This window comes from Nonomuraea spiralis, from assembly GCF_014648435.1.
Taxonomy (GTDB): domain Bacteria; phylum Actinomycetota; class Actinomycetes; order Streptosporangiales; family Streptosporangiaceae; genus Nonomuraea; species Nonomuraea spiralis.
In genome coordinates this window covers 508,238-556,717 of record NZ_BMRC01000006.1, presented here as the reverse complement: position 1 = coordinate 556,717, position 48,480 = coordinate 508,238, and the positions used below count along the sequence as shown (strand labels likewise).

Here is a 48,480-nt window from a genome sequence, read left to right as displayed (position 1 = left end):
TGGCCTACTACCGGCTGGAGGACCCGCACGTACGGATGTTGCTGGACCTGGCGCTGGCCCACACCGAGCACACCGAGGCCATCCACCCCGAACGCGACGGGAGAGCGTGATGGGCGCCGGACACGGACACGGGCACGCCGGAGCCCGCCACCGCTGGCGGCTGGCGGTCTCCTTCGCCCTGATCGGCTCCTTCTTCCTGGTCGAGCTGGCCTACGGGCTGATCTCCGGCTCGCTGGCCCTGATGTCGGACGCCGGCCACATGGCCGCCGACGTCGTCACGCTCGGCGCGGCCCTGGTCGCCACCCGGATCGCAAGCCGCCCCGACACCACCGGACGGCGCAGCTACGGCTCCTACCGGGCCGAGGTGTTCGCCTCGCTGCTGGCCGTCGTCCTCATGCTCGGCGTCGCGCTCTACGTCGTCACCGAGGCCATCGGCCGCATCGGCGGCACCGCCGAGGTCTCCTCCGGCCCGATGCTCGTCGTCGGCGCCATCGGCCTGGTGGTCAACCTCATCGCCCTGCTCCTGCTGCGTTCGGGCGCGAGCGAGAGCCTGAACGTCAAGGGCGCCTACCTGGAGGTCGTGGCCGACACCGCCGGCTCGGTCGGCGTCATCGTGGCCGGCTGGCTGGTCTCGACGACCGGGCAGGCGTTCTGGGACACCGTCGTCGCCCTGGCCATCGGCATCTTCGTCGCCGTCCGCGCGATCTCGCTCGGCCGCCAGGTCTTCGCGGTGCTCGGCCAGCACGTGCCCGAGGGCATGGACGCCTCCTCCGTCGCGGCCGACCTGGCCGCCATCAAGGGTGTGCGCGACGTGCACGACCTGCACCTGTGGACGCTCACGTCCGGCATGAACGTCGCCACCGCCCACCTCGTCACGGTCGACCAGAACAGCAACCACGCCGTCCTGGACGAGGCCCGCGACCTGCTGCGCACCCGCCACGGCATCGCCCACGCCACCCTCCAGGTCGAGCCGGACGACCACACCGGCTGCGACGAGGTCGGCTGGTAGCACGCGGCACGAGCGGGCGCCGTCGATCATGCGCCCTGCTCGTTGTCGTGGCAGGACGCCGGTCGTGGTTCGGCCTCGCCGAGAGGGGCGGGCCCGGCGGCCATGACGGCGGCCGCGTCGGGGTGCAGGGCGTGGTGGGTGGGACCGTGCGGGTCCGGGCAGTGCTCGACGAGACGCCGCAGCCGGCCCTCGTCGTCGAAGGCGTGGCTGCCGGGCACGGCGTGGTCGACCTGCAACGTGGTGTGCTCGATGTGGTGACGCTCGCGCAGCAGCCGTTCGACGGCCAGGCGGGCGGCGTGGCAGTCGGCGCCCGGGGTGACCAGCACGTGCGCAGACAGGGTGGGGTAACCGGAAGTGACCTCCCAGATGTGCAGGTCGTGCACCTCGACCACGGTGTCCAGGGCGACGATCTGACGGCCCACCTCGCCCGGGTTCATCTGCGCGGGCGCGGCCTCCATGAACACCCGCCCGGCGTCGCGGACCAGCCCCCAGCCGGCCTTCAGCATCAGGGCGGCGACCACGAGGGCGGCGACGGCGTCGGCCCGGTTCCAGCCGGTCAGCCAGACGGTCAGACCGGCGAGGGTGGTGGCGATGAAGGCGTACAGGTCGTTGAGGATGTGCTGGAAGGCGCCCTCGACGTTGAGGCTGGACCGGTTGGCCTTGGACAGCAGCCAGGTGGCGGCCAGGTTCACGGCGATGCCGGCCAGCCCGGTCGCCACCACGTACAGGCCCTCGACCGGGGGCGGGTCGACCAGGCGGCGCACGCCCTCGAAGGTGAAGTACGCCGCCAGCAGCAGCAAGGTGATGCCGTTCACCTGGGCGGAGACGATCTCGGCACGCCTGAGGCCGAAGGTGAAGCCGCCCCGGGGCGGCCGGGCCGCGATCCGCATCGCGACCAGCGCCAGCACGATCGCCATGGCGTCGGTGAGCATGTGCCCCGCGTCCGAGATCAGCGCCAGCGAGCCGGCGATCAGGCCGATCACCACCTCCATGGCCATGAAACCGGTGATCAGCATGAGCGCGCCGCGCAGGTAGCGCCGGTCGGCATCCGCGCTCAGCGCGTGCCCGTGCCCATGTCCATGCCCATGTCCGTGCCCTTGGGGGTGCCGTCCGGCGTGCTCGTGCTGGTGATCCTGCTGTTCGGACACGATTGGCGCTCCTCGTGGAGTGGGTGACGGCCGGGTGCGGCAGCAGATGACCCGTCACGCACATCTGACGGGATGTTCATATGTACAAATGCTGGCTCCTGTGGTCCGGTAGGTCAAGGGGGCCGGGTTGGCCGGACACAAAAACATCTGTACCCATGAATATCTGATCAGATGTTTAAACAAACAGTAATGAGTCAACTACAGAACGTAGAAGTTCCGGGACCCGACCCGCCGTACCAGGAAGGGGTTCACCATGAGAACCGTTCCCACCTCCGCCGCGCTGCTGGCCGCGATGTCCGGCTGGCTGGCACTGGCCGGTCTGCCCGCCCAGGCCGTCCCCGCCGGCTCCGCCGCCGTCACGACGTCCACCGCACGGCCCGTCAGCTCCTGCCGCTACCAGCCCGACCACCTCCGGCGCGGCGAGACGATCGCCGTCCGCTCGACGCCCCGGCGGCAGGGGCGGGTGCTCGGCCGCCTCGACGCCGGCAGCCGTCCGGTCACCGGGGGCTGCTCAAGCCGGAACGGCTGGCTGCGGGTCACCACCTCCACCGGCGCGCACGGCTGGGCATCGGCACACCACCTGCGCAAGGTCCCCGCCGGCGCCCGTACCTCCACGGGCATCGGCGCCGCCACCCGGACGAACACCTGCCGCTACGTCGTGACCGGCGTCCGCCGCGCCGGCCACCTGAACGTCCGCTCCGGCGCCGGACGCCGCCACCACCCGATCGCCGTACTGCGTCCGGGCGGCGACGTCGTCACCGGGACCTGCACCGGCACGCGCGGCTGGCTGCGGATCACCACCCCCACCGGCGCGCACGGCTGGGCCTGGAACGGCTACCTGCGCAGGAGCACCGCCGGAGCCCCCCGCAAGCCCCTCTGAGCGAGCGAAAGGACCCCCGATGACCGAGCCGCACGACCACGCGCACCCCCATTACCACCACCACGACCATCACCACCACGACGGCGGCGTCCACGCGCACGACGGCCCCCACGACGGCTCCCATTGCGCGCCCGGCGGCGCCGGCGACTGCGCCGGCGACCACGCGGCGCTGACCGGCCAGGCCCAGGACTGCGGTTCCGGGCACTGCGACGACCACGGCGCCACCTCGTCCTAGCCACCATGGCGGCCCACCCCTGACGGCCGGGCCGCCGCCCCCGGCTCGGCGCAGGCCGGCCCACGCTCCGGCGTCGCCCCCCACGGAAACGCCGGAGCGTTCCCGCCCGCTGCCGAGTCAGGCCACCGAGACGACGGTGAAAGGCTGGATCAGTCCATGCACAGCGAGCACGAAGACCACGACGACGACCACGTCCATGGTCCCCACTCTCCCCACAGCCACGCCGCCCCCGACGGTGTCACCTCGCCGCCGCTTCCGGCGAACCTGCCCGGCCAGCTCGCCCTGCTGACCGCCACCGCCGTGCACCACCAGGTCTTCACCGTCGTACGCCTGCGCTCCGGCTACGACCTGGCCGAGGTGGACGCCTTCCTCGCCCGGGTGGAGACCACGCTCAGCCTCCTGTGGCAGGACAATGCCCAGCTGCGCGAACGCGTCCGGACCACCGAGGTGTCCACCGGGACCGAGACCCTGGCCGCGGCGCACCGTGCCACCCAGGAAACCCTGGAGGCCGCCCAGCACGAGGCCCGCCAGATCCTGGCCACCGCCCACCGCGACGCCGAACACCTGCGCCAGGAGGCGGAATCGGCGGCCGGCGCGCTGACCCAGGCCACCCGCCAGGCGCTCGACGAGCAGCTGGGCCACCTCGAACGCGCCATCACCGACCAGGGCCGGCACCTCCAGCACAACCTCCACACCCAGCTCGGCCACCTGCGCGCCGCCCTGGAACAGCTCACCACGCACGACCATCCGCCCGGCCACGGCGCCCATGAAGCCGCGTCGTCGCCCCGGCCGTTCTCCGCACAGCCGCACCTTCCCGTCCGTGACACCGCCGACCGCCACTGACCCACTGACCCACCGACTCGCCGACCGCCACCCGACCGGCGTACCCGTCCCGTACGCCTTCGCGGGTCACCACGCAGCCCTCCGCTCCCAAGCACCGCCCTCACGCAGGAAAGGCCGTGTCATGTTCGTGCCGCTCGGGGGAACGACGCTGCTACCAGCATCCCCGCCCGTCCTGGCCCAGTTCGACCTGAACCCGGGTGGCGCCGGCCTCGACGCCGCGCTGCCGTCCTGGACCACCTGGGCCGCGGTGTCCCTGGTGACGCTGTCCACGCTGACCGGCGCCACCCTGGCCCGCCGCAAGAACGCCACGATCAGCGTCTGGCTGGCCATCGCCTCGGCGCTGATGCTCATCACCGCACTGGTCGACCTGCTGCCCGACGCCTGGCACGAGGCCGAGGTCACCGGCGTGCCGTTGTGGCTGGTGGGCCTGGCCGGGGTCTTCGGCTTCCTCGTCATCACCTTCTTCACCCGTAAGGGATGCGGCCACAGCCACGGCGGCGGCGGTGGCGGACGGCACGCGCCCGGCCTGCACCGCCGGGTCAAGCAGGCGGTCAGCGCCGCCGTCTACGGCGGCGTCGGCACCGCGGCCGCGCTGTCCCTGCACCGCATGATCGAGGGCGCCACCCTGGCGCTGGCCGCGTCCGCCGTCGTGGTGGCGGCCCTGGTGATCCACTCGGCCAGCGAAGGGCTCGCCCTGACCGCCATGCTCGACCTGGCACGCAGACCGGCGGCACCCTGGCTGACCCTGTCCTGCCTGGCTCCCGCCGCCGGGGTCGTCCTGGCGACGGTGGCGCCCCTGCCCGCCCAGAGCGTCCCGATCCTGCTGGGCATGGTCACCGGCGTACTGCTGCGCACCGGCCTCATCGGGCTCGCCATCGCCCGCGACAGCCGCCGCCTGACCCGCCGCCACCTCGTCCTCGCCGCTTTCGCCGTCGCCGTGATCGGCGGTCTGCTGGTCACCACGCAGACCCTGCTCACGGACGGGCCGCGGTCCGCCCCGATCGCCGCCGCCCGCGGGCTCACCACCGCGCCCGCACCCCGTCCGAACCGGCCCACCCCCTCACCGAACCCGTCGCCCCAGCCGATGAGCGCCGCCCAGTTGCGCGCCGCCGTCACCGCCGGGCAGCTCACCCTCGAACAGCTCCTGGCCCGCCGGGACCCGGCCACCATCGCGGCCGACGCCACCGACCTGCTGCGCGCCCTCCCCGAGCACACCACCGACCAGATCAGCCGTACGCTGCGCGCCGCCAAGATCGGCAACGGCACCAGCGTCGGCGAGCTCACCCTGTTCCAGCGCCACCTCCTGCTCACCGCCCTCAGCGACGAGCCCCCCACCCCACGCTCCTGACGTACGGCTCGGCCGACCGGGCAACGCACTGTTCGTGCTCCACCCGAACGGCATTCACACGGCGTTCAGGCCACTCTTCGAGGTTTGCGGGTCGGCACCCAGATTTGCATGCACGAGAGGCTTCACCGTGAGCGAGAACAAGGCTGAGCAGGCCGAGCAGGCCCGGTTGTCCCGCCGGCGGCTGGTCAAGTACGCCGGCGTCGGCGCCACCCTGGCCGCCGCGGCCCCCTTGGTGGGCGGCACCCCGGCGCAGGCCGACGACGAGCGCAGGTTCGGCAACGGCGGCTCGAACGGCCGGATGTGGCGGGCGGGCGATCACCACGTCCACTCGGAGTACAGCGGAGAGTTCGACACCAAGACCAACCCGCCGACCTTCCACAAGGGCGCGGACGCGGTCTACCCGATCGTCACCAACGCCATCATGGCCAAGTACTTCGGCCTGACCTGGGCGATGTGCACCGACCACGGCGGCCCGACGCACTCGAAGGTGAACCTGGAGCAGGCCTACCCCGACCTGCTGCGGTCGCGGGTGCTGGTGCCGGAGGTGCTGCAGTTCTGGGGGATGGAGTTCGACGCGCCGGCGCTGGACCACCACACGCTGATGATCCCGCACCACGACGGGGAGGCGCAGCAGCTGTTCGAGCTGGAGAGCCGCTTCGCCAAGCACGACGCCTTCCCCGCCGACCCGGGCCGCGACACCGAGGCCAAGATGGTGGAGTTCCTGAAGGCCGCCCGCGACATGCGGCAGAAGCCGCTGGTGATCGCCCACCACGCGTCCCGCTCGGCGACCGGCCTGGGCGTGTGGGGCCAGGACACGCCGCGCGAGTTCCGTAACGGCAACAACACCGCCCCCGACGTGTACGTGGGCTTCGAGGGCGCGCCCGGCCACCAGGCGGGCCCCCTGAACGGCGGCGCGCGCGGCGGCTACGGCAACCACCCCACCTACGGCGGCTTCGACCAGATGACCGCCCGGGTCGGCGGCCTGTGGGACTCGCTGCTGGGCGAGGGACGGCACTGGTGGATCACCGCCACCTCCGACTCGCACGTGCACTGGACCCGCGGCGGCTCCGACTTCTGGCCCGGCGAGTACAGCAAGACCTACGTGGCCGCCCGCCAGGACTACGGCGACATCATGGACGCCCTGCGCAACGGCCGGATCTTCGTCACCACCGGCGACCTGGTCACCGCCCTCGACGTCACCGCCGCCAACCAGGGCCGCCGCGCCACGGTGGGCGAGACGCTCGTCGTCAGCAGCCGCAACCGCACCGACGTCGAGGTGGAGATCCGCTTCCGCCCCCTGGACGGGCAGAACGCCAACGGCGACCGTCCGGAGGTGCGCCGCGTCGACCTGATCGTCGGCCAGGTCACCGGCGTGAGCTCGAACCTCGACGCCGACACCAACCCCACCACCAAGGTCGTGGCCCGCTTCGGCCCGAACGACTGGCGCCGCCAGGGCTGCGACTACGTCATCCGGCACACCCTGCGCGAGGTGGGCGCCGACAGCTACCTCCGGGTACGCGGCACCGGCACCGACGAGATGGAGCCGGCCGCCGACGGCAAGGAAAGCCCGTGGCAGGACCTGTGGTTCTACTCCAACCCGGTCTTCATCCGCGTCCGCTAGCCCCGGAACCCCCCACGCCTGCCGACGCGAACACCCGAGCCCTGCTCACGAGGACCCGCCCTCCGTGGGCAGTCGCAGGACCTGTTCGCGCTGGTAGGCGGTCAGGTCGCCGCGTGCCGTGAGCAGCCCGGCCAGCCTGGGCACCGAAGGGCTGCCGTCGTGCTCGCCCGCCCATTGCAACACCATGCGGGCGGCGTGGCGGGCGTCCTTGGTGCCCAGCTCAGGCCGGTCCAGCAGCGCGATCAGCACCTGGTCCGCCTCCGGGGTCTCGCTCCACTCGTCGAGCCAGGCCAGAGCCTGTGCGATCAGCGACGGTGGCGCGTCGGGGCGGGCCAGGTAGGCGGCCAGCACGGCGCCGGCCGAGCGGTTCAGCAGCCGCCCGGCCAGCGAGGCGTCCGCGCACCGCCGTACCTGGGCGGCCTGTTCGCCGTCGAGATCGGTACGGCGCAACAACGCGAGGACGACCGCGGGCGAGGCGGGCGACCCGGCCCGCGCGCCCAGCCAGGCCAGCGCCAGCCCGCAGGCGTCACGCAGCAGACCGGCGGGCAGCCCGGCCCGCCCCAGGCAGCCGACCAGCAGCCCGGCCGCCGCGGGCCGCACGTCGTCCGCCCGTACCCAGGCGAGGGCGATCCGTACGGCCTGCTCCTGCTGCGCCGGGCTCAGCCCGTCACACGCCAGCACGCCGCGCAGCACATGATGAGCCCGGGCGTCGGACCCGTACGCGGCCAGCCAGTCCATCGCGTGCCGCAGCCCGATCGCGGCGTCGTCAGGGGCGAGGTCCGCGCGGCTGAGCAGCGGCGCCAGGACGCGGCCGGCGGCGTACTCGCCCCCGTGGACGCCCAGCCAGGCGACGGCGTGTCCGATCGAGGCCGCGGCGGCGGCGGAGCGGGGGATCGTCCGGCGCAACAGGTGCTGGAGCAGATGCGTGCTGTTCGCGTCGGCGGGATGCGACTCAAGCCACTGGACCGAGAACCGGGCCGCGGCGTCGTACCCCTCCATCGGGGGCCTGAGCGACTTCAGCAGCCAGGAGCAGACCTGGACGGCCTCCGGGCCGCCGCCGTGCACGCCGAGCCAGCCGAGCGCCACGTCGATCAGGTACGGCCCGCGGTCCTCAAGGTCGGAGCTCCTCAGCAGCTCGGCGATCACCTCGCCGGCCTCCGGCAGCCGCGCGATCGTGCCGATCCTGGCGAACGCGAACTCCGGCAGGGATCCGCCGCTCCCCTCCGGACCGGGCAGTTCCCACTCGAAGCGCGGCGGCAACCCCGGCGGGAACCGGGCGGCCAGCGCCGCGCCCAGCGCCCTGGCCAGGTGTTCCGGCGCGAGGCCGGCCCGCACGAGCAGGACGCGCAGCACGTACCGGGGATCGGGACGTTCCACGCTCGGGTTCCGGAGCTGGTTGTTCTCGCCGAGGCTCCTGAGCCTGCCCACCATCAGGGAGGACCACGTGACGATCAGGTCGGTCAGCAGCCGTTCCTGGTCGTGGTCGAGCGGGATCTGTGCCAGCGGCCGCAGGACGAAGGAGGCCTTGGTGTTCGTCCCGAACTCCGCCAGCCAGGCGAAGGCGTACCGCGTCGCCCGCTCCCGTTCCTCCCGGGTGAGCCCGGGATGGTCGAGCAGGTGGCGCAGCACCTGACGGGCGCCGAAGGCCGCGTGATGCCGTACGAGCCAGTGCAGGGTGAGATCCACCAGTTCGCGGGAGTACGCCGGGAAACGGTCATGGTGGTCAAGGAGGGAGGGGAGGATGAACCGGCCGTCGAAGTCCTCCGGATGATCCCTCAGCCAGGCCGGCGCGTGACCGGCGGCCCGGTCCAGGCTCGCGGGGTCGGAGTCCGCGGCGCGCAGCAGGCGGGCGGTCAGGGCGCCGATCACCCGGCCGGCCGCCTGGCTCCCGTGGTGGGCGTCCAGCCAGGCGAACGCGTGCTCTTCGAGCTCGGGCCCGGACTCCTCGCCTTCGCCGGGCGTGGAGAGGACGATGTCCTGACCGCGCCAGTGCAGCGCGCGCTGGAGCACGTCCGCCATGGTCTCCGGCGGGAGCTCCGGCCTGCTCAGCAGCGCGCCCAGGAGGTTGCGGTTGAGCCCGGAGTTCTGCCTGAACCACGCCGACATCCAGTCGAACGCCAGCTTCACCGCCCTGGTCACCAGCGAACCGGCCAGCTCGGGACGCCGGAGCAGCCCGGTCAGCACCAGCGCGGGACCGTCGTGGACGGTCTTGGCGTGGGCCATGTCGTTCCAGTGGTGCAGCCAGGCGAAGGCGAGGTCGATCACGCCCCGGGCATGGGCGCGCCGCAGGTCGTCCCGCCGCAGCAGCGAACGCAGGACGAAGTCGGAACGGGGATGCTCCACGTGCAGTTCGAGCCAGTCGAGGACGGCGGGGACGATCCGGTCCACCTGGTCCTTGGTCAGACCGGGAACGCCGAGCAGGAAGCGGGCCCGGTCCAGGCTGAGCCGTACCGGGTGCGGGACACCCAGGACGGCGTCCGCGAGACCGGGCACCCGTGCCGCCACCTCGGGATCCTGCGCGGCGTACTTCTTCAGCAGCTTGAGCAGGCCCTCGTAGAAGACCGCGTCGTACTGGCGGTCCGGCTGCCGCAGCCACCATTGCGCCCGTTCCACCGCCTGCCGCGCCTGGAGGCCCGAGAGCTGCCCCCGGCGCAGCAGCTCGCCGAGGACGACGCCGTACTCCAGGTCGTCCTCGTGGGCGTTCAGCCAGGCGAGGGCATGAGCGGAAATGCGCTGCCCCTGCTCCGGCCCGCAGTGCCAGAAGCCGAGCATCGAGCTCAGCAGCAGCGCCGGGACCATGCCGACGCCGTGGACGTCCATCCAGTTCGCGGCGTAGCGGGCCACCTCGTCGGCCTGACCCGACCTGAACTCCATCCGGTCCACCACGCGGGAGCCCTCCTCGGAGGCCTTCCTGCGACGGCCCCGCGCGGCCAGCGCGTGGATGACCTCCTTCGCCTCCCGGCGTTCGCAGTGGGCCCGCTCCGGCTCCGAACGGGCGCCCAGCCAGACCAGCGCGTGGCCGATGGCACGCCGCGCCTGGGCGGGGCTGATGTCCTTCTCCTTGAGCCGCGCCACCTCCTTGACCACGTGCAGGCTCTCCCACCGGGCGTGGTGGGTGTCCAGCCAGGTCAGTACGGCGTCGGTCGCCGACCTGCCGGCCCTGGGCTTGAGCAGCAGCTTGGCCATCTGGAACGCGGAGTTCTCCGTGCCGTGCGCGACGAACCAGTTCAGCGTGTGCGTGACCGCCGCGTCGAAGTGCCGGGCCCGGATGCCGTCCATCGACAACATCGGCCTGAGCACGAAGGTCGCGTTGGGATGCCGGTCGTGCCGGCGCAGCCAGGCCAGGGCGCACTCGGCCGACTGCGCCCGCAGCGGTTCGGCGAGTCCCGGGCACTGCAGGAGGGGCCCGAGCACGAAGCTCGCCTCGGGTTTGTCGCCGTACCTGGCCAGCCACCGCACAGCGGCGGTGGCCGCCTGCTCGGACTCCTCGGCCGAGAGCGCGGTGCTCGTCAGCAACTGCTGGAGTACGTGGGAGGCCGTCGGCCGGAGGCTGTGCTCGGACAGCCACGCCACAGCCTGGGCCCGGCACCGGTCCTCCCCGGCGGCGCCCGGCCGGAGGCGGACCAGCAGCGCGCCGAGGAGTTCCGGCGTGCCGGTGTGCCCGGGGGAGCGTTCCAGCCAGTCCAGCGCCGACTCGACCAGCGGAAGCGGGACGGGGGCGGCCTTGGGGCAGGAACGCAGCGCGTTCCTGAGGATGACGGGCGCCCGCTGCTCCGATTCCGCCGCCCGGAGGCACGGGCCCGCGACGGCGTCCCAGTGACGTGTCGTCGCGTCCTGCCAGGGTGGTCCGGCGACCAGGGCCAGAAGTGCCTGTTCGGCGTCCTGCGCGCCGCCGGCGGCCCTCAGGAGCGCGCCCACGTTCGTCGCGTTCCGCTCCAGCCATTGCCCGCACAGCCGTTCCAGCAGCGGCGGCAGCTTCTCCTCCGGGTAGCCGGCCGACATCGCGCGGAGCCGGTGCGCGAAGTGCGCGAACGTGGTCGCGCCCGTGAGCACGGCGTCCATCAGCAGGTCCGCCTGCGTCCCCTGGAGGGTCTCGCCGGAGGGCGTGAGCAGGCAGGACCGCAGCAGTTCCTCGGTGACCACGTCGTGCAGGCTGTGCAGCCGCCCGTCCCGCTCCTCCAGCCAGCCCCGGCTGAGCAGCAGGTCCACCACGGACTCGGCGGTCAGCGCGGTCTCGCGCAGGCACAGCAGCAGACGCCGGGCGGCGGCCTCGATGTCCGCGCGCGGCTGCGGGCACGCGCAGACGGCCGCCGCCGCGGCGAGCAGGTACGGCTCCGGCGCGGCCCCGGTCTCGGAGCCCTCGTCCGTGGCGGGCAGCAGGCCGTCGGTGCGCAGGTGCGTCAGGAGCCACTTCGACAACTCGCCACCGGGCAGCCGGGATCTGCGCGGCACGAGCAACTGGCCACCCCGCCGCGTCTCGAACTCGGAGGCGATCAGCACGGCGAGCCCCGGCCTGAGCCCGCACAGCCCGGCCAGCCCGTCGAACCCCCATTGCGGCACCTTCAGCGCCTCGGGCGCGACGGTCCGCAGGACCACGTCCTGGACGTCACGCAGGTACGGCTCCGCGTCCGGCACGGTCACGTGCCTGAAGCGCTGGGCCACCTCGCGTCCGCGCAGTGCCGCGAACGTGGTCGGGCCCGCGGCGGCGAGGACGGCGACCCGCCGCGGCCGGTCGGTCACCCCGGCCTGGGCCAGCGCCGCCGGGATGGCGTGCGGGTCGAGGGAGAAGTCCGGCGAGACCTCGTCGGCGACGATGAGAACCCGGTCACTCCCGGAGTTCACCGCGGCCTCGACCAGGCGCTCGACGGTCGGCCGGGCCGCCAGGTGCTGGTGCAGCACGAGCCAGCCGTCCTGCCGCGCCTTGGAGGCGGTCTCCAGGCAGATGCGGCTCTTGCCGGACCCGGCCGGGCCCGTGACGAGCACGCCGTGCGTCTCCGACTCCAGCGCGGCGAGCAGGTTCGCGGGACGGGCGCGGTGCTGGTGCCCGGGACTGACGAACCGCAGGCCCTTGAGGTAGGCGTCCGCGCCGGTGAGCGCGGCGGCCGTCTCTTCGTACGGCACGAGATCCGGCGGCTCGGCGATCACCGTCCCGGCCGTCGCGGGATACCTCTCCACCCGCAGGCCGCGTTCCGCGAGCAGGGCGCTGAGGGTGGGATCCTCCTCCAGGCCGACGGTGCTGGCGGCGACCAGTGACGGCGAGGCGTGGCCGGTGCAGACGCCGACGACCAGGTCCTCTCCCACGGGAAGGACGGGAGCGCCGGAGATCCCCGCCCAAGGTGATTTACCCTTCGGGTATGGACGAGCCTGATAGAAGACGTGATTCCATTCGGGCAGGCCGGATTCGACGTTCAGGTCCAGCAACTCGGGGTCCTCGAACGTGCCGAGGGCGATGTTCACGAACACGTGCCTCCGGTGCCATTTGAACTCTTGGGGGTTCAAGGTCGTGAAGCCGACTACGTCGCACGGGACCCGCCCGGTGCCCTTGTCCAGTTTCCCGATGCGGGCGGTCGAGCCGTCCTGGGTCGCCGGGCCGCGCAGCGTCACCAGGGCGAGGTCGTACCGGTCGTCGTTCGGTCTGTACTCCCGGTGCGGGAAGACCGTGTCTATCTCCAGGCGCCGTTCGTCGTTCGACAGCCGGGCGAAGGCGGTGCCGTGCCGTGGCGGCTTGCCGAAGAGATGCGCGCAGGTCAGGATCAGGTCCGGCGCGAGCAGGTAGCCGCTGCCGATGAAGGAGCGCCCCTTCTCCTCGAACGAGACGACCCTGTCGAGTTTCGTCAGACTGGCCAAGAGTGTCGTCGGTCCCTTCCCGGCACGGCGCGGAGGTCAGCGGAGGTCGCGCGGCGGGCCGGCTCAGCCCCGGTGGGCCCTGGTCCGTACGTAGCCGCCGTCCGCGGTCTCGGCCGAGAGCTCCAGCTTGAGCAACTGCGTGGACACGGTCTGCGAGGACCGCTTGCCGTCGCCGGAGAGCACCCAGAGCTTCAGGCCCAGGCCGCCCTCCTGCCCCTTCGTCACGGCGATCTGCGCCTCAAGGTTGATCTTCTCCAGCCGGAACCGGACCGCCTCGCCCTCGCTCTCCTTGACGGATCTGGCGAGTTCCTCGCGCAGTGCCCTGAGCACGCTGGCCAGTTCGATCTCCATGACGTTCCTCCAAAGCCGCGCTCACAGCGGCTCGCCCGCGATCCTTCTGCCAGGCGTTTCCCGGCGAAGTTCCTCAATTCTGGAAGACCGGGACGGCCGGGGCCCCGCCGTTGCGGCAGGGCGGCGCATTCGCTGCGGAATTGCGGAATCGAACGTACGGCTCGGCGTACCGCCCGCCTACGACCGCTCGTCGGCCAGCGCGGTCAGCACTCTCACGAGGCCCAGGCGTTCACCCTGGCGGTACTCCTTCTGGTACGACCCGTCACCGAGCATCCGCTGGATCCGGCCGATGTTGCGGGCCCGGCTGTGCACCAGGTGCGAGATGCCCCAGAGCTGGGGAGCCCCGGCCACCTGCCAGGTGGCGTGCGCGGCGCCGAGCAGCAGCGCCGCCACGCGCGGCTCCCCGCGCTGGGCCAGGACACCGGCGAGCGTCTCGCTCACCGTGGCGGCGCCGAGCCGGTCGCCAAGCCGCCGCTTGAGGTCCAGGCTGCGCCACAGCAGGGTGGTGGCCTCCTCGACCCGGCCGGTCTCCGCGCACTCGATGGCCAGTGTCCAGCGCAGGTAGGAGCGGTGCCAGATCTCCCCGCACGCCTCGGAGAGCTCCAGCGCCCGCCGGAAGAAGTCGCGGGCCTCCTCCCGGGCGCCGCGGATCGACGCGGCCACCCCGAGCTGGGCCAAGGCCTGCTGGGCGGTCAGCATGCCGGGCCGGTGGCCGTCGAGCCGCAGCGCCGTCGAGGAGTGCTTCTCGATCTGTTCGACGTCGCCGCGGACCATGGCGGACAATCCGCGCAACTGGTGGAGGGCCGCGCGAATCCCGGCCCACTCGTCGCCCTCGCGGCCGATGACCGGTTCGAGCCGGTCGAGTACGCGTTCGGCGGCGGCCCGGTCGCCGTGCAACAGCAGGACGAACGCGATGGACCACTGCGCCCGGCACCAGGACGGGGCCGGCTCGGCGCGGGGCGGCCGCGGGTGACGCTCGGCCAGCGGGCGCATCCAGTGGACGCCCTCGCCCACCTTCCCGCTGGCCACCCAGTACAACCACAGGGCGTAGGCGCCCTCGAAGAGCGTGCCGTCCTCGGCGGGCACGTGGGTGAGGGCCAGCCGGAGGTTGGCGTGCTCCTCCGCGAGCCGGACCAGCCACTCCGCCTGCCGTGGGGTGGCGTACTCCTCCTCCGCCCGCCGGGCCAGGCCGAGGTAGCGGTCCTGATGGCGGCGCCGGGCCTCGTGCTCACGTCCCGAGGACGCCAGCCGTTCCCGCCCGTAGAGCCGGACCGTCTCCAGCAGGTGCAGCCGGGTCCGTCCCTGGGTCTCGACCCGCCGCAGCAGCGACTTGTCGACGAGTCCGGCGATCGCCTCGAACGCGCTGTCCTGGCCGGTGCTCCCGCCGGCGCAGAGGGCCTCGGCGTCGGCCAGGGAGACGCCGCCCGCGGCCGCGGACAGCTGTTCCCACGCCGCCCGCTCGGCCGGCGAGCACAGCTCGTAACTCCAGTCGAAGACCGCCGACAACGTCCGGTGCCGCGGATGCGCCGTACGTTCCGCACCCGCCGAGCCGAGCAGCAGGAAACGCCGGTCGAGCCGGTCGAGCAGGTCGTTGACGGACAGGGTGCGCAGGCGGCGGGCGGCGAGCTCCAGCGCCAGCGGCAGCCCGTCCAGCAGCCGGCACACGCTGACCACGGCGGCGCGGTTCTCCGCCGTCAGCCGGAACCCGGGCAGGACGGCCTGGGCACGCCCCACGAAGAGGTCCACGGCCGCCGAGTCCGCCCCGGTCTCCTCCGGCAGCTGGAGCGGGCCGATCGCCAGCACGCGTTCGCCGGTCACGTCCAGCGGCTGCCGGCTGGTGGCCAGGACCCGCAGGCCCGGTACGGCCCGCAGCAACGATCGGGTCACCGCGGCGGTCGCGTCGAGCAGGTGTTCGCAGTTGTCCAGCACCAGCAGGACCCGCCGGCCGCCGAGCGCCTCGGCCATGGCCTCCAGCGGTTCCTGCCCCGCGTTGGACTGGACACCGAGTACGGCGGCGACGGCCCGGCCGACCATCGCCTGCTCGGTGAGTTCGGCCAGTTCCACCAGCCACAGCCCGTCGGGGAACCAGGGGGCCGCCTCTTCGGCCACGCGCAACGCCAGGCTGGTCTTGCCGACGCCGCCGACGCCGGTCAGGGTCACCAGCCGGGCCGTCCGGAGCAGCCCGGTGCCCTGGGCGAGTTCCTGGCCTCGGCCCACCAGCCCGGTCAGCGCCGACGGCAGGTTTCCGGGCAGGTCGCGGCGTGGTGCGGCCGGGCCGGGGGCCTCGTCCGGCATCTCGGGCCCGGCCGAGGCCGACGCCTCGCGCCAGCGGACCGCCCAGAGGTCGAGGAGCACCGGCAGGCTCCAGTCGCGGGCGATCTCCTCCGCCCGCTGCGGATGCGTCCGCGCGAAGGCCGCGCACGCCTGGACGAACGCCGCGACGGCGTCCCACGACGGCCGGACGCGCCCGGAGGCGGCGTTCCGCAACGACGTCTCGGAATAGGGTGAGCCCAGCCGGGCGGCCTCCCGGGCCAGCGTCGCGTAGCTGGGGCCACCGGCCTGGTTCCGTAACTCACGCAATGCCCGGGCGAAGCACCCGAGGACGCTGTCGGGATCGGGGACCGGCGCCGGCCGACGCCCCGGGCGGCCCACCTCACTCATGCCGCCTCCGCCATGAAGATCACTTACTCACCGGATACCCGTCCCTGTCGATGGTGTCAACTCAGCGGGTCATCCAGTTTGTCAACCGATCCCGGCGGACGTCCGCCGAACGTTCCGAAAGGGCGGCGCCGGGCCTTCCGTCATCGCCGGCGGCCCGTACGGGGCGGGTCGCCCGCCTCGTCCGCGTACCGGCTCAGGCGTCGTGCGGACGTCTCCAGGTCGGCGGCGGCCGCCGCGCAGGCCGCGAGGTGGGCGGTCACCGAGGCGCGCAACCAGGGCGGCGTCCCGTCGGCGGCCTTCAGCTCCGCCTCGATCGCGCGCAGGCGTTCGGCGCAGGCGGCGAGGGCGCGGGCGTCCGAACGCAGGACCTCGGCGTGGGCGATGATCGCGGCGATCCGGGTGGGCATGGTTCCTCCGTCAGGCCCGCGGCACCGGGACGGCGGCGTCCCGGAGCGTCTGGCGGGTGGTGGACGACAGGCACAGCAGCGGGCGGGCGCCGTCGAGCGCCAGTTCGCGGAGCCGGCCGGCCAGCGGGTGGGCCGACCGCGGCTCGACGAGCAGCCGCAGTGACGGCGCCGCGTGCAGCCGGGCCCGCCCGCGGGCCCGTACGCAGGACCGCAGCACGGCACCCGCCGCGCCGGTGTAGCCGACCAGGCCGGGATCGTTCACGGGCAGGCCGGGACCGAGCCGCCCGCGCAGGGTGAGGATCTGGCCGGCGGTGACGTGGGCGGACCGGCCGCCGAGCCGGAGTTCGAGCGGCGTCAGGTACGTCTCGCCGCCCCACAACCGCGACCCGAGGGCGCGTACGGCCACGGTGTCGACCGCCGACCCGACGAGGAACGTGCCGGAGCGGCGCAGCTCGGCCGCCCGCAGCAGGTCGGGCCGGACGGCCGAACGCGAGCTCCGGCGGGACGGCCCCGGAACGACGACGCCGACGTGCAGCTCCGCGTAGCCGCCCGCGCTGGTGCGCCGGTTCCAGGCGGCGTGCACGGCGACCAGCGCGCGGCCCGCCACCCGTACGGCGGGACCGAGCCCCGTGCCCTCCAGCAACTCCGCCGCCGCCGCCGGACGCACGGCGAAGTACGCGGTGAGCGCGTCGCCGTCACGGCACCTGATCGGCAGTTCGACGTTCCCCCCGGGCCCGTCCACACGACGGGTGGGCACGGCCAGGAACGGGAACCCCACCGGATCCGGCGGACGGTCGAACAGCAGGTACGCCTGCGAACGCACCACCCGCCCCCGGAACGGCGCGAGCCGCTGCTCGATGTGCTCGCGGGCCTCGGGCAGGTCGTCGGTGAGGTTGGCGAGATAGCGCTCGATGCTGTGGCAGTGGGGGAACAGATGGGTCGAGTCGCTGTAGTCCACCACGTACCAGCCTGGGTGGAGGTCGAAGCAGGTGCCGGCGCCCTGGCCGTCGAGGGTGGGGATGATGTCGTGGCGGTTGGTGACGCTGGCCACCCAGGTACGCGGGTCGGCGGGGCGCTTGAAGTCGACGGGCGAGCCGACGGCGACGGCGTGGGTGACCGTGTGCCGGGCGCAGAATCCTGCGTCCTGTGCCAGGTTCATGATCGCCGCACCGCCCGCGCTGTGTCCGACGAGCGCCAGTTCGGCGCCCGGCGGCGGCCCGTAGTCGGCGACGGCCTCGGCCAGGGCACGGCTGTAGGGACTGCTGGCCAGCACGGCGCTGCTGAACGCTCCGAGCAGGTCCTGCGGCGAGTCGCCGTCGGGACGCCCCGTGCGCATGCCCGGCGCCTGGAGGACGTGACGGATCACGCCGTCGGGCCCCTCGACGCTCTGGACGAGCGCCCGCCCGGTGGTGCCGATCGTGCCGATGTTGGCCAGGAAGCCGAGCAACGAGCCCCGTGTGCACAGCCGGGCCGACTCGGCCGCGGTCAGCTCGATCCGGCGCGCGGCGCCTTCCCCGGTGTCGAGCACGGCGATCGCCCGGTTGCTCATGCCGGTGATCGGATCGGCGGTGGCGAAACCGCGTCCCGTCGCGATGAGCCAGGCGGTGGCGTCGTTGAGCGGGTTCTCGTCCAGCAGCGCGCGCAGCGCCAGGACCTCGCCGAAGACCGGGGCGAGCTGGCTGAGCGCGCGCACCGCGCCACGGTCCTTGACCAGCGCGCGCAGGGCCCGTACGGCCTCCACGTCCCGGTCGGCGGCGGCCGCGTCGATGAGCCGGACCAGCATCGGGTCCCCGGTCAGCTCGGGGTGGGCGAGCGCCACGGCCGCCACGCGCAACCGCAGCGACGTGGCCAGCACCCGTACGGCCAGGCTCTCGGCCCCCAGCATGGCGCCGGCCTTGGCGGCCGCGGTGGCCAGCCGGCCGCCGGTGAACGCGTATCCGAGGCCCCGGCCGTTCGTCGTGGCCCGCAGCAGTGCGCGGTAGGCGGGCCGGGCCGCCGAGGGGGCGTTCGGGGCGGCGCGCAGCAGCGCGTCGTCGGTGAGCGCGGCCGTGGCGTGGGCCGCCGCGTCCTGGATCGTGACCGCGATGTCCACCAGCTCCCTGGCCAGGGCGCGCAGCGGCTCGGCGGCCGGGTCGTCGTCCCCGGTCATGGCCGGGGCCGCCGGGACATGCTGACGAAGCGGGGGCTCTGGTCCTCCGGCGTGTTGCGGCGCAACACGTCCGACAGCGTGCGGGTGGCCGCGATGATCCGCAGGCCCTGCGGGGAGAACGTGGCGGCGTTGAAGATCCGCGGAGCGAGCAGCGGGTTGGTGAGCGCCTGGGAGAAGGCGTCGATGGCGATGATCTTGGTCAGCAGCGGCGGCAGGATCGCGTCGGGGGATCCGGGCTCCTCGGCGAACAGCCCGACGTACAGGTCGACGTCGTCCACGTCGCGGTAGAGGTCGCTCAGGGCGCTGCTGACCCGCCGGTCGCCGGTGATCTGCTCGAAGGCACGCACTCTGGGGAAGCGGCAGTGCTCGCGGTAGTCGTTGTACGGCGCCAGGCCGAGCGCCCGCGAGTCGGCGACGCTGAGCACGTCGATCTCGCGCAGGACGGGGTCGGTGTTGAACAGGCAGATGCGGCCGGCCCGCTGGCGGGAGGCGTCCTCGAAGAGCCGGCCGAGGCCGGGGCCGGGCAGCAGCGCGCCGCTGAAGAAGGTATCGGCCATCGGCAGCTGGTGCCCGCCCACCGTCAGCCGGGACGGGATCAGGCTGTGCCAGCGGTAGACGAGGTTGAACTCCACCGAGGCCCAGTTCTGCCGGTGCCAGGGCGCGTGGTCCAGCATCGCCGACAGCCGCGGGTCCAGGGCGAACCGGAAGTGGTAGGGGGTGATGTGGTTGATGTACTCCTCGACGACCAGCTTGATCAGCAGCACGATGAGGATGTTGCGGGCCGTCTGGAACAGCCGTTCGTCGTCCCAGCGCGGATGTTCCCTGGCCAGCAGCCGCGCCACCCTGTTGTGCTCGCGCAGGAACAGCACCGTGAGCATCGTGAAGCCGATCTGGCCGTTGCCCCGGTCGCTGCCGGTGGCGAACAGCGTGTCGCGTCGCGCGTCGGTGAGGTGCTCGAAGCGGATCACGCGCAGCGGGGCGAACTCCGGCTTGATCTTGCCGTTCTCGCACAGGTAGGGCGGGAACTCGCCGCCGTTGATCAGCTGGCTCTTGAGCAGCCCGCCGTCGAACGCGCGCAGCGCCGCCGACGCCGCCTCGTCGAGGCCGTACACCTGGTTGAGGTCGATGTGATGGTTGGAGCTGTTCTTACGGGGGTCGCGCGGGACGTTGGTGTCGCCGCGCAGGAACCCGTCGGTGAACCATTGGGCGAAGTACGCGAAGAGCACCGTGGAACGCGGGCAGAGGATCATGGACTCGCCGCGGGCGAACAGGTCGCCGGCCCTCTCGGGAGTGGGCCGGTTCTCCTCGATGCCGGCGACCGGGGGCAGGTGCCTGCCGCTGAAGGTGCGGTCGGTCAGGGAGGCCCACGAGGTGTAGTCGGCCATGGTGCTCAGCGGCTCGGGGCGCGGCGGCATCTCGCGAATCGCGTGGTCGATCAGCGAGGCGTTGATCCGGCGCCGGAGCGGCCGGCTGCGCTGGAGGAGGTCCCAGACCGGCCGGCCGTTGGTCAGGGCCAGGAACCTGAGCCGGTTGGACAGGCCGTCCGTGGCGATGCCGCGTGCGCTGCTTCCCATCGTCAGCCTTCCCGCCTCTCGGCGCCGAGTCCGATGTTGAAGGTGTCGGGGAAGATCCCGAGTGTGCGTTCGACGTGGCCCGCAGGCGGCGGCAGCGGGCGCAGGCCGGGACGCAGCAGCAGCCGGCGTACGGTCTCGGCGATCACCACGCCGGCCAGGTGCACGCCGAGGCAGGCGTGATGACCGGAGCCGAAGAACAGGTGATGGTGGCGGGGACGGTCGAGGCGGAACTCCTCGGGCTCTGGCACCACGTCCGCGTCGAACATGGCCGAGGCCGGCGCCGCCAGCACGAACGTGCCCGCGGGGATCACCGTGCTGCGCGGGGTGCCGGCGGCCAGGACGTGGTCGCGCTCGCACAGCCGGGGAAGCAGCTTGAAGAACGGGCTGAACCGCAGGGCCTCCCACACGTACGGATCGAACCGGCCGGGGTCGTCGGCGACGGCCACGGCCTGCGCGAGCACCCGCGGGCGCAGCAGGAGCTGCTCGACCGCCTCGACCATGGCCCCCGGCGCGCTCTCCACGAAGCCCAGCGGCAGCCCGGCCATGTTGACCACGATCCGGTCGTCGGTCACGGCGGGCGGGGAGGCGCGGACCAGGCGGGCGAAGACGTCGTCGGGGAGGTCACGGCCGGCCCGCAGGGCGGCCCGGTGCTGGGCGAGGCGGTCGCTCAGGTGGTCGACCAGCTCGCCGCCCGCCTTGACGGACGCGGCCTGGAGGTGCGGATCTCCGCCGAAGTTGGCGAAGCCGTCGGCGACGATGGCCCGCGTCCACCCGCCCAGGGTCTGCGGATCGGGGCCGGGGACGCCGAAGTACCGTGCGCACACGCCGAGGGCGACCGGGCGGAACAGCCCGTGGACCGCTTCGAGGCGCCCGCCGGGCCGGGCCGCGTCGAGCAGTTCGTCGGCGAGGCGGCCGGTCAGCTCGCGCACGTCGGCCGCGTCCCGCGGGTCGAGCACGAACTGCATCAGGCCCTTCTCCCGCCAGTTCATCGGCGTGGCGTCCCGGCCCAGCATGAACGGCGCGCCCAGGGCGGCGTCGAGACGGGGGCCGAAGGCGCGTACGGAGAAGACCTGCTCGTGGGAGAGCACCTCGGTGACGTCGGCGAAGCGGGTCACGACCGTGAAGGCGGGGGTGACGAAGACGGGACGCCGCTCGCGCAACTCGGCGAACAGGCTCCGCCAGTCGGTCCGCATCCACTCCCTGACCAGGCCGAACGCGGACATCGGGTCCTTGGCCAGGGCGTCGTCGTATCTCTCCAGATAGCCGCCCGTGGTCGCCCGATCGACAACACCCATTCCGTTGGACCTTCCGCCTGATGCCGGAGCGCACAGTGATGATCACGTTGTGCAATCACAATCTAGGGAGGCGTCACGCCGTTTCTTCATGACGGCCGGGTGCATTGTTTTGCTTCCTCACGGTAATCATCCCGTCACTCTCAGGACATTGCCGCAGTCCATGGGCCTGGCCGTTGAATAAGGAGCCTGTGTACCGCTCATGGGAGGAAAACGTGACGTCACCCATGCCGCAGCCCGGCACGGCGGAGACGGTGACGGTCACCACCGGCCGCCGCGCCGCGTACCTGGTCGTGCTGGTCGTCCTGCCGGTGTTGCTGCTGGCACTCGCGGTGCCGGCCGCCTGGGGGTGGGGCATCGGCCCCCGCGACCTGGTCGTCGCGGTCGTGATGTACCTGGTGAGCATCTTCGGGATCGCCATCGGCTACCACCGCCTCTTCACCCACCGCGCGTTCAAGGCCAACCGGGCGCTGCGGATCGCGCTCATGCTGGCCGGCGGCATGGCCGTCGAGGGACCTCTCACGTTGTGGTGCGCCGAGCACCGCCGCCACCACAAGTACGCCGACCGCGAGGGCGACCCCCACTCGCCGTGGCGCTACGGCGACACCGGCCCGGCCCTGCTGCGCGGCATGCTGCACGCCCACATCGGCTGGTTCTACACGGCCCGTCACCGCTCCAGCCGCCGCCACTGGGTGCCGGACCTGCTGGCCGACCCGGACGTGCGACGTTTCGACGCCGCCTACCCGGTGGTCGTCCTGCTGTCGTTCGCGCTTCCGGCGGCGGCCGGCGGGCTGTGGTCGATGTCGTGGTCGGGCGCGTGGAGCGCGTTCCTGTGGGGCGGCCTGGTCCGCTACGCCGTGGTGCACCACGTCACCTGGTCGGTCAACTCGATCGCCCACACCTTCGGCGACCGCCCGTTCCGTACGCGGGACCGTTCGTCCAACGTGTGGTGGGTGGCGATGCTGACGCTCGGCGAAGGCTGGCACAACTGGCACCACGTGGAGCCGACCTGCGCCCGCCACGGCGTGCTCAAGGGCCAGTTCGACCCCAGCGCGCGGCTGATCCGCTGGTTCGAGCGGGCGGGCTGGGCCCACGGCGTACGCTGGCCCAGCCCCGACCGTCTGACGACCCACCGCGTCGACCACAGCCCGGAGGCCGGCTCGCTGCGCTGAGGCTCGCTAGCCCAGGTCGTCCCATTCCTGGAGCAGGTGGGCCGTGGCCGCCGCGGGGGCCGTGAACGACCAGCGGCCCGGCGGCAGGTTCAGCGCGCAGCCCCCGTCGGCCAGCCTGGTGGTCGGCAACTGCTCGCTGAGGCCCATCAGGAAGGTGCCGTTGACGGTCATCCCGTCCCACGCGCCGCGTACGGGCAGCACCGCGCGGGCGGTCACACCCTCCGGGACGGCGAAGGTGAACTGGACCCCGTCGGGCCCGGCCCGCCAGCCCGACTCGACGGCCCCGGACGCGCTCTCGTAGCGGGCGTGCGCCTGGCGCAGCAGCGGGACCGGGCCCGGACGCAGCAGCAGCTCGCCGAAGCCGCCCCCGGTGCCGCGCGGGTCGTCGCCGAGGCCCGCGACGTGCCGGAACAGCCAGTCGCCCACGCAGCCGTAGGCGTAGTGGTTGAAGGAGTTCATGGCCGGAGTCTGCAGGCCGTGCCGGTGGTGCCAGGCGTCCCAGCGCTCCCACATGGTCGTCGCCCCGGCGCGGAGCTGGTAGCGCCAGGACGGATAGCCCTCCTGGTTGAAGATCCGGCACGCCAGGTCGTGATGGCCGGTCTCCGACAACACGGGCAGCAGCAGGGGCGTGCCGACGAAGCCCGTCATGAGCCGGTGCCCGTCGGCGCGGACCAGCTCGGCCAGCGCCTGCGCCGACGCGGCCCGGTCCTCGGGCGGGACCAGGTCCCAGGCCAGGGCGACGGCGTAGCCGGTCTGCGTCTCGGTGTGCAGCCTCGGCCCGTTGAGGAAGGCCCGCTGGAAGGCGCCCGACACGCGGGTGAACGCCTCGCCGTACTCCGGCGCGTGCGGCTCGCCGAGCACGTCGGCCGCGTACGAGATCAGGCGCAGGCTGCGGGCGAGGGCGGCGGTGGCGATGAGGCTCTTGGGCGTCTCGACCGTGCCGGGGGCCAGCCAGTCGCCCAGGGCCCTTCCCGGTCTGAGGCCGTCCTCGGCCTGGGCCAGGCAGTAGTCGGCCCATCGCCGCATCGGTTCGTACGCGCGGCGCAGCGTGCGGTCGTCGCCGTAGCGCCGCCACAGCAGCCACGGCACCTCGACCAGGGCGTCGGACCAGACGGGGGAGTCGTATCCGTACTCGGGCAGGACCGGCGCGACGTGCGGGACCGCGCCGTCGGCCCGCTGCCCGTCGATCAGCGTCGTCACCCAGCCGGACAGGAACGCCTGCGTGTGCCGCAGGAAGCTGAGCGTCGAGCCGAACACCGAGATGTCGGCCGTCCAGCCGGTCCGCTCGTCACGCTGGGGGCAGTCGGTCGGCACGCTCACCAGGTTGCCGTCCGCCGACGCGCCGATGTTGGCGACGAGCTGCCGTACGGCGGGGTCGCTCAAGGTCAGCGAGCCGGTGACGGCGAGCGCGGAGGACAGCAGCACTGCCTCCAGGTCGTCCGGCGTCAGCGGGCCGGGCCAGCCGGTGATCTCCGCGTAGCGGAACCCGTGCAGGGTGAACGCGGGCTCCACGACGTGCGAGCCGGGGCCGAGGACGAACTCGTCACGCTGGTCCGCGCTGCGCAGGTTGTCGGTGTAGAGCCGCCCGGTCGCGGTCAGCTCCTCCCCGTGCCGCACCTCGATCCGTACGGGGCCCGGGGCGTCGACGCGCAGCCGTACGCGCCCGACGACGTTCCGCCCGAAGTCGGCCACCTGGACGCCCGGCGCGGGTTCGGTGACGGTCACGGCGGGCGCCGTGCCGATCACCCGTACCGGGGGAGCGGGGTCGGCCTCGACCGGGATCTCCGGAGCCGGGACCTCGACGGCGGGCCCGGCCTCCTGGGAAGGAGCCTGGACGGTCTCGCCCATCACCAGGTCGGCGCGCGGGCGGCCGAGATCCCGCCGGGTCCAGGCCGCGTCCGTGGCGAACGCGCGGCGGATCCCGTCGTCGTCCCGTACGAGCACCTGGGCGCTGGCGGCCGGCCGGTCGCCGTAGCGGTGCGGGCCGCCGCCGGCGACGTGACCGGCGTACCAGCCGGGGGCGAGCCACAACTCCAGCTCGTTCTCGCCGGGGACCAGCAGGTCCGTGAGCTCCAGCAGCCGGTAGCGCGTGCGGTGGGCGTAGTCGGTCCAGCCGGGGGCCAGCTCCTCCTCGCCCAGCCGTACGCCGTTGAGCAGCGCCCGGTAGACGCCCAGCGCGGTCGCGGCCAGCCAGGCGCGCCCGGCGGCGGGATCCCAGGTGAACGATCCGCGCAGGCTCACCGCCGCCCTGGGGTCGCCGGCCAGCCAGGGGGCCTCCCACGTGCCGCGCGCCCGCAGGCCCGTGGTGAACGCGCCGGTCGCGTGCCCCTCCACACTCCACGTGTACGGCGTCAGCGGCGCCAGCCGATCGTCCGGCACGTCCACGCCGTACGACCCGGCGGGCGCGGACGACCGCCACACCTCGCGCCCGTCCGCGCGGACCACCACGGTGGCCTCACCGGGCAGCCGGGCGTCCCACGACAGCCGGGGCGACGGCTCGTCCACGCCCACCGGATCCGCAAGACCGCACGTCAGGCCCGCCCGCACCCCGCTTGGAGCCGAACGGATGTAGGGCGTCTGCGCGCCCGAGACCCGTACCCCCGAATCCCGGTTCACGCATCTAGCCCGGTGGTGAAGGCGTTGTGCAGGCCGTCCACGTCGACGCCGGACAGGCTCGGCGCCATCACGTTGATCAGCAGCACGAAGCACGCGTCCTGCTCCGGGTACATCCACCACTGGCAGCCCGAGGCGCCGCCGTGGCCGTACAGCCGGCGGTCGAGCAGACCGGGGGCCGAGTGGCGCAGGTTCCAGGTCAGTCCCCAGTCCTGCCCGGCGTTGACCGGGTCGGGTTGCAGCTTGACCAGGCCCGTCGTCTGCGGGGTCGTCATCGCTGCCAGGGTGGTCGGGTGGATCAGCCGGCGGTCGCCGCGCAGCAGCGCGCCGCCCAGCGCGAGGAGGTCCTCGGCGCGGGAGAACAGCGCCCCCGCCGGGTGGCGCAGCCGTACGAACTTGTCGAAGTCGAAGCCGGGGCCGAGCAGGTCGAGGCCGTGGACCTCGGCCGCGTCGCACGCCGGGTCGAACGTGATCCGCCCGCCGCCCGGCACCAGCGTGTTCAGGTCGGCGTCGATCACCTCGGCCACGTCGCGGCCCGTGACGTCGCGGACCATCTCCGCGATCCCGGCGAAGGCCAGGTTGGAGTAGTGGCTGAGCGTGCCCGCCTCGAACATCGACGGCGCGGTGAGAAGGTGCTCCACCAGGTCGTCGGGCGTCAGCGTCTGCTCGGCGATGCCGCTGGTGTGGGTGAGCAGGTGCCAGAGCGTCACGTCGGGCCGCGCGAAGTGGGGCAGGACGTCCCGCAGCGGGCGGCGCAGCGACAGCAGCCCGCGCTCGACCTGGCGCAGGGCGGCCAGGCCCACCAGCGGCTTGGTCACCGAGAACAGCGCGAAGTGGTCGTCGGTCCTCGTCCCGCGGCCGTCGTGCTCGCCGAACGCCTCCAGCACCTGGATACCGTCGGAGGTGGCGGCGCCGAACACCGCGCACGGCAGCCGCCCCTCCTTGATCTCGCGCCTGACCCAGTCCAGCGCGATGTCGTGAGTGGTCATCCCTTGAGTGCACCTTCCGTAAGACCGGCCAGGACGCGCTTCTGCGCGACGACGTACACCGCCACGAGGGGCAGCGTGGTGAGCAGGACGTGGGCGAAGACGAGGTTCCAGTTCAGGCTCTGCAGGGTGCCGGAGGCGAACTGGAACAGGCTCAGCGGCAGCGTGGCGTTGTCGCTGCCCTGGAGCAGGAAGAGGGCGAAGAAGAAGTCGTTCCAGACGTTGATGATCAGGATCACGCCGCCGACGAACAACACCGGCCGCAGCAGGGGCAGCAGGACGCGGACGAAGACCTGCGGACGGGAGGCGCCGTCGATGGCCGCGGCGTCCTCCAGGTCGCGGGGGAACGAGCGCACGAACCCGGTCGCCAGGAAGATCACGATGCCCAGGCGGCAGCCGGTCATCGTCAGCACGTAGCCGAGCGAGCCGCCGTCCAGCGACAGGGCGCGCAGCAGGTAGACCGTCGGGATGATCGACGGCGGCAGCAGGATCGACAACCCCATCACGAAGTAGGCCGCCTGCAACCACCGCGACCGGCTGCGCCCGAACGCCCACGCCGCCGCCGCGCCGAGGAGCACCACGGCCACCACGATCGGCACGGTCACCTTGAGGCTGTTGACCAGGCCCATCACGTAGCCGCCCCGGTCGAGCACGATGCCGTAGTTCTCGGCGATCGCCCACGTCCTGGGCAGGCCGAGGCCCAGTTCGGCGGCCTCGCCCGCGGGTTTGAAGGAGTTGACGACCACGAGCCAGACGGGCACGAGCACCCACGGGATCGCGAAGAGCGTCAGCGCCGCGTACTTCAGGACCGCTCTCATCCCGTCACCTCCCTGCGCCGCAGCCACCACACGAGGGGCACGGCGGTGGCGATCACCAGCAGCGTCACGGTGAAGCCCAGCGCGCTGGCCGAGCCGAAGAAGCCCTGACCCCACTGCTGGCGCATCACCACGTTCAGGGCCCGCGTGTGGTCGCCGGGCCCGCCGCCGGTGGTGGCGGCGATCACGTCGTACGCACTGAGCGCGCCCACCAGCGTGACCGCCACGTTGAAGGTCAGCGCCGGGGCGAGCAGCGGGAACACCACCCGCCGCAGCCGGGTCCACGGCCCGGCCCCGTCGACGGTCGCCGACTCCAGCAACGACTTCGGGATGGAGTTGAGGCCCGCGATGTAGACGAGGGTGATCAGCCCGCTCCACTTCCAGGCGTCGATGAACGCGACCACCACCAGCGCGGTGGACGGTTCGCCCAGCCACGCCCATTCGATGCCGAGGAAGGAGTTGACCGCGCCGTCGGGGGCCAGCAGCCCGCGCCAGATGTACCCGGCGGCCAGCGGCGAGATGAGCGTCGGCAGGAAGAACGCCGAACGGAAGACGGTGTTGATCCTGCTGGTCCGCTGGAGGGCCAGGGCCAGCGAGAGGCTGACCGTGTTCTGGATCGCCATGCACAGGATCGCGTACAGCACGGTCACGGTGACCGCGTTGGCCAGCAGGTCCTGGTCGATCAGTGTGCGGATGTTCTCCAGCCCGTTCCAGGTGATCTCGGCCCGGAAGCTCGTCCAGGAGGAGAACGCGAACCGTACGTTGAGCAGGAACGGGGCGACGAAGAAGACCGTGACCAGCACGATGGCGGGCAGGGCCCACGGCAGCCAGGCCGCCCTGTTCCGGATCACCATCCGGGCAGTCCCGCCGCCTTGGCCGCCTGTTCGACCTGGCCCTGCAACTGGGTCGCCGCCTTCTGCGGGTCCTTCTGCCCGGCGATCAGCTCGGACATGAGCTGGGCCAGCCCGCCCATGCCCGGGATGTCGGAGTTGAAGGCGATGACCGCGCCGGTGTCGTACGCCTTCTTGACGTCCTGCAGCACGGACGAGACGCCCTGCGGGTCGGGCACGTCCTTGAGCACGGGGAAGGTCTTGGACGCGGCGATGTACTCGGCGTAGGCCGGGCCGGTCATGAAGCGCACGAAGTCGAGCGAGGCCTTCTCGCGCGCCGCGTCACCGGTCTTGGGCAGGTAGAACGTGCCGATCGGGCCGGGCGCGTACGTCACGAGGGGCTTGTCGCTGGACAGGCCGACGAAGCCGACGGCGTCGTCGACGGTCTTCTGGTCGCCGCCCGCGGCCGCGAGCAGGGCCGGGAGCATGTCGGAGTGCTGGGCGACCATGGCGGCCTTGCCGGTCACGAGGGCCTTCATGGAGTCCTCGAACTTGGCGGTGACGATGTCCTTGTTGAAACAGCCGTCGGCCTTCAGCTTGGCGTAGGCGGTCAGGCCGGAGACGAAGGGCGAGCCCGGGTCGGCCAGCGTGCTGCTGTGGCCCGCGATGGCCTTGCCGTACGCGTTGCCCTGGTTGGCGCCGGCGAGGTAGAGGATGGGCAGGATCTGCACCGGCCAGATCGAGCCGCCCGACTCGAAGACCGGGGTGACCCCGGCGGCCTTGAGCTTGGGGCAGGCGGCGGCGAGCTCGGTGAAGTTCGCGGGCGGGGTCAGACCGGCCGCGGTGAAGACCTTCTTGTTGTAGTAGAGGCCGAAGACCTGGGGGAAGCCGGTGATGGCGGCGTAGACCTTGCCGTTGACGGACCCGGCGGACTTGTAGAGGTCGCCGGACCTGGCGATGTACGCCTCGCCGGTCAGGTCGCGCAGGTTCTCGGCCGGGTTGAGGGCCAGCAGGCCGCTCGTCGTCGCGTGGTACTCCAGGACGTCCGGGCGGTCGCCGGTGGCCCACTTGGTCTGGGTGGTGTCCTCGAAGCCGTCGGACGGGATCGACACGAGCTCGACCTTGTGGCCGGACTGCTTCTCGAACTTCTTGTACATCTCCAGCAGCGGCGCCGGGTCCGCGCTGTTGTGCCAGATGGTCAGTTTCACCTGACCGGTCCCCTCCGGGGCGGAGGACCCGCAGCCGGAGAGGGACAGGGCGAGGACGGCGCCGATCGCCGCGCCGAGCGGACGAGATGGTGCTCTCACGCCCGTGCTCCTGTTCATGTGGGGAGAATTGTGTAGAACGTTCTACGGCATGGTAGAAAGGTCCGTCAAGGGGTGGACCCGAGGAGCATCGACGGGCTAGCCTCTGCTCTCGGCAATGTGTGTAGTTCGTTCTACGAGAACCCAAAAGGATGGCGTGTGACGAGCGGACGGGTGACGATCGCCGACGTGGCCAGGCGGGCCGGGGTTTCCACGGCCGCCGTGTCGAAGGTGGTCCGCGGGGCCTACGGCGTGAGCGCGGAGATGCAGGCCAAGGTGTCACAGGCCATCGACGAGCTGGGCTACCGCCCGCACGCCGCGGCCCGGGCCCTGCGCGGACGCACCTACACCCTCGGCGTCATGCTCTCCGACACCCGCAACCCGTTCTTCCCCGACATCATCGAGGGTGTCACCGGCCGGCTGGGCGACACCGAGTACCAGGTGCTGCTCGGACCCGGCGGGATCGAGCCCAAGACGCAGGCCCGGATGACCGACGCCATGATCGACCGGAGCATGGACGGGCTCATCCTGATCTCGCCGGTCATGACCGACACCGAGCTCGCCGCCATCGCGACGGCCATCCCGGCCGTCGTGGTGGGCAGGCACGGCGGCGCCGCGGCCTACGACTCGGTCGTGGACGACGACGTGATGGGCGCAAGGCTCGTGGTCGACCACCTGGTCGGGCTCGGGCACACCCGGATCGCGCACATCACCCACCTGGAGCGGGCCCGCGCCCAGGGACTGCCGCACACGGTGCGCGCCGAAGGCTACCGCCAGGCGATGCGCGCCCACGGGCTCGCCGACGACGTACTGGCCACCTCCTTCACCGAGGAGGGCGGCTTCGAGGGTGCGCGGGAACTGCTCGCGCGCGACGACCGGCCCACCGCGATCTTCGCCGGGGCCGACATCGCGGCGCTCGGCGTGCTGCGCGCCGCCGACGAGGCGGGCCTGTCGGTGCCGGAGGACCTCTCCGTCGCCGGGTACGACAACATCGGCATCGCCTCGCTCAAGCGCATCTCGCTCACCAGCGTCGACCAGGACGGACAGGTGATCGGCGCGACCGCCGCCCGCCTGCTCCTCGAACGCATCGAGGGGCGCGCACGATCGGTGACCTCGTCGGTGTCGCCGACGCTGATCGTCCGCGGAACCACGGGACCGCCTCGCCTCTGAGAAACCGGCCGCACCTCGGGGGATTGTCGCGGGCCATGCATTAAAACGATTCGATGGAAGGACCCCCCACGTGAGACGACTCGCTCTCCTCGCCCTTCTCCTCCCGCTGGTCGCGCCCGCGCAACCGGCCCTCGCCCAGGCTGCCGCCCCAGCGGTCTGCCCGGTCCGAGTCGATCCCGCCGCGTTCGCCTCCGAGGCCCGCCTGAGCACCCTGGCCGGGCAGCAGGCGGCGTTCGGCCCCCGGCCGACCGGCTCCGCCGCGCACGCCGGCTACGTCGACTGGCTGGAGGACGAGATGGGGGCCATCCCCGGCCTTCAGCTCTCCTCCCAGCCCTACACCATCGACCGCTGGGACAACCTCGGCACCGGCCTGACCGTCGGCGGCGCGGCCGTACAGGTCGCGGCGCCCGTGCCGTTCTCCTCCTCGACCGGCGCGGGCGGCGTGTCGGCGCCGCTCGTCCACCTGGCCGCCGGGACGAACATCACCGCGGCCAACGCCGCCGGGAAGATCGTCGTCCGCGACCTGCCGTGGACCAGCGTGCCCAACCTGCTGTTCTATCCGCCCACGCTCGGCTACTCCATGTACGACCCGGGGCTCACGATCAACCTGCTCGGCTCGGAGTCGATGGAGGCCCCGGCCGCGGCCGACGCCGACCTCAAGGCGGCCGCCGCCGCGGGCGCGCTGGGCGTGATCGAGATCAGCCAGCTCCCGCACGCCCAGATCAAGGACATGTACGCGCCCTACGAGGGCCTGCCGTACGGCGTGCCGGGCGCGTACGTCGGCGCCGACCAGGGCAAGCAGATCAAGGCCGCGCTGGCCGCCGGGCAGCCGGTCCAGGGCGCGCTGACCGTGAACGCCGCCTGGACGCCGACGACGACCCGTACCCTGTTCGCGACGCTTCCCGGCGGGAGCGACCAGAAGATCGTCGTGGAGAGCCACACCGACGGCATGAGCGCGGTGTGGGACAACGGCCCGCTCACCATGATCGAGATGGCCCGTTACCTGTCGTCGCTGCCGGTGGAGTGCCGTCCGCGTACCGTGCAGTTCGCGTTCGTGACCGGCCACCTCTACCAGCACCTGACCGGTCCGGACGTGCGCGAGGGCGGCGCCGGCCAGCTCGCCGCCCAGCTCGACGCCCAGTACGACCAGGGCAAGGTCTCCTCCGTCGTCGTGCTCGAACACCTCGGCGCCAAGCGCTACGACGCGGTCGCCAGGCCGAACGGCCTGCCGGGCAAGCAGCTCGTCGCCAGCCCCACCCTCACCGAGCTGCTGTGGGTCCCCGTCAGCGAGAGCACGCCGCTGCGCGAGCTGGTCAAGGGCCACATCGAGTACTGGGACGTGCGGCGCACCGCGATCCTCAAGGGCCTGTCGGCGGCCGACCTCGCCACGGTGCCGCGCCACTGCAGCTTCGGCGGCGAGGGCACGCCGTACAACCAGCACCTGCTGCCCGTCATCGCGCCCATCGCCGCGCCCAAGACGCTGTTCTCGCCGCAGTTCGGCCCCGAGGCGATCGACCTGCCGGTGATGCGCAAGGCGTCGCTCGCCTTCACCGACGTCGTGCTCGACCTCGGCCCGATGGCCCAGTCGGACGTCGCGGGCGACGTGACCGCGATGCGCCAGCAGCGCGCCTCCGGCACGCCGGGGTGTGCGTGAGCGTGGACAGGAGGGCACTCGTGCGCCGGCACACCGTCGCCGACGCCGGGTGCCCGCTCACCGTCGGCAACGGGGAGTTCGCCTTCACCGCCGACGCCACCGGGCTGCAGACCTTCGCGCCGCTGGGCACGCAGGCGCAGTGGGGCTGGCACACGATGCCCAACCCCGAGGGGCACGTGCTGGAGGACGCCTTCACCGACTACGACGGCGTCGGCTACCCGGACCTCTACCCGGCCACCCAGGCGGGCGGCTGGCTGCACGTGAACCCGCACCGCCTGCATCTCGGCCGGATCGGCCTCGACGTCGACGAGGCGGCCCCGCTCGGCCGGTCGGCGCAGACCCTCGACCTGTGGACCGGCACGCTGTCCAGCTCCTTCGAGCTGGGCGGCCTGCCGTACGAGGTGGAGACGGTCTGCCACCCCGAGCGGGATCTGCTGGCCGTCCGCGTGGTGGGCGGGGCGGGGATCAGGATCGCCTTCCCCTACGCCAGTGACGGCTGGCACACCACCGCCGACTGGGACAAACCCGATCGGCACACCACCACGTACATCCGGCGTGGCTCGCGCTGCGACTTCACCCGCGTCCTGGACCAGGACGGCTACCACGTGGCGGCCGAGTGGACGGGACCGGCGCGGCTCACCTCGCCCGGCGCGCACGTGTACCTGATCCAGGGCGACGAGCTGGAACTCGTCGTCGAGTTCGCCCGCGAGCCCGTCGGCGCCGCCCTCCCGTCCTTCTCCCAGGTCCGTACGGCCGCCGCCGCCCACTGGGAGCGGTTCTGGACGAGCGGGGGAGCGGTGAGCTTCGAGGGCAGCGCCGACCCGCGGGCGCCCGAGCTCGAACGCCGGGTCGTGCTCTCGCAGTACCTCACCGCGGTCAACTGCGCGGGGACCACCCCGCCGCAGGAGACCGGGCTGGCCGTCAACTCCTGGAGCGGCAAGTTCCACCTGGAGATGCACTGGTGGCACGCCGCCCACTTCGCCCTGTGGGGCAGGCCCGAGTTGCTGGAGCGGAGCCTGCCGTGGTACCGCTCGATCCTGCCGCGGGCCAGGGCCACGGCCGCGCGGCAGGGTTTCCGCGGCGCCCGCTGGCCCAAGCAGGTGGGGCCGGAGGGCAGGGAGAGCCCGAGCGAGATCGGCGCGTTCATCGTCTGGCAGCAGCCGCACCTGATCTACTTCGCCGAGCTGCTCCGCCGGGTCCGCCCGGGGGCGCTGGAGGACTACCGGGACCTGGTGTTCGAGACGGCCGAGTTCATGGCCTCCTTCGCCGGTGACGGGCATCTGGGGCCGCCGCTGGTCCCGGCGCAGGAGTCCTACTACGAGTCGCGGCGGTCGGTGCGCGATCCCACGTTCGAGCTGGCCTATTGGTGGTGGGGGCTGGAGACGGCCCAGCGGTGGCGGGGGCTGCTCGGCCTCGGCCCCGACCCGGAGTGGGCGCGGGTCCTGGACGGCCTGGCCCGGCCGGCGGTGCGCGACGGCGTGTACGCGGCCATCGGGGTGGAGCCGTACACGATCAGGACCGACCACCCTTCGATGACCGGCGCGCTCGGGTTCGTGCCGCCCACCCCGCTGATCGACCCGGAGACCATGCGGGCCACGCTGCACGACGTGCTCGCCGACTGGGACCTGGAGAGCACCTGGGGCTGGGACTACCCGATGCTCGCCATGTGCGCGGCCAGGCTCGGCGAGCCCGGCACCGCCGTGGACGCGCTGCTGCTGGACGTACCGAAGAACACCTATCTGGCCAGCGGCCACAACCACCAGTGGCCCGGCCTGCTGCCCCTCTACCTGCCGGGCAACGGCGGCCTGCTGGCCGCCGTCGCTCACATGGCGGCGGAGGGGTGTTTCCCCGAGGGCTGGCTGGTTCAGGCGGAAGGGGTGGTCGCGATGCCGTGATCGGGGCCGGCCAGCAGGGCGACCGCGAAGTGGTAGAGGTCGCCGGCCGACGACGTCAACGTGGCGACGCGGCCTTCACGCACCTCCGCGGCGATGTACTCGGTGGTCCCGTAGACGATCAGGCGGGGCACCGCGGCGCGCAGCGGAGGCAGCGCGGGATCCTCCAGCCTGGCCCGCGCGGCCAGTGCCCCGAACATGTCGAGGAAGGGCCGGTAGGCGGCGTCGCGCTGCTCGACGGCCCGCTCACCCGCCCTCGGCAACTCCACGAAGTACGCCTGCGCGTACTCCGGGCGCTCCTGCCACCAGCGCAGGTAGGCGGTCGTCCCCAGCCAGAGCTCTTCTCGCCACCCGTCGCCCGCCCCCGACGCGGCCGCGTAGATCGTGTGGATCATGTCGGGCAGGTCGCGCTCGCATCCCGCGAGGAAACACGCCTCCTTGTCGGCGAACTGGGCGTAGAAGGCGTTGCGTGACACCCGCGCGGCGGCGATCACGTCCGGGACGCTCGTGGCCGCGTAGCCGCGTCTCGCGACGAGCCTCAGCATGGCCTCCACGAGGCGGTCCCGCTGGGAGCTGCGCACCGTGTCGGGGGAGAGTCCGTGGCGCCCTCTGGGGAGTGGCCGGGCCGCTGGAACTTCCTTCTGTTCATCTCTTGACATCGCTCACCGATCGTACTTCCCTCTCTTAGGAGACGTTCACGTCTCCAAATAATCATCGAGGTGACCATGGAGAACTTCACCCGTCGGCAGGCGTTGCGGGCAGGGGCGCTCGGCCTCATGTCGGCCGGCTTCCTGTCGTGGACCACCGAGGCCGGCGCCGCCTCCACCATCGAGACGACCTACAAGGCGACGGGTCCGTGGCAGGTCGCCACCGGCACCTCGGGCGGCCACCGGCTCTACTACCCGCAGAACCTGGGCTCGGGCGGCGTCACCCACCCGATCGTCACCTGGGGCAACGGCTCGTGGGCCACCCCGGACAACTACCCGGGGCTGCTCAACCACCTCGCCTCGTGGGGCTTCGCGGTGGTCGCCTCCACCGACACCACCACGGGCACCGGCGCCGAGATCCTCGCCGCCGCCCAGCACCTCGTCGGCCTCGGCGGCGACCCGGCCAGCGTCTTCCACGGCAAGCTGGACACCACCCAGGTCGCCGCCGTCGGCCACTCCCAGGGCGCGGGCGGATCCATCAACGCGGCCAACCACTCCGCCGGGCTGATCAAGACCGTCGTGCCGATCGCCGTGCCCGCTCAGTGGATGGCCAGCCCGGGAGACGAGTTCTCCGTCACCGCCCTGACCTGCCCGGTGCTCTTCCTCAGCGGCGCGGACGACTGGCTGATCTCCTCGGCCGGGACCGTACAGGGCTACTACGACCAGGCCACCGCCGGAGCGGGCAGGGCGCTGCTCAAGGGCGCGGGACACAACGACATCCAGAACTCCGGCGGGGGCTTCCTCGGCTACGTGACCGCCTGGCTGAAGTACCGCCTCCAGGGCGACCTCCAGGCCCGCGGGGCGTTCGCCGGCAGCGCCCCCGAGCTCCCCACCAACACCGCCTGGCAGAACCAGGCCCTCAAGAACCTCACCTAGGAGAACCACCATGGCGGATCTGACGCGGCGTGGGCTCCTCGCCGCCGGCGCGCTCACCCTGCTCGCCGGATGCGGCAAGGACCAGCCCCGGCAGCAGGCCGCGGACGGCAGGCCGCACGGTGAGGTCACCGTCTGGCTGCACGGCTCGCAGGACACCGGCCAGCAGTTCCAGGATCTCGTGCACCGCTACATCGCCGAGTTCAAGGTCGACGTCAAGCTGCTCTACCTGCCCGTGGGCCAGCTCGACGCCAAACTGCTGACCGCCTTCAGCGGCGGCGCCCCGCCCGACGTCTTCAAGATCGGCCACTGGAGCTTCCCCGCGCACGCCAAGAAGCAGCGGCTCGCGCCCGTCGACACCAAGGCGCTCCCGCTGCAGAACTACGAGCCGGGCACGACCACCCCGCTCACCTACCGGGACGTGCCCTACGGCGTGCCCATCGACTTCAACCCCTGCATGCTCTACTACCGCAAGGACCGGTTCAAGGAGGCCGGACTCGACCCCGACAAGCCGCCGACCACCTGGGAGGAGGTCGCCGAGTACAGCGCCAGGCTGACCTCGAAGGACCGCGGGCGGGTCGGCCTCCAATGGCTCTACGGCGACCCGCAGTGGGCCCTCATGACGCTGACCGCCCTCGTCCGGGGCAAGGGCGGCGAACTCGTCACGGCGGACGGGACGAAGGCGTCGCTGGCCACCGAGCAGGGCCTCGCCGCCCTGGCGTACATGTCGGGGCTCGGCAACCCCAAGCTGTCCAACCCGCTGGGAGCGCTCGGCCTGTTCTACTCCGGCCAGGCCGCCATGGTCGTCAGCGGCGCCTTCCTCGGCCCCGCGCTGGAGAAGCTGGGCAAGGACCAGCTCACCTTCGGCAAGCAGTACGGCGTCGCGCCCATGCCCACCTGGGCCGGCGGCCCGTCCGTCGTTCCCGCCTACACCTGGGGCTGGGGCGTGGCCAAGGACTCGCCCAACCAGTTCACCGCCTGGCACCTCGTGAACTACCTTCAGGGCGCCCCGTCGGTGGCCGCCAACCTCGACAACGGCATCATCATCCCGACCAAGGGCTGGCGCGAGGCCGGGCCGCGCGGCAAGTCCGAGATCATGCGGATCGTCGCCGACAGCCTGCCGCACGTCGACTTCGGCCCGGTCGTCCCCGGCACACTCGAACTGGCGAAGGCCGCGTCCAGTGCCGTCGACTCCGTCGCCCACGGCAAGGCGACCCCCGCCCAGGCCGCGGCGACCTTCGACGCCACCGTGCGACCGGTCCTGTGAGCGTGCTCGACGAGGTTCGCGACGGCGTTCGCGGCGGAGTTCGCGGAGGGGGGCCCGGCGGGGTGCTCGGCGCGGTCAGGACCCGGCCCCAGGCCACGGCGGGTGTGGCGCTGACCCTTCCGGTGGCCGTGTTCTTCGTGGTGTTCTGGCTCGTCCCGTTCCTGTCGGCCATCTATCTCAGCTTCACCGACTACGAGATGGCGGGCACGCCCAACTGGATCGGCCTGGCCAACTACGAGCGCATGTTCGCCGACCCCGGCTTCCTCAACTCGGCGTGGATCACCGTCGTCTACACGGTCTGCACGGTCGTCCCGACGATCGTGCTGGCCCTGCTGGTGGCCGTGCCGCTGAGCAAGCCGGGACGGATCAACCGCTGGCTCAGGGCGCTGGTCATGATCCCGGCCGTGATGCCGCTGGCCGCCACGTCCATGGTCTGGGTGATCATCTACTCCGACCGGGGCCTGGCCAACACCCTCGTCGGCCTGGTCGGGATCCCGCCGCAGTCCTGGCTGACCAGCTCCGACCTGGCCATCTGGGCGCTGGTCGTGATGGTCGTCTGGAAGAGCATGGGGCTGTTCGTGATCATCCTGACCGCCGGGCTCCAGGCGCTGCCCGGCGAGGTGTACGAGGCCGCCGCCATCGACGGCTCGGGGGCGGTGACCACGTTCACCCGGATCACGCTCCCGCTGCTGCGCAGGACCCTGCTGTTCGTCCTGGTCATCTCGGTGGCCGGCTCGATGCAGGCGTTCGTGCCCGCGTTCCTGCTCACCGGCGGCGGGCCCGCCGACGCGACCCAGGTGCTGCCGTACTACATCTGGGCCAACGCCTTCCCCTACGAGCACATGGGCTACGCCGCCGCGATGGGCATGGTGCTGCTCGCCGCCATGGTGATCGTCTCGGCGCTGCAGTTCGGGTTCCTGAAGGGCGGCGACGAATGAAGGTTCTGCGTACCGTCTGGCTGGTCGCCGCCGTCGGGTGCATGCTGCTGCCGGTCTACTCCATGATCGTCGTGGCCTCGGCGCCGGACGACACCGACCTGCGCGGGCTGGTCTTCAACGGCTTCCACCTGCCCGAGAACATCGGGCGGCTGGCAGGCGAGGGCAACCTGCCCACGTACCTGCGCAACAGCCTCGTCCTGTGCGTCGGCACCGGCCTCCTGGACGTGATCTTCTCGGCCGCCGCCGGGTACGCGATGGCCCAGCTCTCCTTCCCCGGCCGCCGGGTCCTGTTCGCGCTGGTGATCGGCACGCTCGCGCTCACCCCGATGGTCCTGGTCATCCCCGTCTTCCTCATTGTGAAGGAACTCGGCTGGGTCAACACCTTCCAGGGCATGATGGTGCCCGGCATGATCAGCGCGTTCGGCGTGTTCCTAGTGCGGCAGTTCGCCCTCGGCATCCCGAAGGAGCTGCTGCTGGCCGCGCGGGTCGACGGCGCGGGGGAGTTCCGCATCTTCGCCCGCATCGCCGCGCCGCTGCTTAAGCCCGCGCTCATCACCCTGTTCCTGGTGCACTTCCTGGCGCAGTGGGACAACCTGCTGTGGCCGCTGATCGTGGCCAACGAGCAGTCGCTGTGGCCGCTGCCGGTGGGGCTGGCCAACTTCCAGAGCGAGGTCGGCATCACCTATCACCTGACCACCACCGCGGCACTGGTCACCGCCGTGCCGCCGTTCGTCCTCATGGTGGCGCTGCAGCGCTACTACGTGGCGGGGCTCACCTTCGGAGGGCTGAAACGATGATCCCGGACCTGATCCCCGACGCCGCGCGGATGATGGGGTGGATCGAGACGGTCACCTCGCGGGGCGTCAGGCGTCCCGGCTACCCGGCCGACGACTGGACCGCCGAGTGGGCCGCCGGGCGCTTCACCGAGTTCGGGCTCCACGACGTACGGCTGGCGCCGGTCGAGCTGCCCGTCTGGCGGCCGGTCACGGCGACCCTGGTGGTGCGGCTGGACGCCGATCCGTCGAGAGTCGTACGGGTGGCGGCGTCCGCGCTGCCGTACACCACGCCGAAGGCGACCGTGACCGCGCCGGTCAGCCGCGAGGTCGTGCCGGGCGCGATCGTCGTGCCCGAGTACGCCTTCACCGAGCTGCCGCAGTCCTACGTCAGGGACCTGGCGACGGCCGTGCACGACCCCGAGGGCGTCTTCGGCGAACTGGTCCAGACGCTGCCGTTCCAGCTCGACTACCTCGACGTCATCCAGGGCGTCATGGACGCCGGCGCCGCCGCCTTCGCGGGGGCGCTGACCGGCGTGCCGTGGGAGACCCGCGACTACTACGTGCCCTACGACGCCGTGCACCGGGACCTCCCGGCCGTCTGGTTGTCGGGCGCCGACTCGCGGCGGGTGCTCGACCTGGTCGACGAGGGCCCCTGCACGGGCACGCTCACCGTCGAGTCGGAGACGGGTCCGGGCCTGTCGCACAACGTGATCGGCACGCTCCCCGGCCGCTCCGACCAGTGGGTGATCATCGGTTCGCACCACGACGCGCCCTGGGCCTCGGCCGTCGAGGACGCCTCGGGGATCGCGCTGGTGCTGGCCGCCGCCCGGTACTGGGCGGGCGTGCCGGAACGGGACCGGCCGCACAACCTGATCTTCCTGCTGACCGCGGGCCACATGGCGCACGCCGCGGGCACCCGGGCCTTCATCGAGGAGAACCGCGCCCTGCTGGACGACGTCGTGCTCCAGCTCCACCTGGAGCACGCCGCCCGGCGGTGCGTGGTCGTGGACGGCGAGCTGGTGCCCACCGGCGACCCCGAACCCGGCTGGTGGTTCACCACGAGGAAACCGGAGCTGGAGAGCCTGGTGGCGGCGGCCGTCGTCGCGGAGGACCTTCGGCGCTCGTTCGTGTTGCCGCCGGACGTGTTCTCCCCGATGCCGCCCACCGACGGGGCCTTCTTCCACCCCGAGGGGGTGCCGCTCGTGCACTTCCTGTCGGCTCCCATGTACCTGTTCGACTCGGCCGACACCCTGGACAAGGTGGACGAGGCCCGTCTTGAGCCGCTCACCCGGGCGGCGGTCAGAATCGTCGAAGGGACGGCCGGATGGCGTCGCCGGTGATCGTGCGTACCACGTCGGGGCTGGTCGAGGGCAGGGCCGAGGAGGGCGTGCTGGCCTTCCTCGGTGTGCCGTACGCCGCCCCGCCCTTCGGCGAGAACCGCTTCGGCGCGCCCGTACCCCCGCCCGCGTGGGACGGCGTACGGCCGGCCGTCACGCGGGGTCCCGCCGCCCCGCAGGCGGCCGGTGAGGACGTCGGCCTGTACGCGCCCGACGTCTTCGAGACCGGCGAGGACTGCCTCAACCTCGACGTACGCACCCCCCGGACCGACCGGGCGAACCTGCCCGTCCTGGTCTGGATCCACGGCGGCGCGTTCTCCATCGGCGGCAACGGGGCCGCCTGGCACCAGGGCGCCCGCTTCGCCCGCGACGGCGTGGTCTGCGTGGCCGTCAACTACCGGCTCGGCTTCGAGGGTTTCCTGGCCCTGGAGGACGCCCCGCTCAACCGGGGTGTCCTGGACTGGCTGGCCGCGCTGGAATGGGTACGCGACAACATCGCGGCCTTCGGCGGCGACCCCGGCGACGTGACGATCGCCGGGCAGTCGGCGGGCGCCGCCGCCGTCGCCACCCTGCTGACGATGCCGCGCGCCGAAGGGCTGTTCCGGCGCGCGATCGTGATGAGCGGCTCGGCCACCCTGGTCGCCACCGAGCAGGAGGCCCGCGACTACGCCAGGACGCTCGCCGCCCGGCTGGGGATCGCCCCGACCAGGTCCGCCTTCGCCGCGCTGTCCCCCGAGGCGCTCGTCGCCGAACAGCCGCCGCCGCTGACCGGCGACTCCGGCGGGCTGAACGAGTCGGTGCCGGTCAAGCCGGTCGTCGACGGCGACCTGATCCCGGCCGTGCCGCTGGCCGCCCTGCGCGCGGGCGCGAGCCGGCACGTCCCGCTGCTGGTCGGCTGCACCTCGCAGGAGGCCGACGTGTTCGTCCGCCGCCTGGCCGAAGGGCTCGACGAGGCCGCCGCGCGGGCCGCGCTCGACCATCTCGGCGTCACGGTCGACGAACCCGGTCTCACGCCCGCCGAGCGCGTCGGACGTGCCTTCACCCAGCACCTGTTCACCCGGGAGACCCGCTGGATCCGCGAGGCCAGGCCCGCACACGGCTACGAGTTCCGGTGGGAGTCGCCGGTCGAGAGCCCGGTCGGCGGCGGACGGGTGGGCGCGGTGCACAACCTCGACCTGCCCTTCGTCTTCGACGTGCTCGACGCGCCCGGCGTCGAACGCACCGCGGGACCGGACGCGCCCCAGGCCCTGGCCGACGCCATGCACGCCGCCTGGGTACGTTTCGTCCGCACCGGCGACCCCGGCTGGCCGCTCGGGCACACCATGATCTTCGACGGGTCCACCGGCCGGACGCCGTGAGCCCGCCGGCCCGGAGGGGATGACCTCCGGGCCGCGGGTGGTCAGGCGACTACCTGGTCAGGACCATCAGCGTGAAGAAGCCGGTGTACTCGCAGGAGTACGACAGGTACGCGCCGCTGGCCCTGAGCTGCTTGCCCTTGGCGACGCACTTCGCCTCGCTGGAGTAGTCGCCGTACTTGATCCAGGTGGAGGCCGCGACCGAGGTGGTCGCGGAGCTGGCGGGCGCCGTCACTGCGGAGCAGGTGGCGGCCAGGGCGACCGCCGCGAACGTGGTCGCGGCGGCGCGGGTGAGCTTGGGCATCAGCATCCCTTCGGGGGTGGGGCGGCTAGCACGGCGGAACAGTAGATCATTCCGTCGCGATCTTGATCATAATCATTCGCCCGATACCCGCCCAACGCCGCCCTACGCGAAACGGCTGTCCTAAATTGCGAAATAGGCCGATATCTCGGGTGAGACCGGCGGCACCGCGCGCGGCGTCGACCCCGAGCGGAGTGACATGGTCGCGTGGTACGCCGCCGCCACCGCGTCCCGGGCGGCCACCGGTGAGGTGTCGGTGGCCCCGCCCTCCCTGGCGAAGCGGAGGAACTCCGTCATCAGCGCCCGGTCGGCCCCGCCGTGCCCGCCGTGCCCGCCCCCGGCCTCCGGTACGGCGACCACCAGGTCCCCGTCGGCGTCGTAGTCGCGCCGGCCCTTGTTCCACACCCGTACGACACTGCTGCCCCGGTGGTCGCCGAAGTTCTCCAGCCTGCCCTCGGTGCCGATCACCGTGTAGTTGCGCCAGTAGTCGGGCGTGTAGTGGCACTGCTGGTAACTGGCCTGCACCCCGTTGTCCAGGCGCATCAGGACCATCGACAGGTCCTCCACGTCGATGACCGGGTTGAGGCCGCGCTGGCCGAGCGGCGGCCAGTTGCGCTCCGGGTCGAACCAGTGCTCGTCCAGGCCGGGCGAACGGTCCTCCACGCGGCCGTAGACGCCCAGGGCGCCCATGGCCGTCACCAGCCCGGTACGCGACCCGGCCAGCCAGTGGATGACGTCGAGGTCGTGGGCGCCCTTCTGCAGCAGCAGGCCGGTGGTGTTGCGGCGGTCGGCGTGCCAGTCCTTGAAGTAGTAGTCGCCGCCGTGGCCGACGAAATGGCGGCACCAGACGGCTGTCACCTCGCCGATCGCGCCCTGCCCGATCAGTGAGCGCATCTCGCGGACGACCGGCATGTGACGCATGTTGTGGCCGACGTACAGGCGGGCGCCGTGGGCGCGGGCCGCCTCCAGCACGCGGTCGGCGTCCTCCACGGTCGTGGCCAGCGGTTTCTCCACGAACGTGGGCAGGCCCGCGCTCAGGACGGCGACGGCGTGCTCGGCGTGCAGGTGGTCGGGGGTGGCCACGATGACGGCGTCCGCGTCGAGCACGTCCTCCAGGCGGGTCGTGGTGCGCACCTCGTCGCCGAACAGGGTTCTGGCATGGGCGAGGCGGGCCGGGTCGAGGTCGCAGACGGCGGTGACCCGGGCGCCCCGGCCGGGGCGGTGGGCCTCCTGGGCGACGCTGACCCGCTGGCCCGCGCCGATCACCGCGATGCGCAGGTCGTTCACGCCAGGTAGTCCTCGGTGAGGATGTCGGTCACGAGCTGGGCGTTGCCGGCGCTGAGACCGCCGTCGACGCGCAGCACCGTGCCGGTGATCCAGGCCGCCTCGGCCGAGGCGAGGAACAGCACGGCGTTGGCCACGTCCTCGGGGGAGCCGATGCGGCCCAGCGGGTACCAGCGGGCCAGGCGTTCCATGAGTGCCGGGTCGCGGGCCAGGCGTTCGTTCCAGATCGGGGTGCGGATGGTGGCGGGGGCGACGAGGTTGACCCGTACGCCCGCTCTGCCGTACCGGACGGCGAGGCTTCTGGTGAGGCTTTCCAGGCCCGCCTTCGCGGCGCTGTAGGCGTCGTTGCCGTAGTAGGCGCTCGCGTTGATCGAGCCGATGTTGACGACGCTGCCGGAGCCGCGCGCGGCCATGCGCGGCAGCAGGGTGCGGCAGACCAGGAACGGGCCCTTCAGGACCGTGGCCAGGTCGGTGTCCCACTCCTGCTCGCTCATGCGCGGCAGCGGCGTGTCCGAGCAGACGGCGGCGTTGTTGACCAGGATGTCGGGGACGCCGGGGGTCAGGTCGATGGCGGCGACGGCTTCGGCGTCGGTGACGTCGAGGTGCAGCGCGGTGCCGCCGATCTCGGCCGCGGCCCGGTCGGCGAGGCCGGCGTCGCGGTCGGCGACGGTCACGTGCGCGCCCTCGGCGGCGAGCCTCGCGGCGATCTCCAGCCCGATGCCGGACCCGGCGCCGGTGACGAGGGCGTGGCGGCCCTCGAAGCGTCGTGTGGGGGACACGTGGGCTCCTCTCTGCTTCGCGTGACGTCGATCATACGAAAGGCAAGCGTTTGCGGCAATTGCCGACAAGCTCTTGATGATGGCGTCATCGATGGGATAAACAAGTTGCGCAACCGCTTGCGGTGAGGGGGAGTGCATGGCGAGATACGCCTTGACCGGGGCCCGGGCGGTCCTGCCGGGGGAAGTCCGGGAGGACCTGGCCGTCGTGGTGTCCGGCGACCGCATCGAGGCGGTGCTGCCCGCCGCCGAACTGGTCGGCGTACGGCGGGTGGACGCCGGCGGGGCGTACCTGACGCCGGGCCTGATCGATCTGCACACGCACGGAGCCGGCGGGCGCGGGTTCGACGAGGGCGACGCCGTGGCCTGGACGTCGGTCCTGGCCGCGCAGGCGCGCTTCGGCGTGACCGCGGTGCAGGCGTCGCTGGCCACGGCCCCGCCGGCGGACCTGGCCGACCGGCTGGCCCTGGCCCGGACGATCACCGAACCGGACATCGCGAACGATCCGGCGGACGGCCCGCCGCGCGAGGGCGCCCGGCTGCTCGGGGTGCACCTGGAGGGGCCGTTCCTGGCGCCCGAGCAGGCCGGGGCACATGATCCGGCGTTGCTCGTGCCGCCGTCGGCCGAGGCGGTCGGCGCGCTGCTGGCCGCCGGGACGCCGAGCATGGTCACGCTCGCTCCCGAACTGCCCGGCGGGATCGAGGCCGTACGGCGGTTCGCCGCCGCCGGGAGCGTCGTGGCGATCGGCCACAGCCAGGCCGCCGGGGACGTCTTCGCCGCCGCCGTCGCGGCCGGGGTCACGCATCTCACCCACCTGTGGAGCGGGCAGTCCGCGCTGACCAGGCGGGGGCCGTGGCGGGTGCCGGGGCTGCTGGAGGAGTCGCTGGCCAGCGACGGGCTGACCGCCGAGGTGATCGCCGACGGCCGGCACCTGCCGCCGCAACTCCTGCGGATCGCCGCGCGCTGCCTGCCGGGGCGGTTGTGCGTCGTGTCGGACGCCACCCCGGGCGCCGGGTTGCCGGACGGGTCGCCGTACCGGCTGGGGGCGCTCGACTGTGTCGTACGTGACGGGGTGGGGATGGCGCCGGGCGGCGCGTCGTTCGCGGGGAGCACGACCGGGCTCGGCCCGATGCTCGGCCACCTGCGGCGCGAGCTGGGGCTGGGCGTGCCGGAGGTGGTCGCGATGGCCACCGCCACGCCCGCGCGGGTGCTCGGGCTGCGCGACCAGGGGGCGCTGCGGGCGGGGTGCCTGGCCGACCTGGCGCTGTTCGACGACGACTTCGGCGTACGGGCCACGGTCGTGGGCGGGCGCTGGCTGCTGGACGAGGACGGGCTTCGGGAAGGGGCTGCGTGATGGGCGAGGATCTGCTGCGACTGCGCGAGGGGGACGACGTCGCGGTCGCCTTACGCGACCTGCGCGCGGGCGAGCGGTACGACGGGCTGGTCGTCGCGGGTGACGTGCCAAGGGGGCACAAGATCGCGTTGCGCGCGTTGCGGGCGGGCGACCCGGTGCTCAAGTACGGTCAGCACATCGGCGTGGCGTCGGCCGCGATCGAGGCGGGCGCGCACGTGCACACACACAACCTGCGCCACGACGACACCGCCCCCCGCCGGACGGCTCCGGCCGCACAGTCGGCGACGCCCGCACCGCAGGAGACGTCCTACTTCGACGGGTACGTACGGCCCGGCGGCAGGGTGGGAACCCGCAACCACATCGGCATCCTCACCTCGGTCAACTGCTCGGCCACGGTCGCCAGGCTCGTCGCCCGGCGTTTCCAGGACCACGAGGGCATCGACGGCGTCGTCGCCCTGACCCACAACACCGGCTGCGGCCTGGCCGACGACGGCGAGGGCCTGGCGATCCTGCGCCGCACCCTCGACGGCTACGCCGCGCACCCGAACTTCGGCGCCATCCTCATGCTCGGCCTCGGCTGCGAGGTCAACCAGCCGGCCACCGACATCCCCACGCTGACCATCCAGGAACTCGGCGGCACGAGGAAGACGGTCGACGCCGCCACCAGGGCCATCGAGGAGTTGCTCCCCGACGTCGCCAGGGCCCGGCGCACCCGCGTACCGGCCTCGGAGCTGATCCTCGGCCTGCAGTGCGGCGGCTCCGACGGCTACTCCGGCCTGACCGCCAACCCCGCCCTGGGCGTGGCCGCCGACCTCCTGGTCGCCCAGGGCGGCACCGCCGTCCTGGGGGAGACCCCGGAGATCTACGGCGCCGAGCACCTGCTCGCCGAACGGGCCGCCACCCCGCGGGTCGCCGCCCGTCTGATGGAACGCGTCGCCTGGTGGCGCGAGTACGTCGCCGCGCACGGCGGCAGCATGGACCACAACCCCTCACCGGGCAACCGGGAGGGCGGGATCACCACGATCCTGGAGAAGTCCCTCGGAGCGGTCACGAAGGGCGGTTCCACCCCGCTCACCGCCGTCTACGAATACGCCGAACGCGTCGAGGCCAAGGGCCTGGTCTTCATGGACACCCCCGGCTACGACCCCGTCTCGGCCACCGGCATGGTCGCCGGGGGCGCCAACGTCATCTGCTTCACCACCGGCCGCGGCTCGGTGTACGGCTGCCGCCCGGTGCCCAGCGCCAAGCTGGCCACCAGCAGCGAGCTGTTCCGCCGCATGGCCGGGGACATGGACCTCGACTGCGGGCCCATCGCCGACGGCCGCGCCGATCCGCGGACCGTCGGCAGGCAGATCTTCGACCTGGTGCTGCGGGTCGCCTCGGGTGAGCCGACGCGCAGCGAGGAACTGGGCTTCGGGGCCGAGGAGTTCGTGCCCTGGCAACTCGGCGCGGTGATGTGATGCCGCGCGTGGTCCACGTCGGCCTGGGCGCCTTCCACCGCGCCCACCAGGCCATCTACACCGAGGACGCCGGGTGGGAGGTGTGCGCGGTCGCGCCCCGCTCGGCCGAGGTCGTGCGCGCCCTGCGTGAGCGCGGCCACCGCTACACGCTGCTCGTACGCGACGGCGAACACGCCACCGCCCGTACGGTCTCCTCGATCACCGCCACCCTGCACGCCCCCACCGAACGCGACCGGGTCGTCGCCGTACTCGCCGACCCGGGGACCACGGTCGTCACGCTGACCGTCACCGAGAAGGCGTACCGGCCGGGCAGCGCCGTCGTCGCCCTGCTCACCGAGGGGCTGGCCGCGCGGGCCCGCAGGGACGCCGGGCCGCTGGCCGTGGTCTCGTGCGACAACCTGCCCGGCAACGGCCGCCGCCTCCGCGAGCTCTTCGAGGAGGACGCCTGGACCAGGGCCAACGTCACCTTCCCCAGCACGGTCGTCGATCGCATCGTGCCCGCCGCCACCCGGGCGGACCGGGAGCTCACCGGCGACCCCGCCGTCGTCGTGGCGGAGCCGTACACGCACTGGGTGCTGGAGGACGGCTTCCCGGCGGCGCGGCCGGCGTGGGAGCGCGGCGGCGCGCTGTTCACCGGCGACGTCACCCCGCACGAGCGGGCCAAGATCCGCATCCTGAACGGCACGCACAGCACGCTCGCCTACACCGGGGCGCTCATCGGGCACGAGCACATCGCCACGGCGCTCGCCGACCCCGCGCTGGAGGCGCTGGCCCACCGGCTGACCGCCGAGGACGTGCTGCCCTCGCTGACCCCGCCGGACGGGCTCGACCTGGAGGTCTACACCGCCGCGATCCTGGCGCGGATGCGCAACACCGCGCTGCGCCACCGCTGCGCCCAGGTCGCGATCGACGGCTCGCTCAAGGTGCCGATCCGGCTGCTCGGCACGGTCAGGGACCGGCTGGCCGCCGGGGCGCACCCGCGCTGGGCGTGCCTGGCCGTCGCCGCCTGGCTGCGGCACGTCTCCGGCGGCGCCGACGACCGCGGGCGGCCGCTGGAGGTCTCCGACCCGCTCGCCGGACGGCTGCGCTCGATGCCGCCCGAGGAACTGCTGACCGTGCCCGAGGTGTTCGGCGAGGACCTGCCGTACGAGCCCGCTTTCACCGGGCAGGTCCTCGCCGACCTGCGCGACCTGGCCCGGCACGGCGCCGCGGCCGTCATCAGAAGGGAAACCACCACGTGAACGAGCCCCTCGCCCGATTCGACGCGGAAGGACTGCCGGTCGGCGTGTACGACGACCGGCAGGCGATGGCCGTCGCGGCGGCCGGCCACACGGCGGACATCCTGCGCTCGTGCGTGTCGGCCACCGGCGCCGCCCGGGTCGTGATCGCCACCGGCAACTCCCAGCTCGCCTTCGTCGCCGCCCTGCGCGAGGAGCAGGTGCCGTGGGAGAAGGTGACCGTGTTCCACATGGACGAGTACGTCGGCATCGACGACCGGCATCCCGCCTCGTTCCGCCGCTGGATCAGGGAGCACGTCGAGGAGCCCTTCGCCCCGGCCCGGGTCTGCTACATCGACGGCGACGCGGCCGACCCCGAGGCCGAGTGCGCCCGCTACGAGGTGTTGCTCCGCGAAGCCCCGCTCGACCTGGTCTGCCTGGGCATCGGGGAGAACGGGCACCTGGCCTTCAACGAGCCGTACGACGCCGACCGTGACGACCCCCGATGGGCGCGGGTGATCACCCTGACCCCGGCCTCCCGGCACCAGCAGGTGGGGGAGGGGCATTTCGCCGGGTTCGACGCGGTTCCGGCCACGGCCATCACCTTGACCGTTCCGGCCCTGCTCGGGGCGCGGCACGTACAGGCCGTGGTGCCCGAGGCGCGCAAGGCGCGAGCCGTGCAGCGGGCGTTGCGCGGGGAGGTCGGGGCGCACTGCCCGGCCACGTGGCTGCGCGGGCAGGCCGGGGCGCGGCTCTTCCTCGACCGTGAGTCGGCGGCGCTGGTCATGGACGAGCCGGTGGTGAGCGGTGGCTGAGCGCCGGCGCTACGCGCTGTCCGGGCTGAGCAGGCGGGCGATGTCGGTGTTCACCCGCCCGCTGGGCGGCGCCTACGCCGAGTCGGGCGAGATCGTCGCGGTGTGCGACCCCGACGAGGCCCGGGTGCGCGACCTCGACCCCGCCCTGCCCTGGTACCCGCCGGACCGGCTGGACGACCTGATCACCGAGACCCGCCCCGACACGCTGCTGGTCGCCGG

At 72.7% G+C, this 48,480-nt stretch carries 38 protein-coding genes (1 of these 38 running past the window's edge); 21 read left to right on the top strand and 17 right to left on the bottom strand.

All coding sequences use genetic code 11. The annotated features are described in order from the left end of the window. The first annotated feature begins 109 nt into the window (after positions 1 to 109). Positions 110 to 1,009, top strand: a complete 900-nt coding sequence (locus IEZ27_RS18390; RefSeq protein WP_189648311.1) for a cation diffusion facilitator family transporter — start codon at positions 110 to 112, stop codon at positions 1,007 to 1,009. A 26-nt stretch (positions 1,010 to 1,035) separates the two neighbouring features. On the opposite strand, the gene IEZ27_RS18385 is transcribed toward IEZ27_RS18390, so the two are convergent. Then, entirely contained in the window at positions 1,036 to 2,157 is a 1,122-nt protein-coding gene (locus IEZ27_RS18385) for a cation diffusion facilitator family transporter (protein WP_229824091.1), read from the bottom strand. Positions 2,158 to 2,410: 253 nt separating this feature from the next. Here IEZ27_RS18385 and IEZ27_RS54985 point away from each other — a divergent pair, with 253 nt between their 5' ends. The 5 genes from IEZ27_RS54985 to IEZ27_RS18360 all read left to right on the top strand — a co-directional run bounded on the left by IEZ27_RS54985 (position 2,411) and on the right by IEZ27_RS18360 (position 7,084). Next, entirely contained in the window at positions 2,411 to 3,037 is a 627-nt protein-coding gene (locus IEZ27_RS54985; protein WP_189648310.1) for an SH3 domain-containing protein, read from the top strand. A gap of 19 nt (positions 3,038 to 3,056) precedes the next feature. After that, positions 3,057 to 3,272, top strand: coding sequence for a hypothetical protein (locus tag IEZ27_RS18375; RefSeq protein WP_189648309.1), 216 nt, complete (start codon positions 3,057 to 3,059; stop codon positions 3,270 to 3,272). Positions 3,273 to 3,428: 156 nt separating this feature from the next. Further along, positions 3,429 to 4,115, top strand: a complete 687-nt coding sequence (locus tag IEZ27_RS18370) for a DivIVA domain-containing protein (protein ID WP_189648308.1) — start codon at positions 3,429 to 3,431, stop codon at positions 4,113 to 4,115. 121 nt (positions 4,116 to 4,236) lie between these two features. Then, positions 4,237 to 5,463, top strand: a complete 1,227-nt coding sequence (locus IEZ27_RS18365) for a hypothetical protein (protein WP_189648307.1) — start codon at positions 4,237 to 4,239, stop codon at positions 5,461 to 5,463. Between the two features lie 127 nt (positions 5,464 to 5,590). Beyond that, positions 5,591 to 7,084 (top strand): CehA/McbA family metallohydrolase domain-containing protein, encoded by a 1,494-nt coding sequence (locus IEZ27_RS18360; protein WP_189648306.1) that lies wholly within the window; start codon positions 5,591 to 5,593, stop codon positions 7,082 to 7,084. 45 nt (positions 7,085 to 7,129) lie between these two features. On the opposite strand, the gene IEZ27_RS18355 is transcribed toward IEZ27_RS18360, so the two are convergent. From IEZ27_RS18355 to IEZ27_RS18325, 7 genes are all read right to left on the bottom strand, one after another. Next, a complete protein-coding gene (locus IEZ27_RS18355) occupies positions 7,130 to 12,931 on the bottom strand; it encodes a trypsin-like serine protease (RefSeq protein ID WP_189648305.1) in 5,802 nt (1,933 codons plus the stop codon). Between the two features lie 63 nt (positions 12,932 to 12,994). Further along, the gene (locus tag IEZ27_RS18350) at positions 12,995 to 13,282 is read right to left on the bottom strand and encodes a trypco2 family protein (protein WP_189648304.1); all 288 of its coding nucleotides are present in this window, start codon (positions 13,280 to 13,282) and stop codon (positions 12,995 to 12,997) included. Between the two features lie 177 nt (positions 13,283 to 13,459). Next, positions 13,460 to 15,862: an ATP-binding protein gene (locus IEZ27_RS18345; protein WP_189648303.1), complete on the bottom strand. Its 2,403-nt coding sequence runs from the start codon at positions 15,860 to 15,862 to the stop codon at positions 13,460 to 13,462. Positions 15,863 to 16,083: 221 nt separating this feature from the next. Continuing rightward, positions 16,084 to 16,350, bottom strand: coding sequence for a hypothetical protein (locus IEZ27_RS18340; RefSeq protein ID WP_189648302.1), 267 nt, complete (start codon positions 16,348 to 16,350; stop codon positions 16,084 to 16,086). Between the two features lie 10 nt (positions 16,351 to 16,360). Next, positions 16,361 to 18,499, bottom strand: coding sequence for an alpha/beta hydrolase family protein (locus IEZ27_RS18335; RefSeq protein WP_189648301.1), 2,139 nt, complete (start codon positions 18,497 to 18,499; stop codon positions 16,361 to 16,363). Continuing rightward, positions 18,496 to 20,073 (bottom strand): peroxidase family protein, encoded by a 1,578-nt coding sequence (locus IEZ27_RS18330; protein WP_189648300.1) that lies wholly within the window; start codon positions 20,071 to 20,073, stop codon positions 18,496 to 18,498. The genes IEZ27_RS18335 and IEZ27_RS18330 overlap by 4 nt, the downstream gene beginning before the upstream one ends. Positions 20,074 to 20,075: 2 nt before the next feature. After that, positions 20,076 to 21,368 carry a cytochrome P450 gene (locus IEZ27_RS18325; RefSeq protein WP_189648299.1) on the bottom strand — a complete coding sequence of 431 codons (1,293 nt, stop codon included), beginning with the start codon at positions 21,366 to 21,368 and terminating at the stop codon, positions 20,076 to 20,078. 212 nt (positions 21,369 to 21,580) lie between these two features. Between IEZ27_RS18325 and IEZ27_RS18320 the strand changes: the two genes are divergently transcribed. Then, positions 21,581 to 22,537: an acyl-CoA desaturase gene (locus IEZ27_RS18320; RefSeq protein WP_229824090.1), complete on the top strand. Its 957-nt coding sequence runs from the start codon at positions 21,581 to 21,583 to the stop codon at positions 22,535 to 22,537. Between the two features lie 6 nt (positions 22,538 to 22,543). Here the strand turns inward: IEZ27_RS18320 and IEZ27_RS18315 are convergent, their stop codons facing one another. From IEZ27_RS18315 to IEZ27_RS18295, 5 genes are read right to left on the bottom strand one after another with little or no spacing between them, the layout of a single operon-like run. Further along, entirely contained in the window at positions 22,544 to 25,153 is a 2,610-nt protein-coding gene (locus tag IEZ27_RS18315; protein WP_189648298.1) for an alpha-L-rhamnosidase, read from the bottom strand. Then, entirely contained in the window at positions 25,150 to 26,139 is a 990-nt protein-coding gene (locus IEZ27_RS18310) for a serine hydrolase domain-containing protein (RefSeq protein ID WP_189648297.1), read from the bottom strand. The genes IEZ27_RS18315 and IEZ27_RS18310 overlap by 4 nt, the downstream gene beginning before the upstream one ends. Further along, complete coding sequence (locus IEZ27_RS18305; RefSeq protein WP_125647947.1) at positions 26,136 to 26,954, bottom strand: carbohydrate ABC transporter permease; 819 nt, start codon at positions 26,952 to 26,954, stop codon at positions 26,136 to 26,138. Before IEZ27_RS18305 ends, IEZ27_RS18310 begins: the two co-directional genes overlap by 4 nt. Continuing rightward, entirely contained in the window at positions 26,951 to 27,805 is an 855-nt protein-coding gene (locus IEZ27_RS18300) for a carbohydrate ABC transporter permease (RefSeq protein ID WP_125647944.1), read from the bottom strand. The genes IEZ27_RS18305 and IEZ27_RS18300 overlap by 4 nt, the downstream gene beginning before the upstream one ends. Beyond that, on the bottom strand, positions 27,799 to 29,088 hold the full coding sequence (locus IEZ27_RS18295) for an ABC transporter substrate-binding protein (RefSeq protein ID WP_189648296.1): 1,290 nt from the start codon (positions 29,086 to 29,088) through the stop codon (positions 27,799 to 27,801). The genes IEZ27_RS18300 and IEZ27_RS18295 overlap by 7 nt, the downstream gene beginning before the upstream one ends. 156 nt (positions 29,089 to 29,244) lie before the next feature. On the opposite strand from IEZ27_RS18295, the gene IEZ27_RS18290 reads away from it, so the two are divergent. From IEZ27_RS18290 to IEZ27_RS18280, 3 genes are all read left to right on the top strand, one after another. Further along, positions 29,245 to 30,255, top strand: a complete 1,011-nt coding sequence (locus IEZ27_RS18290; protein ID WP_189648295.1) for a LacI family DNA-binding transcriptional regulator — start codon at positions 29,245 to 29,247, stop codon at positions 30,253 to 30,255. 70 nt (positions 30,256 to 30,325) lie between these two features. Continuing rightward, on the top strand, positions 30,326 to 31,909 hold the full coding sequence (locus tag IEZ27_RS18285; RefSeq protein WP_189648294.1) for a zinc-binding metallopeptidase family protein: 1,584 nt from the start codon (positions 30,326 to 30,328) through the stop codon (positions 31,907 to 31,909). A 20-nt stretch (positions 31,910 to 31,929) separates the two neighbouring features. Continuing rightward, a complete protein-coding gene (locus tag IEZ27_RS18280) occupies positions 31,930 to 33,804 on the top strand; it encodes a hypothetical protein (protein WP_229824089.1) in 1,875 nt (624 codons plus the stop codon). Here the strand turns inward: IEZ27_RS18280 and IEZ27_RS18275 are convergent. Further along, positions 33,774 to 34,346 carry a TetR/AcrR family transcriptional regulator gene (locus tag IEZ27_RS18275; protein ID WP_189648293.1) on the bottom strand — a complete coding sequence of 191 codons (573 nt, stop codon included), beginning with the start codon at positions 34,344 to 34,346 and terminating at the stop codon, positions 33,774 to 33,776. The genes IEZ27_RS18280 and IEZ27_RS18275 overlap by 31 nt on opposite strands. 180 nt (positions 34,347 to 34,526) lie before the next feature. Between IEZ27_RS18275 and IEZ27_RS18270 the strand changes: the two genes are divergently transcribed. Genes IEZ27_RS18270 through IEZ27_RS18245 form a run of 6 tightly spaced genes read left to right on the top strand, consistent with a single transcriptional unit; the run spans position 34,527 to position 41,057 of the window. Beyond that, positions 34,527 to 35,384, top strand: coding sequence for a poly(ethylene terephthalate) hydrolase family protein (locus IEZ27_RS18270; RefSeq protein WP_189648352.1), 858 nt, complete (start codon positions 34,527 to 34,529; stop codon positions 35,382 to 35,384). A gap of 10 nt (positions 35,385 to 35,394) precedes the next feature. Beyond that, entirely contained in the window at positions 35,395 to 36,648 is a 1,254-nt protein-coding gene (locus IEZ27_RS18265) for an ABC transporter substrate-binding protein (protein ID WP_189648292.1), read from the top strand. Between the two features lie 2 nt (positions 36,649 to 36,650). Then, the gene (locus IEZ27_RS18260) at positions 36,651 to 37,586 is read left to right on the top strand and encodes a carbohydrate ABC transporter permease (RefSeq protein ID WP_189648291.1); all 936 of its coding nucleotides are present in this window, start codon (positions 36,651 to 36,653) and stop codon (positions 37,584 to 37,586) included. After that, on the top strand, positions 37,583 to 38,383 hold the full coding sequence (locus IEZ27_RS18255; RefSeq protein ID WP_189648290.1) for a carbohydrate ABC transporter permease: 801 nt from the start codon (positions 37,583 to 37,585) through the stop codon (positions 38,381 to 38,383). The genes IEZ27_RS18260 and IEZ27_RS18255 overlap by 4 nt, the downstream gene beginning before the upstream one ends. Continuing rightward, on the top strand, positions 38,380 to 39,702 hold the full coding sequence (locus tag IEZ27_RS18250; RefSeq protein ID WP_229824088.1) for a M28 family metallopeptidase: 1,323 nt from the start codon (positions 38,380 to 38,382) through the stop codon (positions 39,700 to 39,702). The genes IEZ27_RS18255 and IEZ27_RS18250 overlap by 4 nt, the downstream gene beginning before the upstream one ends. Further along, the gene (locus IEZ27_RS18245; RefSeq protein WP_189648289.1) at positions 39,687 to 41,057 is read left to right on the top strand and encodes a carboxylesterase/lipase family protein; all 1,371 of its coding nucleotides are present in this window, start codon (positions 39,687 to 39,689) and stop codon (positions 41,055 to 41,057) included. Before IEZ27_RS18250 ends, IEZ27_RS18245 begins: the two co-directional genes overlap by 16 nt. A gap of 49 nt (positions 41,058 to 41,106) precedes the next feature. Here IEZ27_RS18245 and IEZ27_RS18240 read toward each other — a convergent pair whose 3' ends face one another. From IEZ27_RS18240 to IEZ27_RS18230, 3 genes are all read right to left on the bottom strand, one after another. Next, positions 41,107 to 41,358, bottom strand: a complete 252-nt coding sequence (locus IEZ27_RS18240) for a hypothetical protein (protein ID WP_189648288.1) — start codon at positions 41,356 to 41,358, stop codon at positions 41,107 to 41,109. A 120-nt stretch (positions 41,359 to 41,478) separates the two neighbouring features. Further along, positions 41,479 to 42,642 (bottom strand): Gfo/Idh/MocA family protein, encoded by a 1,164-nt coding sequence (locus IEZ27_RS18235; protein ID WP_189648287.1) that lies wholly within the window; start codon positions 42,640 to 42,642, stop codon positions 41,479 to 41,481. Beyond that, positions 42,639 to 43,418, bottom strand: coding sequence for an SDR family NAD(P)-dependent oxidoreductase (locus tag IEZ27_RS18230; RefSeq protein ID WP_229824087.1), 780 nt, complete (start codon positions 43,416 to 43,418; stop codon positions 42,639 to 42,641). Before IEZ27_RS18230 ends, IEZ27_RS18235 begins: the two co-directional genes overlap by 4 nt. A gap of 136 nt (positions 43,419 to 43,554) precedes the next feature. Between IEZ27_RS18230 and IEZ27_RS18225 the strand changes: the two genes are divergently transcribed. The 5 genes in view from IEZ27_RS18225 to IEZ27_RS18205 are tightly spaced (each overlapping or abutting the next) and all read left to right on the top strand, a layout consistent with a single transcriptional unit that may run on beyond the window. Beyond that, a complete protein-coding gene (locus IEZ27_RS18225) occupies positions 43,555 to 44,769 on the top strand; it encodes an N-acetylglucosamine-6-phosphate deacetylase (RefSeq protein ID WP_189648285.1) in 1,215 nt (404 codons plus the stop codon). Next, positions 44,769 to 46,229 (top strand): UxaA family hydrolase, encoded by a 1,461-nt coding sequence (locus tag IEZ27_RS18220; protein ID WP_189648284.1) that lies wholly within the window; start codon positions 44,769 to 44,771, stop codon positions 46,227 to 46,229. The genes IEZ27_RS18225 and IEZ27_RS18220 overlap by 1 nt, the downstream gene beginning before the upstream one ends. Then, positions 46,229 to 47,470, top strand: a complete 1,242-nt coding sequence (locus IEZ27_RS18215) for a mannitol dehydrogenase family protein (protein WP_189648283.1) — start codon at positions 46,229 to 46,231, stop codon at positions 47,468 to 47,470. Before IEZ27_RS18220 ends, IEZ27_RS18215 begins: the two co-directional genes overlap by 1 nt. After that, entirely contained in the window at positions 47,467 to 48,261 is a 795-nt protein-coding gene (locus tag IEZ27_RS18210; protein WP_189648282.1) for a glucosamine-6-phosphate deaminase, read from the top strand. Before IEZ27_RS18215 ends, IEZ27_RS18210 begins: the two co-directional genes overlap by 4 nt. After that, a protein-coding gene (locus tag IEZ27_RS18205) for a Gfo/Idh/MocA family protein (protein ID WP_229824086.1) crosses the window boundary here: on the top strand, positions 48,254 to 48,480 show its 5' end (the start). It continues 937 nt past the right edge of the window; only the first 227 of its 1,164 coding nucleotides appear in the window; its start codon is at positions 48,254 to 48,256; its stop codon lies beyond the right edge, outside the window. Before IEZ27_RS18210 ends, IEZ27_RS18205 begins: the two co-directional genes overlap by 8 nt.

Excerpts from the sequence above, each read along its gene's own strand:
- IEZ27_RS18310 (WP_189648297.1), bottom strand. The coding sequence starts at position 26,139 with ATGACCACTCACGACATCGCGCTGGACTGGGTCAGGCGCGAGATCAAG.
- IEZ27_RS18270 (WP_189648352.1), top strand. The coding sequence starts at position 34,527 with ATGGAGAACTTCACCCGTCGGCAGGCGTTGCGGGCAGGGGCGCTCGGC.
- IEZ27_RS18370 (WP_189648308.1), top strand. The coding sequence starts at position 3,429 with ATGCACAGCGAGCACGAAGACCACGACGACGACCACGTCCATGGTCCC.
- IEZ27_RS18390 (WP_189648311.1), top strand. The coding sequence starts at position 110 with ATGGGCGCCGGACACGGACACGGGCACGCCGGAGCCCGCCACCGCTGG.
- IEZ27_RS18250 (WP_229824088.1), top strand. The coding sequence starts at position 38,380 with ATGATCCCGGACCTGATCCCCGACGCCGCGCGGATGATGGGGTGGATC.
- IEZ27_RS18305 (WP_125647947.1), bottom strand. The coding sequence starts at position 26,954 with ATGAGAGCGGTCCTGAAGTACGCGGCGCTGACGCTCTTCGCGATCCCG.
- IEZ27_RS18340 (WP_189648302.1), bottom strand. The coding sequence starts at position 16,350 with ATGCCCACCCGGATCGCCGCGATCATCGCCCACGCCGAGGTCCTGCGT.
- IEZ27_RS18365 (WP_189648307.1), top strand. The coding sequence starts at position 4,237 with ATGTTCGTGCCGCTCGGGGGAACGACGCTGCTACCAGCATCCCCGCCC.
- IEZ27_RS18220 (WP_189648284.1), top strand. The coding sequence starts at position 44,769 with ATGGGCGAGGATCTGCTGCGACTGCGCGAGGGGGACGACGTCGCGGTC.
- IEZ27_RS18330 (WP_189648300.1), bottom strand. The coding sequence starts at position 20,073 with ATGGGAAGCAGCGCACGCGGCATCGCCACGGACGGCCTGTCCAACCGG.
- IEZ27_RS18300 (WP_125647944.1), bottom strand. The coding sequence starts at position 27,805 with ATGGTGATCCGGAACAGGGCGGCCTGGCTGCCGTGGGCCCTGCCCGCC.
- IEZ27_RS18325 (WP_189648299.1), bottom strand. The coding sequence starts at position 21,368 with ATGGGTGTTGTCGATCGGGCGACCACGGGCGGCTATCTGGAGAGATAC.
- IEZ27_RS18375 (WP_189648309.1), top strand. The coding sequence starts at position 3,057 with ATGACCGAGCCGCACGACCACGCGCACCCCCATTACCACCACCACGAC.
- IEZ27_RS18335 (WP_189648301.1), bottom strand. The coding sequence starts at position 18,499 with ATGACCGGGGACGACGACCCGGCCGCCGAGCCGCTGCGCGCCCTGGCC.
- IEZ27_RS18255 (WP_189648290.1), top strand. The coding sequence starts at position 37,583 with ATGAAGGTTCTGCGTACCGTCTGGCTGGTCGCCGCCGTCGGGTGCATG.
- IEZ27_RS18275 (WP_189648293.1), bottom strand. The coding sequence starts at position 34,346 with ATGCTGAGGCTCGTCGCGAGACGCGGCTACGCGGCCACGAGCGTCCCG.
- IEZ27_RS54985 (WP_189648310.1), top strand. The coding sequence starts at position 2,411 with ATGAGAACCGTTCCCACCTCCGCCGCGCTGCTGGCCGCGATGTCCGGC.
- IEZ27_RS18265 (WP_189648292.1), top strand. The coding sequence starts at position 35,395 with ATGGCGGATCTGACGCGGCGTGGGCTCCTCGCCGCCGGCGCGCTCACC.
- IEZ27_RS18245 (WP_189648289.1), top strand. The coding sequence starts at position 39,687 with ATGGCGTCGCCGGTGATCGTGCGTACCACGTCGGGGCTGGTCGAGGGC.
- IEZ27_RS18350 (WP_189648304.1), bottom strand. The coding sequence starts at position 13,282 with ATGGAGATCGAACTGGCCAGCGTGCTCAGGGCACTGCGCGAGGAACTC.
- IEZ27_RS18225 (WP_189648285.1), top strand. The coding sequence starts at position 43,555 with ATGGCGAGATACGCCTTGACCGGGGCCCGGGCGGTCCTGCCGGGGGAA.
- IEZ27_RS18215 (WP_189648283.1), top strand. The coding sequence starts at position 46,229 with ATGCCGCGCGTGGTCCACGTCGGCCTGGGCGCCTTCCACCGCGCCCAC.
- IEZ27_RS18240 (WP_189648288.1), bottom strand. The coding sequence starts at position 41,358 with ATGCCCAAGCTCACCCGCGCCGCCGCGACCACGTTCGCGGCGGTCGCC.